Source organism: Limosilactobacillus urinaemulieris (assembly GCF_014838745.1).
Lineage (GTDB): Bacteria > Bacillota > Bacilli > Lactobacillales > Lactobacillaceae > Limosilactobacillus > Limosilactobacillus urinaemulieris.
On sequence record NZ_JABUXR010000013.1, the window covers coordinates 1 to 57,671 of the forward strand.

General features: G+C 39.9%; 49 protein-coding genes, 1 other RNA gene, 1 pseudogene and 3 other annotated features. Of the genes and pseudogenes, 10 read left to right on the forward strand and 41 right to left on the reverse strand.

Going from position 1 to position 57,671, the window contains the following annotated elements; genetic code table 11:
- Window positions 1–194 precede the first annotated feature (194 nt).
- The 33 genes from gnd to ezrA all read right to left on the reverse strand — a co-directional run bounded on the left by gnd (window position 195) and on the right by ezrA (window position 41,959).
- Window positions 195–1,100: a phosphogluconate dehydrogenase (NAD(+)-dependent, decarboxylating) gene (gene gnd, locus HUK45_RS06930; RefSeq protein WP_191911715.1), complete on the reverse strand. Its 906-nt coding sequence runs from the start codon at window positions 1,098–1,100 to the stop codon at window positions 195–197.
- A 154-nt stretch (window positions 1,101–1,254) separates the two neighbouring features.
- Window positions 1,255–1,695 (reverse strand): preprotein translocase subunit YajC, encoded by a 441-nt coding sequence (yajC, locus tag HUK45_RS06935; RefSeq protein ID WP_191911759.1) that lies wholly within the window; start codon window positions 1,693–1,695, stop codon window positions 1,255–1,257.
- Window positions 1,696–1,805: 110 nt separating this feature from the next.
- Window positions 1,806–2,834, reverse strand: a complete 1,029-nt coding sequence (locus HUK45_RS06940) for a tRNA-guanine transglycosylase (protein ID WP_191911716.1) — start codon at window positions 2,832–2,834, stop codon at window positions 1,806–1,808.
- A 7-nt stretch (window positions 2,835–2,841) separates the two neighbouring features.
- Window positions 2,842–3,858 carry a Holliday junction branch migration DNA helicase RuvB gene (gene ruvB, locus HUK45_RS06945; RefSeq protein WP_191911717.1) on the reverse strand — a complete coding sequence of 339 codons (1,017 nt, stop codon included), beginning with the start codon at window positions 3,856–3,858 and terminating at the stop codon, window positions 2,842–2,844.
- 19 nt (window positions 3,859–3,877) lie between these two features.
- Window positions 3,878–4,480 (reverse strand): Holliday junction branch migration protein RuvA, encoded by a 603-nt coding sequence (ruvA, locus tag HUK45_RS06950; RefSeq protein ID WP_191911718.1) that lies wholly within the window; start codon window positions 4,478–4,480, stop codon window positions 3,878–3,880.
- A 17-nt stretch (window positions 4,481–4,497) separates the two neighbouring features.
- The gene (gene mutL / locus HUK45_RS06955; protein WP_191911719.1) at window positions 4,498–6,501 is read right to left on the reverse strand and encodes a DNA mismatch repair endonuclease MutL; all 2,004 of its coding nucleotides are present in this window, start codon (window positions 6,499–6,501) and stop codon (window positions 4,498–4,500) included.
- A gap of 10 nt (window positions 6,502–6,511) precedes the next feature.
- Window positions 6,512–9,145, reverse strand: a complete 2,634-nt coding sequence (gene mutS, locus HUK45_RS06960) for a DNA mismatch repair protein MutS (RefSeq protein WP_191911720.1) — start codon at window positions 9,143–9,145, stop codon at window positions 6,512–6,514.
- Between the two features lie 183 nt (window positions 9,146–9,328).
- Window positions 9,329–10,888, reverse strand: a complete 1,560-nt coding sequence (gene rny, locus HUK45_RS06965; RefSeq protein WP_191911760.1) for a ribonuclease Y — start codon at window positions 10,886–10,888, stop codon at window positions 9,329–9,331.
- Between the two features lie 203 nt (window positions 10,889–11,091).
- Window positions 11,092–12,174 carry a recombinase RecA gene (gene recA, locus HUK45_RS06970; RefSeq protein ID WP_191911721.1) on the reverse strand — a complete coding sequence of 361 codons (1,083 nt, stop codon included), beginning with the start codon at window positions 12,172–12,174 and terminating at the stop codon, window positions 11,092–11,094.
- Between the two features lie 88 nt (window positions 12,175–12,262).
- Window positions 12,263–13,504, reverse strand: coding sequence for a competence/damage-inducible protein A (locus HUK45_RS06975; protein ID WP_191911722.1), 1,242 nt, complete (start codon window positions 13,502–13,504; stop codon window positions 12,263–12,265).
- Window positions 13,505–13,699: 195 nt separating this feature from the next.
- Complete coding sequence (locus tag HUK45_RS06980; RefSeq protein ID WP_191911723.1) at window positions 13,700–15,058, reverse strand: MFS transporter; 1,359 nt, start codon at window positions 15,056–15,058, stop codon at window positions 13,700–13,702.
- 178 nt (window positions 15,059–15,236) lie between these two features.
- On the reverse strand, window positions 15,237–15,824 hold the full coding sequence (pgsA, locus tag HUK45_RS06985; RefSeq protein WP_191911724.1) for a CDP-diacylglycerol--glycerol-3-phosphate 3-phosphatidyltransferase: 588 nt from the start codon (window positions 15,822–15,824) through the stop codon (window positions 15,237–15,239).
- Between the two features lie 21 nt (window positions 15,825–15,845).
- Window positions 15,846–16,907, reverse strand: coding sequence for a helix-turn-helix domain-containing protein (locus HUK45_RS06990; RefSeq protein ID WP_191911725.1), 1,062 nt, complete (start codon window positions 16,905–16,907; stop codon window positions 15,846–15,848).
- An 84-nt stretch (window positions 16,908–16,991) separates the two neighbouring features.
- The gene (gene yfmH / locus HUK45_RS06995; RefSeq protein ID WP_191911726.1) at window positions 16,992–18,290 is read right to left on the reverse strand and encodes an EF-P 5-aminopentanol modification-associated protein YfmH; all 1,299 of its coding nucleotides are present in this window, start codon (window positions 18,288–18,290) and stop codon (window positions 16,992–16,994) included.
- Between the two features lie 6 nt (window positions 18,291–18,296).
- The gene (yfmF, locus tag HUK45_RS07000; RefSeq protein WP_191911727.1) at window positions 18,297–19,550 is read right to left on the reverse strand and encodes an EF-P 5-aminopentanol modification-associated protein YfmF; all 1,254 of its coding nucleotides are present in this window, start codon (window positions 19,548–19,550) and stop codon (window positions 18,297–18,299) included.
- A gap of 192 nt (window positions 19,551–19,742) precedes the next feature.
- Complete coding sequence (locus HUK45_RS07005) at window positions 19,743–20,585, reverse strand: amino acid ABC transporter substrate-binding protein (protein ID WP_191911728.1); 843 nt, start codon at window positions 20,583–20,585, stop codon at window positions 19,743–19,745.
- 18 nt (window positions 20,586–20,603) lie between these two features.
- Window positions 20,604–21,251, reverse strand: coding sequence for an amino acid ABC transporter ATP-binding protein (locus HUK45_RS07010; protein WP_191911729.1), 648 nt, complete (start codon window positions 21,249–21,251; stop codon window positions 20,604–20,606).
- Window positions 21,252–21,264: 13 nt separating this feature from the next.
- A complete protein-coding gene (locus HUK45_RS07015; protein WP_191911730.1) occupies window positions 21,265–21,912 on the reverse strand; it encodes an amino acid ABC transporter permease in 648 nt (215 codons plus the stop codon).
- A 176-nt stretch (window positions 21,913–22,088) separates the two neighbouring features.
- Window positions 22,089–22,320, reverse strand: a binding site (T-box leader).
- A 47-nt stretch (window positions 22,321–22,367) separates the two neighbouring features.
- Window positions 22,368–22,904, reverse strand: a complete 537-nt coding sequence (gene mreD / locus HUK45_RS07020; protein ID WP_191911731.1) for a rod shape-determining protein MreD — start codon at window positions 22,902–22,904, stop codon at window positions 22,368–22,370.
- 13 nt (window positions 22,905–22,917) lie between these two features.
- Window positions 22,918–23,766, reverse strand: coding sequence for a rod shape-determining protein MreC (mreC, locus tag HUK45_RS07025; RefSeq protein ID WP_191911732.1), 849 nt, complete (start codon window positions 23,764–23,766; stop codon window positions 22,918–22,920).
- Window positions 23,767–23,853: 87 nt separating this feature from the next.
- Complete coding sequence (locus tag HUK45_RS07030) at window positions 23,854–24,858, reverse strand: rod shape-determining protein (protein WP_148444673.1); 1,005 nt, start codon at window positions 24,856–24,858, stop codon at window positions 23,854–23,856.
- 143 nt (window positions 24,859–25,001) lie between these two features.
- Window positions 25,002–25,262, reverse strand: a complete 261-nt coding sequence (locus tag HUK45_RS07035; RefSeq protein ID WP_191911733.1) for a JAB domain-containing protein — start codon at window positions 25,260–25,262, stop codon at window positions 25,002–25,004.
- Window positions 25,259–25,639 carry a hypothetical protein gene (locus HUK45_RS07040; protein ID WP_191911734.1) on the reverse strand — a complete coding sequence of 127 codons (381 nt, stop codon included), beginning with the start codon at window positions 25,637–25,639 and terminating at the stop codon, window positions 25,259–25,261. The genes HUK45_RS07035 and HUK45_RS07040 overlap by 4 nt, the downstream gene beginning before the upstream one ends.
- Before the next feature lie 64 nt (window positions 25,640–25,703).
- Window positions 25,704–27,014 (reverse strand): bifunctional folylpolyglutamate synthase/dihydrofolate synthase, encoded by a 1,311-nt coding sequence (locus HUK45_RS07045; RefSeq protein ID WP_191911735.1) that lies wholly within the window; start codon window positions 27,012–27,014, stop codon window positions 25,704–25,706.
- A 201-nt stretch (window positions 27,015–27,215) separates the two neighbouring features.
- Window positions 27,216–28,433 (reverse strand): NAD(P)/FAD-dependent oxidoreductase, encoded by a 1,218-nt coding sequence (locus HUK45_RS07050; protein ID WP_191911736.1) that lies wholly within the window; start codon window positions 28,431–28,433, stop codon window positions 27,216–27,218.
- Between the two features lie 62 nt (window positions 28,434–28,495).
- Window positions 28,496–30,235 carry a thiol reductant ABC exporter subunit CydC gene (gene cydC / locus HUK45_RS07055; protein ID WP_191911737.1) on the reverse strand — a complete coding sequence of 580 codons (1,740 nt, stop codon included), beginning with the start codon at window positions 30,233–30,235 and terminating at the stop codon, window positions 28,496–28,498.
- On the reverse strand, window positions 30,235–31,953 hold the full coding sequence (cydD, locus tag HUK45_RS07060) for a thiol reductant ABC exporter subunit CydD (protein WP_191911738.1): 1,719 nt from the start codon (window positions 31,951–31,953) through the stop codon (window positions 30,235–30,237). The genes cydC and cydD overlap by 1 nt, the downstream gene beginning before the upstream one ends.
- Window positions 31,954–31,958: 5 nt before the next feature.
- A complete protein-coding gene (cydB, locus tag HUK45_RS07065) occupies window positions 31,959–32,975 on the reverse strand; it encodes a cytochrome d ubiquinol oxidase subunit II (protein WP_191911739.1) in 1,017 nt (338 codons plus the stop codon).
- On the reverse strand, window positions 32,976–34,391 hold the full coding sequence (locus tag HUK45_RS07070) for a cytochrome ubiquinol oxidase subunit I (RefSeq protein WP_191911740.1): 1,416 nt from the start codon (window positions 34,389–34,391) through the stop codon (window positions 32,976–32,978).
- A 336-nt stretch (window positions 34,392–34,727) separates the two neighbouring features.
- The gene (locus HUK45_RS07075) at window positions 34,728–37,376 is read right to left on the reverse strand and encodes a valine--tRNA ligase (RefSeq protein ID WP_206683799.1); all 2,649 of its coding nucleotides are present in this window, start codon (window positions 37,374–37,376) and stop codon (window positions 34,728–34,730) included.
- A 70-nt stretch (window positions 37,377–37,446) separates the two neighbouring features.
- Window positions 37,447–37,663, reverse strand: a binding site (T-box leader).
- 49 nt (window positions 37,664–37,712) lie between these two features.
- Window positions 37,713–38,933 (reverse strand): tRNA uracil 4-sulfurtransferase ThiI, encoded by a 1,221-nt coding sequence (gene thiI, locus HUK45_RS07080; RefSeq protein ID WP_191911741.1) that lies wholly within the window; start codon window positions 38,931–38,933, stop codon window positions 37,713–37,715.
- Between the two features lie 15 nt (window positions 38,934–38,948).
- On the reverse strand, window positions 38,949–40,097 hold the full coding sequence (locus tag HUK45_RS07085) for a cysteine desulfurase family protein (protein ID WP_191911742.1): 1,149 nt from the start codon (window positions 40,095–40,097) through the stop codon (window positions 38,949–38,951).
- Between the two features lie 167 nt (window positions 40,098–40,264).
- Window positions 40,265–41,959, reverse strand: a complete 1,695-nt coding sequence (gene ezrA / locus HUK45_RS07090) for a septation ring formation regulator EzrA (RefSeq protein WP_206683800.1) — start codon at window positions 41,957–41,959, stop codon at window positions 40,265–40,267.
- A 133-nt stretch (window positions 41,960–42,092) separates the two neighbouring features.
- Here ezrA and HUK45_RS07095 point away from each other — a divergent pair, with 133 nt between their 5' ends.
- Together HUK45_RS07095 and rpsD are read left to right on the forward strand one after the other, a co-directional pair.
- Window positions 42,093–42,554 carry a GAF domain-containing protein gene (locus tag HUK45_RS07095; protein WP_191911744.1) on the forward strand — a complete coding sequence of 154 codons (462 nt, stop codon included), beginning with the start codon at window positions 42,093–42,095 and terminating at the stop codon, window positions 42,552–42,554.
- A gap of 191 nt (window positions 42,555–42,745) precedes the next feature.
- A complete protein-coding gene (gene rpsD / locus HUK45_RS07100; RefSeq protein ID WP_191911745.1) occupies window positions 42,746–43,351 on the forward strand; it encodes a 30S ribosomal protein S4 in 606 nt (201 codons plus the stop codon).
- A gap of 708 nt (window positions 43,352–44,059) precedes the next feature.
- On the opposite strand, the gene yaaA is transcribed toward rpsD, so the two are convergent.
- Complete coding sequence (gene yaaA / locus HUK45_RS07105; protein WP_191911746.1) at window positions 44,060–44,818, reverse strand: peroxide stress protein YaaA; 759 nt, start codon at window positions 44,816–44,818, stop codon at window positions 44,060–44,062.
- A gap of 232 nt (window positions 44,819–45,050) precedes the next feature.
- Between yaaA and HUK45_RS07110 the strand changes: the two genes are divergently transcribed.
- From HUK45_RS07110 to HUK45_RS09800, 7 genes and pseudogenes are all read left to right on the forward strand, one after another.
- Window positions 45,051–45,791, forward strand: coding sequence for a fructose permease (locus tag HUK45_RS07110; protein WP_206683801.1), 741 nt, complete (start codon window positions 45,051–45,053; stop codon window positions 45,789–45,791).
- Between the two features lie 183 nt (window positions 45,792–45,974).
- Window positions 45,975–46,448: a YueI family protein gene (locus HUK45_RS07115; RefSeq protein ID WP_191911747.1), complete on the forward strand. Its 474-nt coding sequence runs from the start codon at window positions 45,975–45,977 to the stop codon at window positions 46,446–46,448.
- A 23-nt stretch (window positions 46,449–46,471) separates the two neighbouring features.
- A complete protein-coding gene (locus HUK45_RS07120; RefSeq protein ID WP_191911763.1) occupies window positions 46,472–47,749 on the forward strand; it encodes a replication-associated recombination protein A in 1,278 nt (425 codons plus the stop codon).
- 41 nt (window positions 47,750–47,790) lie between these two features.
- Window positions 47,791–47,978, forward strand: a non-coding RNA gene (gene ssrS, locus HUK45_RS07125) — 6S RNA.
- A gap of 86 nt (window positions 47,979–48,064) precedes the next feature.
- Window positions 48,065–48,364 (forward strand): hypothetical protein, encoded by a 300-nt coding sequence (locus HUK45_RS07130; RefSeq protein WP_191911748.1) that lies wholly within the window; start codon window positions 48,065–48,067, stop codon window positions 48,362–48,364.
- Between the two features lie 71 nt (window positions 48,365–48,435).
- Window positions 48,436–48,924: a universal stress protein gene (locus HUK45_RS07135; protein ID WP_102168078.1), complete on the forward strand. Its 489-nt coding sequence runs from the start codon at window positions 48,436–48,438 to the stop codon at window positions 48,922–48,924.
- Window positions 48,925–49,260: 336 nt separating this feature from the next.
- Window positions 49,261–49,373 (forward strand): annotated as a pseudogene (locus tag HUK45_RS09800) (transposase); the annotation flags it as partial.
- Between the two features lie 66 nt (window positions 49,374–49,439).
- Here HUK45_RS09800 and HUK45_RS07140 read toward each other — a convergent pair.
- Together HUK45_RS07140 and HUK45_RS07145 are read right to left on the reverse strand one after the other, a co-directional pair.
- Window positions 49,440–50,282: a helix-turn-helix domain-containing protein gene (locus tag HUK45_RS07140; RefSeq protein WP_191911749.1), complete on the reverse strand. Its 843-nt coding sequence runs from the start codon at window positions 50,280–50,282 to the stop codon at window positions 49,440–49,442.
- 236 nt (window positions 50,283–50,518) lie between these two features.
- On the reverse strand, window positions 50,519–51,655 hold the full coding sequence (locus tag HUK45_RS07145; RefSeq protein WP_191911750.1) for a D-alanine--D-alanine ligase family protein: 1,137 nt from the start codon (window positions 51,653–51,655) through the stop codon (window positions 50,519–50,521).
- A 188-nt stretch (window positions 51,656–51,843) separates the two neighbouring features.
- On the opposite strand from HUK45_RS07145, the gene HUK45_RS07150 reads away from it, so the two are divergent.
- Window positions 51,844–53,049: an MFS transporter gene (locus HUK45_RS07150; RefSeq protein ID WP_191911751.1), complete on the forward strand. Its 1,206-nt coding sequence runs from the start codon at window positions 51,844–51,846 to the stop codon at window positions 53,047–53,049.
- A gap of 81 nt (window positions 53,050–53,130) precedes the next feature.
- Here the strand turns inward: HUK45_RS07150 and HUK45_RS07155 are convergent, their stop codons facing one another.
- The 5 genes from HUK45_RS07155 to HUK45_RS07175 form a co-directional block, all read right to left on the reverse strand.
- Entirely contained in the window at window positions 53,131–53,952 is an 822-nt protein-coding gene (locus HUK45_RS07155; RefSeq protein ID WP_102168074.1) for a MetQ/NlpA family ABC transporter substrate-binding protein, read from the reverse strand.
- Between the two features lie 22 nt (window positions 53,953–53,974).
- On the reverse strand, window positions 53,975–54,604 hold the full coding sequence (locus tag HUK45_RS07160; RefSeq protein WP_191911764.1) for a methionine ABC transporter permease: 630 nt from the start codon (window positions 54,602–54,604) through the stop codon (window positions 53,975–53,977).
- 46 nt (window positions 54,605–54,650) lie between these two features.
- The gene (locus HUK45_RS07165; RefSeq protein ID WP_191911752.1) at window positions 54,651–55,703 is read right to left on the reverse strand and encodes a methionine ABC transporter ATP-binding protein; all 1,053 of its coding nucleotides are present in this window, start codon (window positions 55,701–55,703) and stop codon (window positions 54,651–54,653) included.
- Between the two features lie 52 nt (window positions 55,704–55,755).
- Window positions 55,756–55,998 (reverse strand) — a binding site (T-box leader).
- 123 nt (window positions 55,999–56,121) lie between these two features.
- The gene (locus HUK45_RS07170) at window positions 56,122–56,421 is read right to left on the reverse strand and encodes a glycine cleavage system H family protein (protein WP_191911753.1); all 300 of its coding nucleotides are present in this window, start codon (window positions 56,419–56,421) and stop codon (window positions 56,122–56,124) included.
- 17 nt (window positions 56,422–56,438) lie between these two features.
- Window positions 56,439–57,635 carry an FtsW/RodA/SpoVE family cell cycle protein gene (locus tag HUK45_RS07175; RefSeq protein ID WP_191911754.1) on the reverse strand — a complete coding sequence of 399 codons (1,197 nt, stop codon included), beginning with the start codon at window positions 57,633–57,635 and terminating at the stop codon, window positions 56,439–56,441.
- Between the last annotated feature and the right edge of the window lie 36 nt (window positions 57,636–57,671).

A 57,671-nucleotide genomic window follows, 5' to 3' on the forward strand; every position in this document is an offset into this window, starting at 1 on the left:
GGTTTTGCCAATCAAAAATTTTTCTTTTTAAGAATTGATTGTCTTTTTGTATAAAAAATACCACCCACATTTCTGTGAGTGGTATCGATATCCATCAATACCAGTTGACAGATACCCATTTATCGTTAGGAAATTTATATAAAGGTATATTTTAAACTTTGTACTAGTTTCCTGCTCTTATTATTAATTAAGGTTTACTTAGCCTTGTCCATTGCGTGGCCACCGAAACCATTCCGTAATGCAGAAACAACCTTACCATCAAAGCTGTCATCTTGCATTGAACGGAACCGTTGACTTAATGCTTCGTAGATAACTGGAGTTGGAACTTGCTTGTCCATCGCATCCATCAAAGTCCAGTGAGCTTCACCAGAACTGTGCATCCGACCAGCAATCTTATCAAGGTGAGGATCCTTTTCGAAGGCTTCTTGAGCCAATTCCATCAGCCATGAACGGATAACAGAACCATGATTCCACATCTTAGCAACAGCTGCGTTGTCGTAGTCAAAGTCAGAAGCTTCAAGAACTTCGAAACCTTCACCCATAGCTTCCATCATACCGTATTCGATTGCGTTGTGAACCATCTTAAGGTAGTGACCAGAACCAGCCTTACCAGTGTAAAGGTAACCATCCTTTTCAGCGATACCATCGTAAAGTGGAGCAAGACGTTCGTCAAAGACCTTCTTGTCATCCCCACCGATCATGAAGTTACCATCCTTAAGGGCACCCTTCCAACCACCGGAGGAACCGCAGTCGAAGTAGTGAATACCCTTTTCGGTAAACATACGGTTGTGGCCCATAGAATCTTTCCAGAAAGTATTACCACCATCAATAACAACATCATCAGCATCAAGCAATTCAGCTAACTTTTCCATGGTGCTGTCAGTTGGCTTTCCAGCTGGAACCATTACCCATACAGTACGTGGCTTATCAAGCTTAGAAACCATGTCTTCAAGACTGCTTGACTTAGTTGCACCATAAGATGCAGCTTCATCAACAAGGTCTTGATCCAAATCAAAGGCAACAACATCGTTACCATTGTTCATCATGTTTTGAGCAAGGTGAATACCCATCTTACCTAAACCAATCAATCCAATTTGCATTCTAAATTCCCTCCTGTTTTACAGTCGTGATGAGCGAAAATGCGAACACTCAACAATAATAATGACAATCGCTTATTGTCATTATGAAATTGCAAACTAAAAGGCTTGCAATAACATTCTTTAAAAGTTTCCCACGTTTCGCTATACGTGTCAATTACTTTTCGTCATTATTATCATCTGATGCTGAAGCTTCAGATTTAGCTGAATCAGAAGCAGCTAGTTCTTCCTTAGTATCAGAACTAGTTTCTTCCTTTTCGGCAGCTTCCTCGGCTGGCTTATCTTCAGCCTTAGTTTCTGCAGTATCCGCTGGTTTAACAACCCGCGCAATTGCTACCATATCAAAAGTTAAGTAAATTCCTTCACAGTCCAAAGTAACTGTCCGGTCTTCACGGTTAATTGAATCAAATTTCCCGTGCATCCGACCAATTGTGACAACTTCATCACCCTTGTGCAACTGACTCATCATGTCTTGATGTTGCTTCCGTTGCTTTTGTTGTGGGCGAATCATAAAGAAATACATTAAAGCAATCATTAGAATGATTAAAATCATTCCAGAATAACTACTAGCACTGCTTGATGCAGCGCCAAGGTTCATAAATTGTAACCCGTTCACTGAATATCCATCCCTTCAAAATTCTTCAAGTTTAACTGTAACAAAAAACACGGTAAAAAGCTACTCACTACTAGGTAGAATAGTGATCAAAATCAATTAATTTTAGAACTAAGGTTAGCCACAAACTGGTTTAGCCAGAAGAGATTATGTTCCAAGATTAAACTGGTGTATTGTGGCGAATTTATTCTAGCAAGGTAATGGAGATAGGCGCGTGAATAGTGACTGGTACATACAGGACACTGACATTCTGAATCAATAGTTTCCCAGTCATCACTAAAGGACTCCCTAGTAAAATCAAGACGCTTTCCCTTATTCACCAATACATTGCCCATTACTGCTTCGTGAACAGCAACATCAGAGTAAACTACATCAATCCCTGAACGAATTACCGTTATCAATTGTTCAAAATTAGCCGTTGTCTTCGTTACCCGCAGACTTTCAAACGGTAGTAACTTTATTATTGCCGCAAGATTACGCTTAATTTCAGCAAGTGAATCAACCTGGTCAGTTTGCGTAACAAAATAGCCAAACGGTCGCTGTCCCGTTACAGAATCAATGCTCTGGCGATGAAGTTTTTTTAATCCTCCGCCAGTAATTGGGAACAATGTGTCTTGATTAGTTGCATACCAATGTCCCGTTAATTCTACTGCAGCAGCTAAGTCATCAACCGGAGCATAGTAATTTACGTCACGGTATAACTGCTCGGTTATATCTGCTCCCGATTGTTCTTGAAGCTGGATTGCCTTCTTCGGTGATAAGCTAATCAACTGTCCCTGATTGGGCAGTCGAAAATTAACCCCATTAGTCTTATATCCTCGTGGTTTAGCAAGCTTACCAATTTCAGCAGCACCGGAAGTTGTAAAAAATATTCCTTGCCAACCGAGCACCCGGTGTAAATCAGGCAAATCTACAAGATCCTTTTTTCTCAGTTTCTCTGCAAGAATTACCGGATCGTAATATAACGCCCGAGTGTTGGTGGTGCGAACTTGCCCTGGTCTTAAGTATTGAATTACATCTGCTGAATGAACAAGTAGTGGTGTCCTCAATTCTAACCCATTAACCACAAGCTTCCCGGTTCGCAATCCTTCTTTAATCCGATTAATTTCAAAATACTTATTCATAGCAACCTCACTTTGCCGGGTACTCTAAACCTAAATGCTTATAGCCGGCTGCCGTAACCATTCTTCCTCGTGCCGTTCGTGTTAAATAACCAATTTGAAGAAGGTATGGTTCATACATCTCTTCAATTGTTGACTTCTCTTCACCAATGTTAGCTGCGATTGTTTTTAACCCTACTGGACCACCATGATAGTAGTTAATCATTGTTAAAAGGAGCTTACGGTCAATCTCGTCAAGGCCCTGGTCATCAATTTGAAGCAACTTCAATGCCTGGCGAACACTCACTAAATCAATTGATCCCTTTCCAGCAACCTGAGCAAAATCACGAACCCGCTTCAATAAGCGATTAGCAATTCGTGGCGTTCCTCGTGAACGTAAGGCTAATTCATGCGCTCCCTCATCTTCAATCTTGGTTTGAAAAATACCGGCTGAACGAAAAATAATCCTTGTCAACTCATCTTGGTTATAGTAACTCATGTGCTCCACAATGCCGAAACGATCTCGTAACGGGGCAGATAGCATTCCAGCACGAGTTGTTGCACCGATTAAAGTAAAAGGTGGGAGTGGAAAATGAACAGGGTGGGCTGTCGGTCCTTCACCAATTACAATATCAATATAGTAATCTTCCATTGCGGAATACAGCATTTCCTCAACTACTTTCGGCAAGCGATGAATTTCATCAATAAACAAGACATCTCCTGGCTTCAATTCATTCAGCAGGGCTACAAGGTCTCCTGGCTTTTCAATTGCCGGGCCACTCGTTGTTTTGATATTCACTCCCAGTTCATTGGTAATTACCATTGCGAGAGTAGTCTTCCCCAAACCAGGAGGGCCGTATAGAAGAACATGATCTAATGCTTCTTCTCGTTCTTTTGCGGCCTTAATATAGATATTTAATTCATGCTTGATCTTAGTTTGACCAATATAATCAGCTAGGCTTTGGGGACGAAGAGTTAGTTCAAATACCGACTCTGCCTTTCCCGTTGTCTCGCCAGAAACTAGTTCATGTTCATCCTGATCTGCCATCCTCTCTAACCCCCTTCCTCTAGTTTAGTAGTCTTAAAGCATGGCGCAGATATTCCTCTGTAGAGGTTCCTGCTTCCTTTTCCAGTTCTTTTTTAATTCGCTTAACTTCCCGTTCTTTATAACCTAAAGCAGTCAATGCTTCTAGGGCATCCTGTAAAGCCTCATTAACATCTTCACTCTCTGGTAATAGTGGTTTTAACAAGTTTGTTTCACTTGGCGCCAAACGTTCAATCTTATCCTTAAGATCTAAGCAAATCTGTGAAGCGGTTTTCTTACCGATTCCCGGAAACCTCGTCAGGTATTTAACATCATCATTGGCGATTGCATTGATTAACCCTTCATGATCTGGATTGGCTAAAATTGCCAAAGCACTTTTGGGACCAATTCCAGAAACATTGATCAACTGCATAAACAACTGCTTCTCATCCTCATCACTAAAGCCAAATAACGAAATATCATCATCACGAACGGCTTGATAAACATAAACGGTTACTTTTTGTTGCTTGTCAATATGATAACGATAAGGGTTGGCAACTAATAGTCGGTAACCGATACAGTTTACTTCAACCACAATGTAACGCGGTTCGACTACTGTAACTAGCCCGGTTAGGTATTCATACATTCTCTTGTACTCCTCTTTTAAAATTCGTGTTCATCAAAATCTTGAGCAAATGGGATATGCGAATCTTGAATCCGTTTAAACATTTTCTCTAAGTCACGGTCGTTAAAGTGAACCGTTACTGGCCTACCGTGCGGACAATTAAAGGGGTTTTCACATTGTGGCAATCGCTGTAAAAGCGCCTTAGCCTCACGATCATCAAGGTGGTGATTAGCTTTAATCGCCCGTTTACAACTCATCATAATTGCGGTCCGCTGACGAAAATCATGAACTGAAATTTTCCCATCATTAATCAGCCATTCAATCATTTCCTTAGCAGTTGCTTCTTCCTGCCCTTCTGTAAACCAAGTTGGGTGAGAACGTAAAATAAAACTATTCGGACCAAAAGATTCTAAGTGAAGGCCGACTGCCTCAAGGGTATCCAAGTGTTGAGTAATCGTCATCGTATCAACCGTTGAATAATTTAAGACTAATGGTACTAAAAAGGTTTGCTGATCATCGCTTACTTGGCCAATCTCTTTACGAAACTTTTCGTAATTAATTCGTTCCTGAGCTGCATGCTGATCAACAATATACAATCCATCCCCCGCCTGTGCTAAGAGAAAAGTTCCCTGCAACTGACCAATATACTGTAAATCAGGAAACCGTTTTTGTGATTGATCACTTTTATCTCGCACATCTAGTTCAATGCTTTCCGCCCGGGTAGATTTCTGGGGAGCCTGCTCATCCGGGCTGCCAAACGGGTAAACAATCCCCTCGTCATGATAACGGTGGTCAAACTTTTGCATCCGCGAGCTTGCCAGTTCGTCTTTCTTATGGATAACAACTGGTTCATGGACAATGCTATCGGCTGCATCAACATCCGCTGGCCCCCCATTTGTAATTACACTTGCAGAAGACGAAACGGTTGAAGAATGAGCAAAACTAGTCGATGGGGTTTCATACTGTTTAGCAGCCTCATTCAGTTGTCGTTCCAAATCATCCACATCGGGTTCGGCAGGAATGAATTGTTTAGCGTCTACATCAGGGATTAAGTTTTCTGTTGATATCCGTTGACGAATAACCTTGGCAATTAACCCTGCCAGTTGCGGCTCTTTGCTCAACCGGACCTCACGTTTGGCTGGATGCACATTGACATCAACCAATACGGGATCGAGCTGAATATTAAGGACGGCAATCGGATAACGGCCGACCATCAATTTTGATTCGTAGCCATTAATAATTGCTTTCGTTAATTCAAAATTGCGAATATAGCGATGGTTAATCGTAATCGTAATGTATTGCCGTGATGCTCGCGTAAGTTCAGGTAAGGAAACTAAGCCACTAATCTTAAAGTCATTATCCTCTCCCGCAAAGGGAAGCATCTTCTTGCCAACCTGAATCCCGTAAATTGCGGCAACAACCTGTTGTAAATTATCGTTTCCTGCTGTTCGGAATAGCTCCTTATTATTATGCGTCAGGCTAAACGCTACTTGTGGATTAGCCAGAGCCAAGCGATTCACAATATCAGTAATTCGTGCCAATTCAGTTTGGGGTGATTTCAAATATTTTAACCGTGCTGGCGTATTAAAGAAAAGCTCACGAACTACCACATCGGTTCCTTGACGTGCTGGTCCTGGCTTTAAGTCAACTAATTCACCACCATGAATATGGATTAAGGAACCGGTCGTACTACCTGGTGTCGCTGTTGTTAAAGTAACATCAGCTACCGAGGCGATACTTGGCAATGCTTCGCCCCGGAATCCCATTGTCCGGACCTTAAAAAGATCGCGACGAGTTGTAATTTTGCTGGTAGCATGACGCTTAAATGCAATTTCAACATCATCATCTGCAATTCCAGAACCATCATCAATCACTCTGATACTATCCAGACCAGAATTTTCCACGATAATGTCAATTCGCTTACTATTGGCATCTAACGAATTTTCGACCAACTCCTTAACAATGGATGCCGGCCGTTCAATTACTTCCCCAGCGGCAATTTGATCCGCTAATACATTAGTTAATTCATGGATCTTTCCCATTTATGCCACCTTACTTTAACTTTTGCTGCCATTGGTAAATTTGGTTCATAACGTCCATCGGTGTCATCCCCATCAAGTTGAGGTTCTTTAACTGCTTAATAATTTTTGCAGCTGCCGGATCCTTTGCTTTTGGCGCAGGAGATCCAAATAATTCCAGTTGTCCATTTGGATCAACCAGTGGCGGTTGAGGAACATCATGAGTAGTTCTTTCTTTAACTTTACTTGTCTCGGGTTGCTGCTTAGTGGAGACAGGAATCGTTGGCAGCTTCACATCCTTTTTTTCTAAAGAGCTAAGAATGTGATCAGCACGCTTAAGGAGATCTGCAGGCATACCAGCCAATTTAGCAACGTGAATCCCGTACGACTTATCTGCTGGTCCGGCACTCACCTTATGCAAGAAAACTAATTCACCATTTTTTTCGGTTGCACCAACATGAACATTCTTTAACCTCGACAAAGTCGTTTCAAGAGCAGTTAGCTCATGATAGTGAGTCGAAAAGAGCGTTTTAGCCCGTAAATGTTCGTGAATGTATTCAATAATCGCCTGAGCTAGTGCCATCCCATCATAGGTAGCAGTTCCCCGACCAATTTCATCAAATAAGATTAAACTGCGATCAGTGGCGTGCATTAAAGCATTATTAGCCTCCATCATTTCAACCATAAAGGTACTTTCACCAGAAATTAAGTCATCCGCTGCCCCAATTCGAGTAAAGATTTGGTCAAAAATCGGTAATTCTGCCCGTTCTGCCGGAACAAAGCATCCCATTTGGGCCATCACCGCTGTCAATGCTAATTGCCGCATATAGGTACTCTTACCAGACATGTTTGGTCCAGTAATCAAAAGAATATCCGTTGATTCATCCATCATAACATCATTAGGAACGTATTCCTGATGCCCCATAAACTTTTCAACAACGGGGTGCCGACCATCCTTGATTTTCAATACGTGTCCCGTGTTCATTTGCGGACGAACAAAATGATAATCCTCACTGACAACCGCGAAGCTTTGGAGAACATCTAATTCCGACAATGCTTGAGCCAAACTTTGTAACCGTTTAATCTGTCCCTTCACTTTCTCCCGAATTTTAACAAAGACATCATATTCAAGTGCGGTTGATTTTTCTTGGGCCCCCAAGATTAATGCTTCTTTTTCCTTTAATTCAGGCGTTGAGAACCGTTCAGCGTTTACCAGTGTTTGCTTCCGTTCATAGCGATCACGAGGAATTTTACTAAGGTTAACCTTTGTTACTTCGATATAGTAACCAAAAACATGGTTATAGCCGATCTTGAGGTTATTAATTCCCGTTACTTCACGTTCGTGCTTTTGTAGATCTGCAATCCATTGCTTACCGTTATTCATCGCGTCACGGTACTCATCAAGCTGCTTATCATAACCATCCTTAATTACCCCGCCGTCAGTCACGCTAATTGGTGGATCTTCAACAATTGATTTTTCAATCAAGGATGCCACATCGCTTAACGGATCAAGCTGCTTTTCTAAGTCCACAAATGCCGGTGCATCAAGTGTCTCTAAGGTGTACTTAATTTTTGGTACCTGGAGCAATGAAGTCTTTAACTGAATCAAGTCCCGGCCATTAACACTCCCGTATGCCACTCGGCCAGCAAGACGCTCTAAGTCATAAACCTTAATCAATTCTTGCTGAATATTATTCCGCTCAAAATAGTGTTCAAGGAGCTCTTGAACCTTATCCTGACGAGCACCAATTTGTTTTGGATCAATTAATGGTCGATCTAGCCACCGTTTTAATAGTCGGCTTCCCATTGCCGTTTTTGTTTCGTCAAGTAACCAGGCTAACGTTCCCTGTCGTTTACCGCTCCGCATATTGGTCATTAATTCAAGATTAGTTTTTGAATAGTGATCAATCTTCATAAAAGAACTGGGCCGGTAGGAAATTGCTTTTTGCAAATGCGCTAGTGAACGTTTTTGCGTTGTTAGCAGGTATGAAACCAGAAGTGAAACAACAGCTTGCTGCCCCTCGTCAGTTAAATCTTGAGTTAAGTAACTCACTTCTGCTTCATTCACAATTTCAGGCTGGTGTGATTGTAAAATATTTCTTTTAGTCAACTGCTGCTTAAAATCATCTTCAACTGAATCATCAAGGACAACTTCCCGACTCTGCAGGTTAATTAACTCGTTAATCGTCTCGTCCTCACTTGCAAAATCAGTTGTTTTTAACTCCCCAGTTGATAAATCAGTATAAGCCAGATAATAATGACCATTTTGACGAATGATTCCTGCCAAGTAGTTATTATTTTTAGCTTGATCACCATTCAAGTCCATTTGAGTTCCTGGAGTAATTAACCGGGTAACTGCCCGCTTAACCATCCCCTTTGCCTTCTTGGGATCCTCCATTTGCTCACAAATTGCAACCTTATATCCTTTATCAATTAATACATCAATGTAGCTATTTACGGCTCGATGAGGAACACCACACATTGGAATTGGGTTCTTAGCACTATGATTTCTTGTTGTTAGCGTCAACTCAAGCAATTGAGCACCCTTAATGGCATCGTCGTTAAAGAGCTCGTAAAAGTCCCCTAACCGGTAAAATAAAAATGCATCTGGGTATTGATCCTTGACCTGTTGGTACTGTTCCATCATTGGCGTTGTTTTCTTTGCCACCTAATTTCACCCCATAAATTTTCTCTCTATATAACTTAAAACGTTTTTTACCGTATCTTTACTTTATTTATTATATTTTTTGCGTAATTCAAGTGCAAGAAAGAGGATGGCAAAATAAAGAAAGAGGCCAGGAAGTAACCTAGTCTCTTCACCATATTAAAGCATTTTCCCCTAACATGTCATTTACTTTGCATAGTCGATCGCACGAGTCTCACGAATAACAGTTACCTTGATATGTCCAGGGTATTCAAGCTCCTGTTCAATCTCCTGTTTAATATCATGAGACAAAGCAATTGCTTGAAGATCCGAAATTTTCTTCGGTTTGACTATTACCCGCAGTTCACGACCTGCCTGAATTGCGTAACTATGATCGACACCATTATGGTCATTTGCAATACTTTCTAGTTTCTTTAAGCGTTGAATATATTGTTCAAGCGATTCACTTCGCGCACCAGGACGTGCACCAGAAATAGCATCAGCAGCCTGAACAAGCGCAGCAATCACCGATTTTGCCGGAACATCACCATGGTGTGAAGCAATCGTGTTAATTACTACTTTATTTTCCTTATACTTAGTAGTTAATTCAACACCTAGCTCAACATGCGAACCATCAACTTCGTGGTCAATTGCCTTTCCGATATCATGAAGAAGACCTGCCCGCTTAGCAAGCGTCACATCTTCTCCCAACTCTGCTGCCATTATTCCAGCAAGCTTAGCAACTTCAACCGAATGATCAAGAACGTTTTGACCATAACTTGTCCGGTACTTCATTCGTCCAATTGTCTTAATCAAGTCCGGGTGCATTGAATGAATTCCGAGATCAAAAAGAGCTTGTTCTCCAGTTTCTCGAAGGTTAGCATCCATTTCTTGGCGCGCTTTATCAACAGCTTCTTCAATTCTTGCCGGATGAATCCGGCCATCCTGAATCAACTTTTCCAAAGCAATCTTAGCAATCTCACGCCGAACCGGATCAAATCCGCTTAACACAACAGCTTCAGGAGTATCATCAATAATCAAATCAATTCCTGTCAGAGTTTCTAGGGTCCGAATATTTCGTCCTTCTCGACCAATAATTCTCCCCTTCATGTCATCGTTTGGTAAGTTAACAACAGAAACTGTTGCTTCAGAAACAACCTCCGCTGCACTTCGTTGAATTGCTTCAACAATCAACTTCTTTGCCGTCTTATCAGCAACTAATTCAGCGTTTTGCTCACTATCACGAATCATAATTGCCCGCTCAGTCTTTAGTTCTTCCTTAACCTGATCTAAGACCTGTGCTTTTGCTTCATCGTGAGACAGTTGAGCAACTTTTTCCAATTCTTGTTGTCGCTGTTCAATTAATGAATCTGCCTTTTCTTGAGATACTTTTAACTGGTTAGTTTGTTGTTCAAGTTGGTGTTCCCGTTTACCAACAGCACCTTCTCGCTTTTCAAGAGTATCATCTTTACGATCTAATGAGGTTTCCCGTTGTAAGAGACGATCTTCTTGCTTTTGAACCTCATTCCGTCGTTGTTTCAGTTCTTGTTCAACACTTTCTCGGTAACGATGACTTTCTTCCTTGGCTTCTAAAATAGCCTCTTTTTTCGCCGTCGCTGCATCTTGTTTTGCAGTGGAAAGAATTTGCTCTGCACTTTGATTAGCAGCTTTAAGTTGCTTTTCAACAGAAACTTTATGAATTGCATATCCAATAATAATACCGATAACCATAGCAAGCGCGGCGAAAACTAAGCCGAAAGCTTCCATCATTTCACCTCCGCTTTCACTATTTTTATTATTGGTTCAATTAATTAGTTTAATTTAACCGTATGATAAATTAAATACCACACAAATTAAATTTTAAGCTTGCCGTTAATTGGTGTCAACCATTCTTTCAATAATTAAAGAAGGCCGGGAAAAACAAAATGCTTTCCCCGGTCTTTATCTATTACCAGTAGTTATTAAAATTGTTACTTTTTGCTTGCTTCTTCAATTGTTTCTTGCTTAGCCTCGGAACTAGTACTTTGCTTCTCATTCTGGGCCTTATTTGCGGTATCCTTTAATGGTTCCATTCCATTGGCTTCACGAACCTTATTCATCAGCTCAGTCATACTATCAGGATGTTCAGCCAGCCACTTCTTGGCATTTTCACGTCCTTGACCGATCCGTTCATCGCCATATGAGTACCACGCACCAGACTTCTTAACGAGGTCTTGCTCGACAGCCATGTCAAGAAGCTCACCGGTCTTGGAAATTCCTTCACCATACATAATGTCAACTTCAGCACGCTTAAATGGTGGAGCAACCTTATTCTTAACGATTTTAATTTTAGTCCGGTTACCAATAACATTAGTCCCGTTTTTAATCTGCTCAGACCGCCGAATTTCCATTCGAATTGTTGAGTAGAACTTTAATGCTCGCCCACCAGTAGTAGTTTCTGGGTTACCGAACATCACACCAACTTTCTCACGAATTTGGTTGATAAAAATGGCAATCGTCTTTGTCTTATTAATTTCCCCAGAAAGCTTCCGCAATGCTTGTGACATTAACCGTGCCTGAAGACCAACGTGGGCGTCCCCCATCTCACCTTCAATTTCGGCACGCGGAACAAGCGCAGCCACTGAGTCAACAACTACCAAGTCAACTGCTCCACTAGAAATTAATGCATCCGCAATTTCTAGCCCTTCTTCACCAGTATCTGGTTGGGAAAGAAGTAAGTCATCGACATTTACACCTAATGCCTCTGCATATTGAGGATCAAGGGCGTTTTCAGCGTCAATATAGGCAGCGGTCCCGCCTTGACGCTGTACTTCAGCAACCGCTTGTAAAGCAACTGTCGTCTTACCTGAACTTTCAGGACCATAGATTTCAACAATTCGCCCCCGAGGGTAACCACCCACACCAAGGGCCTTGTCAATTGCTAATGAACCACTTGAAACTGTAGCAATCTTCATATCAGCTGCGTCTCCCATCCGCATGATGGAACCCTTACCGAAATTCTTTTCAATTTTACGAATTGCGACATCAAGTGCTGCTTTTCGTTGATCAGCCAAAATAATTCCTCCTTTGAAACGGAATATCCGTTAATAATCATAACAGTTTTGGACAAAAAAACAAGAATTTTAGCAAACAATCGTTCGATTATTTTTTTAATTCTTGTAAAAGCATCTGTAAACCATATTGGACGCTCAATAGCCGAATTTCTTGTCGTCCCAAATATCCGGCCAATCGCAACTGCTTAGAGATAGTAGGTTGCCCTTTACGCGCCAGTCCAATCCACACCGTTCCAGCTGGTTGTCCTTCTAATTCATCAGGTCCGGCTACCCCTGTAAAGCCGATCCCAAAGTCAGCATCGAGTTTCTTTCGTGAATAATCTGCCATTGCCTGAGCAGTCGCACTACTTACAACCCCGTTTTGTTTAATGAGTGAAGCTGGAATACCAAGTAAGTTAATTTTTGCTTCAGCAGCATAGGTAACAAAGCCACCATTAAAGATCGCTGAAGCTCCGGGAACAGAACAAACCGTACTTTGAAAGAGTCCACCAGTTAAGCTTTCAGCTCCCGTAATTGTTAACCCTTGTTGCTTAAGGAGACCAACAACTTCATTAGCTAAATTAAAGTCGTTCCCCATTCCCAGATAGTATTGTTGCTCTTTTTTCAGAATTGCCTTAGTTACTTGGTCAAAGATTGCCTTAATATCCGCTTGTACATTTGCAATTATCGTCAACCGCAACTCAATATTAGTTGGTTTGACGTAGGAGGTAATAGCAACATTAGGATAGTCATCCATTATCGGCTTTAACTCGCTCATTAAGGTTGATTCGGGACGACCAAGGAAATGGAGTGCTCGTGTTTGGATTGTTTTTTGAATACTAAATTCTTTGATAATTCGCGGAAGCACCTCCTGCTCCACCATTGTCTGAAATTCAGCAGGTGGTCCGGGAAGAATTACCACTCGGTGCTTTTTCGCTTTCAACCAACTTCCTAAGGCGAGTCCCCGTGAATTTGGAATCAGCTCACCAATATATTGTGCCTGTCGCTTATTTTCAGGCTGAACCGGAATTTGCCGCTGTGCAAAGATCCTCAAAAGGTGGTGCCAGGTTTGATCATCGGTCTTTACCAGTGCTCCAACACCACGGGCAACCGCTGACAAAGTAACATCATCTGCTGTTGGTCCTAAACCGCCACAAACAAAAGTAATCTCTGCGCGATCTTGTGCATTCCGCACACAGTCAATAATGACGATCGGATCATCTCCGACTGTCACTTGTGATGCTACCGTAATGCCTAACGAATTGAGCTTTTTTGCTAAAAATGCCGAATTAGTATTCGCAATTTCACCACGCTGAAGTTCATCACCAACCGAAATAATTTCTGCATTCATGTTTTTTGCCTCCAACTATCAATAACGTAAAATTACTTTAATTTTATTTTTTATGGAAAATAATTTTGATTGCCCTAGATAAATGATATAACTAATTTCTAAGAGATATAAGTCTTAAGCAAAAAAGCTCTAGTATCCAGATAAACTGGAACTAGAGTTTTTCAGTTACGAATGTTATTAAAAACAGCTTAGTGCTTATTCCTTAATATTTTCCTCTTTAGCAAGCTTAGCCACACGGTTTTCGTTAAACATAATATAGATTAACAACAAGAGGGCAAGCGTTGCGGCTGAATAGAGGACAATGTTACTTGCTAACCAACCATACTTGGATACTAAGACCCCGATTAAGGCAGTTGCTAAGGTTTCACCAAAAATGTACTGGAAGAAGCCCATGAATCCTGTTGATGATCCAACAGCAAACTTCGGAACAGCTTCATTAACCATTAAACCAACCAATGTTAATGGTGCATAAATTAAGGTTCCCATAATGAAAAGGACAGTAACAATTAAGGCATGACTTGTACTAAAGAAGTAAGTAGTCAGGCAAATGAAAAGTAAGATAACGCAAGCGATACAAACAATTGCCCGCCGATCTTTCAAGAAGTCAGAAATGGCACCCATGATAATAACACCAGGAACAGCTGCTAATTCAAAGATCCCAACTAACCACTTAGCAAATGATGGACTAAAGCCCTTAGATTGAACAAGGAAACTAGGAATCCAACTCATAACCCCGTAACGAACCAGGTAAAGAGACATTGAAGTTAACGTGATCGCCCAAACTACCTTGTTAGTTAAAATGTACTTTACAAAGATTTGTGGCAAGGTTAAATTTGTCAATTCTGATGAAGAAGCCTTACCGTTTTCAAGGACCACTTCATCACCAGTATATTGAGAAATGCTTGGCAAACCTACAGTTGTTGGCCGATCAGCACCACAAATCAATACGAAGGCAGCAATAATCAGTGAAACAACTGATGCCGTGTAGAACACAGCTGGGATTGAGCCAGAAAACATGAAAGTTGCTAATTGGACAACGGCAACACAGACAAAGGCACCAGCGTTGTGGGCAGAGGACCAAATGGAGTAAATGGCTCCACGGTGCTTCTTCCCCCACCAAAGTTGAACAATCCGTTGACATGCAGCGGCACCCATCCCTTGAGCAACTGACATTACAAGCATTAAGAACATCATTACATAGAGGTTCTTTGTAGCCCCTAACCCGAAGTTCAAAATTGCTGAAATAATCAATCCAGTTGCCAGGTAGTGGTTTGGATTACTCTTATCACTGAGTGCTCCCATGAATAGCTTAGAAATACCATAACCAATACCAAAACATGAAAGAACCATCCCGATATCAGCTGTGGTAAATCCATATTGCTTCATAATGTCGTTCTGTTCGGTTGTAAAAATAAGACGAATAACATAATAGCCAATGTAACCAATACAGATTGACAATAAAACACCAACTTGACGCCACTTATAAACGGTTGAAATTTTATCCTTCGGAACCTTAGTTTTAGCATCAGGAGCTGGTTTTAAAAATGAAAGCATAACTACATCTCCTTAATATGAAATCCCTTTCAAGAAAAAGGTACAGACCGATTTTAACATATTTCAAAATATAAATGAACATTTTTTTCAAAAATATCAATAACTGGTTTTATCAAAACAAAAACGACTTCACTCAAAGCTAAGCAAAGTCGCCGTTTCGGATATATAAAGCTAATAGTTATTTAAAGCCGTCTGAAAAGACATCTCGTCCCTGAATAAAGTAGTCAACCCCAGAATAAATGGTAAAGAATAGGCAAATATATAGCATAATTTGACCAAATGGAATTCCCCAAATTGCAAAAATCACGTTATTAAGAAGTAAAAAGATAATTGCAATAAACTGAGTAGTTGTTTTAATTTTCCCTGGCATTTTAGCGGCCAGAACAACACCGTCTTGCTCTACTAATAAGAGGCGCAACCCGGTAACTGATAATTCTCGCCAGATAATAATTGATGTTACCCAGGCAGGAACAATCTGATTACCAGTCAAAACAATAAATGCCGTCATTACCAGTAATTTATCTGCTAGCGGATCAGTAAACTTCCCAAAATTAGTTACCAAGTGATGTTTCCGTGCAATTCGACCGTCTAAATTATCAGTCAATGTTGCTGCGATAAACAAAATTGCAGCAATGAATTGTGAAACAGGAATCGTTGCTCCCCAGAAGCTGACTGCTCCCCACGATTGTAATGGCAGAACCATTAATAGCAAGAAAAAGGGAATAATGATTAACCGCACAACGGTTAGTTTATTAGGTAAATTCAAATTGCTTCCTCCTCATAACCATTAGCGTGATTGCGTTTGGTTAGTTTGTGACTGTTGTGTTTGCGTCCGGTTCTGACCTTGATTTGTAGTAGTCCTGGGCGCATTAGTTGTCGTTTGATTGGTTTGGTTTGTTCTCGTCGTCTGCGTAGTAGTCTGCTGACCGCTAGTGGTTCGACTAGAAGAACCGCTGCTTGACACGGATGAACTTGATGAGTTACCAAAGTGAATCGTTACTGTTCGAGTATTATTGTAGCGACCATTATCCGTAAAGTTAATCTTCTTGTTACCAAGTCTTAAGGCAGTAGCTGAAGCATTACCAACCGTAATAACAACGGTATTAGTAGTTCGCTTAATAGTTACATCAGCCGTTGAATTAGCGTCCATTGTCCGACTTAAAGCACTAGTGCCATCGGTAGTAACACTGTTCCATGCCCGACCACTTGTCTTGATTTGTAACTTAGCATCCTTCTTTAATGAAGCGGCATTGTAAGTAACGCTATTATTATTCCGGCTAGCTTCTGTTAATTTAATAGCTGTACTCTTCTTCGTCTTAGTGGAGCTCTTCTTTACAGAACTGCTACTCTTCTTTCGGCTTTCACCTGAAACCGAAACGGAGCTATTATCAATCTTGGTTGAAGAATCCTGGTGGCCACGAACAATCGCAGTTACCCAAATTGCAGCTAAAACAATCACGATTACACACGCAATAATAATAGTTGGCATGTATTGGCGAACTTTACTAACTCCTTGACTAACGGTTTTCCGCCGATTTGCCCGTGTTTCAACTGCCTGACTAATATGATCGGAATATTCCTCTGTCTTCGCCTTAGGTAATTGTTCGTTAAACTCTTTTAATAACTCATTGCCATCAAGGCCCACCGTATCTGCATACTGCTTAATAAATGCCCGAACGTAAAAGTCGCCTGGCAACTCATCAAATTTTTCGTCCTCAATTGCAATTAAGTATCGTTTCTGAATCTTCGTTAACTGTTGTAAATCATCTAACGTATAGCCCTTAGCTTGTCGAGCATCGCGTAGCTTCTTTCCAATTTGGATTTGTTGTTCATTATCGTTTTCACTCATTGTGATATCTCCATCTCTGAATTTTAATCCTACCTGCTAATTATAGCATGGCATCCCGCTATTAATTATTAAGAAAGTCTTGAATTAACGGTGCTGGGGAATGATTTGGAATACAGAAATTCCCTGTGAAACAATGAAGCGCTTGGCAACATCATAAAGGTCATTCAAATCAATTGATCGTAATTCCCTAATCTCATCCATCAGGTTAGCACCATCAAAGAAACTTCCTCCATAATGGTTTGCAACAGCCTCTGGTGAATCCAATAAGCCAGTTAAACGGCCAATCTCCGCATTCTTGATTTCATTAAAGCGTGTTCTCGCGGCATCAATTTGCTGATCCGCACTTTCTAAAATAGCAATCACTTCGTCCGCAAATCGTTCCATTTGATCGGTGTCAGAACTGAAATATGCAAAGTAAAAATCCCGTTGCATTTCTAAATTATAAGCAAATGAATCGTCAAGAACCTCATTGTTGTATAACCGTAAATAATTGTCCGAAGTATCATCAAAAAGAACATCAAGTAACAAATCAATTGCTAATTTATAATGTAATCGTTCTCGACCACTTTCAGGCATCTCAATTCCGCGCAACCCAACAATGACTTTTGGTCTAGCCACATCCATCGTTAGGGACCGAAACGGAATAACATCGTGAGCAGATGGATCATTAAGGTTAAATACCCGCTCTGGTGTTATTGCAGGTAAGAATTGCCGACGACTTTGATTATCAGTTACCCACTCAACAGCCTCATCTGGATCCAACTTTCCTGCCAATACTAGGTTCATATTACTTGGTTGATAGAAGGTCCGATAAGTTTCCATTAAGTACTCGGGAGTAATTTTACTAATACTATCAACAGTTCCTGCAATATCAATGTGCATGGGATCATTAGGATAAAGGTTACCTAAGATTCCAAGATATAACCGCCAGGAAGCGTCATCCTCATACATTTTTATCTCTTGACCAATAATTCCCTGTTCTTTCTTTACCGTTTGTTCTGTAAAGTACGGTTCCTGGACAAAATCGAGCAGGACATTCAGACTTTCCCGAACATGATCGGTAGTGGAAAAGAGGTAACTAGTTTGAGTGAAGCTCGTAAAGGCGTTTGAATCAGCGCCAAGTTTCCCAAATAAGTCAAAGGCATCATGATCAGCCTTTTCAAACATTTTATGTTCTAAGAAATGCGCGATCCCGTCTGGAACCTGAATTGCGTCTTTTTTGCCGTACGGAACAAAATGATTATCAATTGAGCCAAAATTAGTAGTAAAAATTGCATAAGTTTTATGATAACCACTCATTGGAATCATCTGCAAAGATAAGCCGGTTGCTAGCTGTTGCCGGTAAACCGGTTGGTTGAATTCGTCATAAACTTCTTTATTCATATAGTTTTATTTTTCACCACTCAATAAATAACTTGCCTGTAGCTTGATCATTGATGCAACTTTCATCACATCATTCTTTGTCACCCGGTTGATTTGATTTGCAAAGTCTGTTTGTTCCCCTAATGAAAGTAATTGGTTAACCAAGTGATGTTCTAAAATGTTATTTGCAAGATCGAAACCAGCATAATGCTGATTAACTAATGCATCCTGAACTTCACGCATTAAGTCTCCAGTAAAGTTTCCGGTTTGGAGTTCGGTTACCTGTTCCTGGATCATTGTTAAAGCGGTCTGGTAATCAGTTGACTGGATCCCGGTCTGCACGTTAACTAATCCAGAGAATGGTGCCAGGCGACTTGAAGCGTAATATGCTAATCCTGCCTTTTCACGAACATTAGTAAATAGTTTTGAATAAGGTGTCCCACCAAAGAGACCATTGAAAACGAGAGCAGCTGGATACAGCGGATCACGGTAATAAATCGGCAGGTGATAACCAAGGTCTAGTTTAGCCTGACTAACATGTTGCTGCTCTTCTTGACTAACTATATCTTCATGAACTTGTTGAAAGTAGAATGGTTGGTCGGGAAGTTGTGGATTTCGGTCAGCAAATGGTAATTGATAAATTGCTGAATACACGTTTTCAGGATCAACATTTCCCAAAACAAAAATATCAATTTTATCCTGATTAATCATCTTTTCATATGTTTGAACAAGACTTGCTGGCGTACAGTAATCAAGATCCATAATTTTACCAAAGCTTGGCGTCCTCATCACAGAATCAGGAGAATAATAAAGCTTTAATAATTGCTGATTAGCATAAAATTGTTTGTCATCATATAGCGCCTTAATTGAACTAGCAAGGTTATTTACCTGCAGACGAAATGTTGGGCTATCAAATTCACCATCATCAATTAATGGGTGGAATAGTACCTGATTAATTAACTCAGTTACCTGTGCAAATAAATTATTCTGTGCCAACTGATTATTAATAAAACTTGATCGCAGTCGAACGGTATGCAACTGGCCTACCCGACCAACACCAAGCGAAACAAATGCTCCATACAATTTTGCCATCTGACGTGCAAGCGCTGTTTGTGTCGGATAAAGATGAGTACTTGTTTCTAATAGGTTAGCAAGGAGGTTCCTTGCTGTGGCATTCGTAGTTGTCTGTGGTGTCGCAAAGTCAATCAAGATATGGGTCATCTTAAACTGCTTTGTCAGAATAACATGCAAATCGACACCCTTAGCAAGACGATAATCCACTGATATATCTCCCTTCCCCAATGCAATTAAAATTATAGATCGAACTAAATCATACTGAATAATAATACTTTATCAGGCTCTAAATTACAAACTTTGCCGATAATTTAATTTTAAAAAAGATGTGGTCCCTAGCATTTAATCGTTAAATACCAAAGACCACTTTTATGGTTTAAATATGTCACAGATAATTTTTTAATCCGCACCAAGGTAGTTACTATTAGTGCCAAACCACTTCTGGTTAATTTTTCTTAACTCACCATTCTTCTGTAACTTACCCAGTCCAGCATTAATTTTGTGGCGCAGAGTCTTGTCACCCTTCCGCATTCCCACGGCATAATACTCAACAGGAAGTTCTTTACTAGAATAGGTCCTGTATGACGCACTATTTTTTTGGTGTTTAATATAATAATCGGCATATACCTGATCCATCAAAATTCCCTGAATCCGGTTTGCATTTAAGTCAATAAATGCGTCCGGGAAAGTATCATAGAGGACTGGTTTCTGGTTTTTAATTAAGTCCTTAAGAACCTTAGGCCGCTCGTCCAATGCGGTAAGTCCAGTTGAACCATTCTGAACCCCTAATGATTTTCCCTTCATATCAGCAAAGTTTAAAATATTAGACGCCTTTTTGGTAACAAGAATCTGTTCGTTCTTCAAATATGGCCGACTGAAAGCAACTTTTTTCCGTCGACTAGGGTTAATTGAATACCCATTCCAGAGCAAATCAATTGTCCCATTTTTCAATTCCGTTTCCTTCATTGACCAATCAATTGGTTGAAAATCAGCCTTAATCCCGTACTGCTTAAAAACGGCCCGTGCCAAGTCAACATCATACCCAACTAACTTTCCGTTTTTTTGCCGAAAACCCATCGGAACAAAGCTATCATCTAGACCGATAACAACCCGCTTTCTGCGTTCAATTCGGTTCCAGGTATCTTGAGTATCCGCACGTTGGGTAACACTCTCACAACCACTAAGAATAATGACGGGCGTAATTAAAGCTAGAAGCACCAGCCAATATTTAATTTTACGCATCGCAAGCACCTCTCATTCTTAGTCTCGGCTTTGATCAAGCGGATTAACCTTCAGTAAATCGTCAGCAATTTCTTCAGCAAAGTCCAAATCGTGAGTAACTACTAACTGGGTTACTCCACCCTTCTTTAACGAAAGAATAATGTTAGCAACATCTTGACGAAGGTTCGGGTCAAGAGCTGACGTTGGTTCATCATAACAAAGAATTTTAGGCTTCATTGCTAAGGCTCGCGCAATTGCTACCCGTTGCTTTTGTCCACCAGATAATTGCCAAGGATAAAGGTTTCCTTTTGTTGACAACCCTAATTCAGCTAATAACCCCTGAGCTTTTTTTACTGCCTCATCTTTTGATTGTTTAAGTACCATCGTTGGCGCAAGGGTAATATTCTCCATTACTGAAAGGTTCGGGAAAAGGTTAAAATCTTGAAAGACAACCCCAATTACCCGATCTGAAGCACCTGTTCCTTGAGGATCGAATGGTTTGCCATCCATCAAGAATTCACCACTATCAGGAGTATCTAAGCCAGTAATGCAACGCAGCAAAGTCGTTTTCCCAGCACCAGAAGGACCAACAATACAAAGAATCTCATCGTCCTTAACGGTAAGGTTAACATTATCAAGAATTACCCGATCGCCGAAGCTTTTCTTTAAATTTTTAACTTCTAACATTGACTACTCCTCCTTACTTAAAATATGAGTACCTCTTTTCGACTTGCCGTAATACCAACGTACAAATTCCAACAAGAATTAGGTAAATTAAACCAACTAGGAGCAACGGGACAAGAGTAACATCCCGTGAAGTTGCCACATTCCCCGCACGTAAGAGGTCACCAAGACCGATAACATAAACTAAGGAAGAATCTTTTACCAGGTTAATGACTTCATTTCCAATTGATGGGATAACGATTTTAACAACTTGGGGAATAATAATCTTCCGGACGGTTTGCCAGTAATTTAACCGTAACACTTTGGCAGCTTCATACTGACCAACGCTAACAGATTGAAAACCACCACGGAATATTTCCGCAAAGTAAGCAGCGTAATTAAGAATAAATGCAACTAAAGCCGCATCGTATCGTTGAAAAACAACCCCAATAATTGGCAGCCCATAAAAGACAAAAATTAATTGCAGAAGTAACGGTGTTCCCCGCATTAGCCAAACATAAATTTCTAAAACCCATTTAAGTGGCTTAACCTTTGATGTTAGCCCCAAACTTACAATGATTCCTAAGGGGATTGAAATAATTAGTGTCCAAAAAAAGATTTGTAGCGTTAATCCAGCCCCTTGAATAAGTGAAGGCAAGATTTGTGAAACATAATTGAGTGACATTTTAAAACCTCCTTGAATTGCGAAAAACGTTAACCAAAAAAATCCTCTTAAACTAGCATTAGTTTAAGAGGACGAACAAGTCGTGGTCCCACCTCATTTTATAATTACCTCACAGTAATTACCTCGTGAGTCTAATTATTCGGAAAGAGAAAAACGCCCTCATAGTCAAATATGACTATGAGGGCGTTTTACGCGGTTCCACCTCATGTTGTTACTTTCTCACAAAAGCAACCTCAGTAAGTTCATTAATTAAACTCCGCGCTGTAACGGGCTTCCCCGGATCCACCTACTTACTTCAACGGATCAACTTGCAGATGTGATTCAAGAACACTAACCCATTCACATCCCACCACCGTGAACTCTCTAAAGGATAAGTTAATTCTTTACTAGTCTGTTCTTCGTTTTTTGATATTGTCATGTATCCTACACTTGATAATTCACTTTGTCAATCCTTTTTAAGATCTTTTTTCTGTTAAAGCCCAAGTATAAATTGCCTGAATTGGCCAATAAAGGATTACAAAGTAAACCAAATTAAGCGCTAAGGTTGGTGCAAGGGTGTACACAAGGTAGTCACCAATATTCATATGCGTGATCCCTACTAACGAATATGCCCAGTACGTTAACGTTACAAAGGCGACAATATCAATAAAGAATATCATAATAATCGTTAAAAATGACTGGCTAAAATATCTCGAGAGAACTTTAGTAAGTTCAACGATTAACGGAAAAAGGAAAATATCTAATCCTAAAATTCCCGTAAAGTAGACATCAAATATGATCCCCGCAAGTGCAGCAAAAGGAATTAACGGAATTTCAATATCTTCTTCAAAATAATACGAGAGAACCAACCAAAGCAGCACCAACTCACTCATCATTGAATATGGATAGCTAAAAAACAACTTTGCCCAGACGTTACTTAGTGAACCATCTAAGAACAATGATATAAACAATCCTAACGGAAAAATGTATCTTAATCTCGATAATCTATACATTCAACCACCTCGATTAAGCCGGTTCGGCAACGGTCACAATATTAACGTCATTCATATCAGCAGCGGGCTTAATATATACCTTTTGGGCTAATCCGTAGTCGTCTTTCCCTACACGAGTTACGCGACCAACATAAAGGCCCTTCGGTGTTACTCCACCCATACCACTCGTCATTACCTTAGTTCCCTTCTTCAACTTAGCCTTAGAACTAACTTGTCCCATAATTAGCTCATCAGTTGAAGCATCGTAACCGGTAATAATTCCGTTAACGGTTCGGCCATTAGTTCCATCAATCGTTACGGCAAACCGATTGGCAGATTCACCAGTATTGCTTAATAGTTCAACCTTACTATTAGTCTTGTTAACCTCACTAATTCGGCCAATCAAACCACTACCACTCATTACTGGCATATTTTTCTTAATTCCATTAGATTGTCCCTTATTAATTACCAATTGTTTCTGCCATGATGATGGTGTTCTCATCATTACAGAAGCCGTAATTGTATTGTAATCAGTCAAAGACTTATTAAGCTTTAATTCTTGCTTTAGTTCTTTATTTTCCTTTGCTAAGGTCTGATCACGGACCTTTGTTTGTGCTAATTCAGTTACCTGTTGCTTTAATTCCCGGTTTTCAGAATATGTATTCATCAATTGCCCTACAGAACTAAAACCACTCTGAACGGCATTTACCGGAATAGCAACGACTCTATCTACAAAGCCAACGATATCATTACCAAATTGTTGGATCAATGGGGGCGTATTCCGACGATTGCGCATTGAGACAGAACCGGCCATTAAACCGAAACACGCAATTAAAATTAGCACAAGAATAACAAGCCGTCGATTGGAAAAAAACTTGCGCATTTTATTCCTCCAGCATTTCTTTACTAGCTAATAAGAAAGGACTGGACAAAACAAATCGTTTTGCGACCAGCCCCATCCCGTTACTTATTACTTTTTCTTCATTACATCGATACTCTTTAATGATTCACCTGTCCCAGTTGCAACACAGTCAAGCGGATCATTTGCAATAAATACGGGAACCTTAGTAGCATCGGCAATTACGTCAGGTAAGTGCTTTAATAACGCACCACCACCGGTGAGGACGATTCCGTGATCAATCACATCAGCAGCTATTTCTGGAGATGTTTCTTCTAGAGTCCCTTTAATTGCATCAATGATTGAGTCAACAACATCCTGCAAAGCAACGGAAACATCTTTTGCAGAAACTTCCATTGTCTTTGGTAATCCGGTAACAAGATCCCGTCCCCGAACTTCTGTTGAACCCATTTCAGCAGCTGCATCTGTAGAAGCAGAACCAATATCCCATTTAATCTTTTCGGCAGTTCGTTCACCAATCAGCAGGTTCATGTTTTGACGAACATATTGTGCAATTGCATCATTCATTTCATCCCCAGCCATCCGAATTGAACGACTAGAAACAATGCCACCTAATGAAATAGTAGCAACATCGGTAGTTCCACCACCAATATCAACAACCATGCTTCCTGTTGGATCCATAACTGGAAGACCAGCACCAATAGCAGCTGCAAATGGTTCTTCAATAACGTAAGCATCACGTGCTCCTGCAACACGAGTAGCGTCAATCACAGCCCGCTTTTCAACCTCAGTAATTCCGCTTGGAACACATACCATTACGTATGGCTTACCATTAGAGTTACCAAGAGCCTTTTCAATGTAATACTTCATCATGGCAACAGTCGTATCATAATCAGCAATAACCCCATCCTTCATTGGCCGAATAGCTGTAATACTACCTGGGGTTCGACCGATCATATCTCGAGCATCTTTACCTACAGAGATAACTTCATTGGTCTTAGTATTACGAGCAACAACTGATGGTTCGCGTAATACAATTCCTTTGCCTTCAACATACACAATCGTGTTTGCCGTTCCGAGGTCGATGCCAATATTTTTGGTTCCGATTCCTAGCAATCTGCTTCTTCCCTTCATTTTAGTAAATTATTTTTTAATCTAATATTGAGCATATTATACCATAGCAAAAAGCCATATACGAACCTTAATATACACAATAAATCGCCATAAATGGCTTATTCTTTGATAAATTAACGTTTTCTTTAACTTTTTTCTTCCTCGTTTTTGTGAAATGCCTGGTTTTCACGCCAACTATAATAACTACTCCGACCGACAATAAGAAAATCAAGGAACGTTATTCCTAAGATCCGACTGCCTTTTTCTAACCGTTTAATCATCGCAATATCAGCTGAGGACGGTTCAACATTCCCAGAGGGATGGTTATGAACAACTGCAATTCCATTTACAGATTGTAACAATGCCCGGCGGAAAACTCGGTCAGGGTAAACACTGCATTCACTCAACCCGCCGACAAACATTTTTTAATATCAATAATATCATTATGAACATCCGTGCCTACCAAATAGAGACTTTCCTGATTTTCCCCGCTTAACCGATCCATCATCTCAGTACTTAATAATTGGCTAGAATAAGCGTGACCAAGCAATGGTGCCTGACTCCGCACTACCATTATTCCAAGCTCAATTGCTGCAAGAAGGATCTCCATTCGTTCATCTTCTTCAAGCAGTTCGTCTTTTTCAGCGTTCGTCATATTTTTGATTGAAATTGGTGTTGGGTACTGACTAATAAACTGCCGAAATAGCACATTTGCTTCTTCACTACCATCAATTAAAATTCTGCCAACGAGCTGTAAGTATTGGGTTGATTCTGGTGTAAACATAAATAAAAACTCCTTTTTTCCGTTCTATATATCCATAACGAAATAAAAGGAGTTTTGCATTATTTTATTTTAAATTTTTTCTAACTTCAGAAACAAAATAGAGCGAGCCAGTAATGATCATTACATCATCCGCTGTTAATCCTTGAGATAATTTAACGAATCCAGTTTGCCAATTTTCCGCAACTTGAATTGGGTGCTTCGTCTTAAATTCACCAATTGTGGTAGTTAGATTAGCACTTGGTCGTTTAGGTCCAGGGCCGGCAAAATTAGTAACCATCAAATGTACATTCCCCAAACTAGCCAACTCACCAAGCATTAGCTCATATTGTTTATCAGCTAAAATAGCAACAAGGACGTATACTTCACGATCGCTAAAATCATCGCGAATTGTTTTAACTAATGCCTGCATTCCTGGAAGGTTATGCGCCCCATCCAATAATACTAGCGGCTCATCAATCACGGTTTCCATCCGACCAGGCCACTGGGTCATTGCCAACCCCTTCTTTAAGTCGGCAATAATTACCGGAATCCCAAGTTTCGTTAGAACTATTTGTAGCGTTGTAATTGCAATTGCAGCATTCTCAACTTGATAGTCACCAGCTAGTCCGAGAGTACTTCGAAAATGGTGCAATTGACCGCCATCATATATAATCTCTGCTTTAATGGCATTTTGATTAATTTTTTGTGCTGAAAAGTCCTTACCTAGTTCATAAACTTTAGCATTTTTTTCGATTGCTTCTTTCATAATTACTTGAAGTGCCGATGGAGGAAGCTGACCGATAACCACGGGAACTCCCCTCTTAATAATTCCGGCCTTTTGATGAGCAATTTTAGCTAAAGTATCACCAAGATATTTCATGTGATCCCAACTTACAGTGGTGATCACACTTACAAGCGGCGTAATGACGTTTGTTGAATCATATAGACCGCCAATACCGACCTCGAGAAGAACCAAATCCGGTTGCTTTTCCGCAAAATAGCAAAACATAATTGCGGTATCAATCTCAAACTCAGTTGGCCCACCGGTTGGTAATCCCTGATCTAACTGCTGGACAACCGGTTCCACTTTACGGGCTAATCTTGTTAAATCCTCATCGCTAATTGGTTGAGCATTCAGTGCTATTCGTTCGTTAAAGCGAGTAATAAAGGGAGAAGTAAAACTCCCAACATTTAACCCTGCCGCCATTAACATCGATCTTAACATTGCAACGGTTGAACCCTTACCATTCGTTCCCGTAACATGGACATACTTCAATCCCTTCTGCGGGTTTCCCAATCTCTCAAGGAACAGTCTCATCCGGTCTAACGTTGGAATCTTTTTGAATTTTGTCCGTCCATGAATAAAATTCAGCGCTTCAACATATGATTCAATCATTTCCTATCCTTTCTACTTAATTAGCTTAAATCCCTTAGCAACTTAATACCACATCTTAACATAATTTAATCAGCAAGTAAGCCTCAGTGCTCTGAAGTAAACCCCCATAGTTAAACAAAAAATTCCAACTATGGGGGTTTACGATGACTAATTTTAGGTTTGAAAACGAACTAGCAAGCTAGTTCCGTCTAACACCCTATTCTAGTGATACAAATCAAAGCGTCCCTTAGCAAGGAGTTCCTTCAATCCTCCCACTTCTAAGAGTGAACGGTTAGCAATCATTTTCTTCATAAACGAACCAATGTATCCCTTAACTTCATGGCCCATCGCAACACCAAAGGCACGCGTATTACCGACTGAAGCAACGGTACCAAGTGACTTGTATGAGTATGGTTCGCTTAGCCGTTCGCCTTTTCTTACCCGATCGGCAATATCATCAGCAACATAATCAGCCATTGAAAGTGCCAATTGAGCTGTGGTTGGGTAAGGACGAGGTGAACCCGGAGCCATAACCGCTGCCACATCTCCAATAATGTAAAGATCCTCATGATCTGGATCATTTAAGTGATCAGTAACAACAACCCGGCCACGGCGTTCATTAAAGCCAGACTCAGCCATTACTGGACTTCCACTAACACCGGTTGTCCAAATGATCGTACCAGCAGTCATTGATTCATCACCATTGCCACGACCATGCTGATAAATTACAGTACTTGGCTTAATCCGCGAAATCAAGCAGCTTGTGTAAAGGTGAACCCCAAGCTTCTTTACCAAGTTAACACCGTAATTAGCAAGATCCTGGTTAAACATTGGTAAAAGACGTTCTGAAGCTTCAATCAATGAGATTTGGATATCTTCAGGCTTTACTCCAGCAATTTGGGCATAGCGTGGACGAGCATCAACTAGTGCACCCGCTAATTCAATTCCAGTAAATCCGGCACCACAAACGATAATCTTCAAGTCATCAGGATTCTTGGTAATCTTGTAATCCTTCATCTTATCAATAATGTGACTGTGAATTTCAAGAGCTTCCTTGACATTAGTCATTTGGAGCGCATTTTCCTTTGCCCCTTCAATGCCGAACGTTTCAGAAGTAAACCCAAGACTAACAACACAGTAATCGTAATCAAGCGGTTGTTCACGGTGAGCCAGTTCAACGGTTTTGTCGTCAGCATTAATCTTAACAACTTCATCCTGAATAAAGGTTGTTACCTTAGAATTAATCAAGTCACTAACTTGATATGAAATCTTTGCGGGTGGTAAATTCCCCGCAGCTACTTCATGGAGGTCAGTTGCTTCGTAGTGATAGGTATTTCGATCAACTAAGACAATTCGTCCCTCACCCTTCAGCTTCTTTTGAAGGAGGACAACAGTTTTTAGGCCCGCGTATCCCGCACCTAGTACAACAATCTTCTTCATAAATAATTCATCCCCTATTTAATTAATAGTATAAAACATTCTTCATCAAGAATGCTTCTTTTTTACAGACCTTGATCTGCTTTTTTGAGTTTTCGGTAATGAGGGTTATTTTCCCATAACTCTTGTGGTGTCCCACTCATTGTTATTTTACCATTTTCAAGGAAGATCACGCGATTCATTGCATCAATTCCTTGTAAATGGTGCGTAATCCATATAAGCGTCTTCACAGCTAATTCATTCATAAAAGTATCAATAACCTGCTGTTCAGTTAGTGGATCAAGACCAACCGTTGGCTCATCTAAAATAACAATTGGAACATCCTTTAATAGGATCCGAGCTAAAGACAGCCGGTGCCGTTCACCACCAGAAAAGATCAGTCCAGCCTCACCGATTTTTGTGTTGAGACCATCCGGTAATTGACGAATTTTTTCTTCCAGACCAACTCGTTTCAGAACGCTCCAAACATCTTTTTCTGTTGCATCCTCGTTTCCTAAACGAATATTATTCAAAACGGTCGTGTTAAATAAATATGGCGACTGGTGAACAACGCCAATATAGTTAGCAATTTGATCGCCAAATTTATCTGTTGGCTCGCCATTAATCGTTATCTGTCCTTCAGTAGGTTGCAAATCACCACGAATTAGACTAGCTAACGTACTTTTCCCGGTTCCGCTACGCCCAAGGATCGCTAACTTCTCTCCAGGCTTAATTTGCAAATTCAAGTGTTGCAAAATTTGCTTTGTATTCGGCGAATACCGAAAGCTAAGATTATCAATATCAATCTGGTATGGTGCTTTAATTTGAGGAATCACTTGCTTTTCCTTACTAGGTTCTGGAAGACTATTCAAACGGACTAACGAATCCGTATAAACGTTCGTTTGCTGAGCAGCAGCCGGTAATCCAGCTAAAGCTTCATCCAGCGGAAAAACACAGAGAACAAATGCAGCAATCCAATTAGCACCCCAATGACCGCCAAAACGGTAGGATCCCCAGACTACTAATGAAATAATAACCAGGAGAATTAACATTTGGAGAACGAAGTCACGGAAATTATTGAAGCGGTGCATCTTTTGTTGCGAATTCAGCAGCTTTTTTTCGTCATTATCATGCCGTTGAAGATACTTACTAGAATTCCCTGAAAGCACCCAATCTGTAATTCCCATCACATTATCAGTTAAATCGGAATAAAGCTTGTTAGTTGCTTCCTTTTCCTGTTCTTGACGTGCCCCATTAACTAAGATTGACCAAACCGGGATTCCAAAAATAATTAACCCAAATAAGATTAACATTAACAATCCCATCCATGGTGTTAAGGCCCCCAATGCAATTACAATAATAAGGTAAAGACCACAAGCAACCAACATTGGAAAAATAGTTCTCAAGTATAGGTTTTGAATATGGGCAACGTCTTCGGAAAGCAACCCTAAGATATCACCAATCCGGTATTTACTATTGAAAAATACTGCATCCTTCTCCAACGAGTCATAGAGTCGCTTACGAAACATTGAGGTCATCTTAAAAACCCAATTATGGCTCGTTAACCGTTCAGCATAGTGAAGGACGGGACGAAAAATTCCGAAAGCCCGCGTTAATACTATTGGAACATAAACAAGTAAGATGTTAAACGGCATCGTTGCACACTTACTGATTAGGTAACCAGCAGTGAACATTAACCCCCCAGCACAAACAAAGGTTAAAATTCCCAATGAAATAGCCAGCACTAGTGTCCAGCGATATTTTTTGAGAAATGGACGAACCCACCGGTCATGACGGAGGGCTTTCAATAATGGAATTTTATTCATTAATCTTCCCCCTTTGAACGGTCAAACACCAAATCTGTAAAATATCCTGGTTTAGCCATTAATTGATCATAGGTTCCCTGTTCGACAATCTTACCGTGGCGCATCACAATAATGTAATCCATCTGTCGCATCCAGTGCAACCGGTGAGTAGCGAACAAGACAAGGTGATCCTTCATAATTGGAATCATCCGTTCCTTCAACTCTAACTCGGTTTCAATATCTAAGTGAGCAGTTGGTTCATCTAAAATCAAAATTCGCCGCGACTGATCTAGGAAGGCGCGAGCAAGCGCTATTCGTTGTGCCTGACCACCACTTAATTGCCGGTGTCCCTTACCAATCATTGTGTCAAGTCCATCCGGCAGTTCAGCAACCAGTGATGTAAGGCCCATCATTTCAATCGCTTTATCAATTTGTTCTTGGCTGACATCCGGCGTATAGAAACAAATATTATTTCGTAAAGTATCATCAAAAATATATGGATCCTGGGGAATATAGATAATCTGTTTTTGCCAATCTTCAATATTTAAGGTCTTAACAGTTTGTCCCTGAATCTTTATTGTCCCGGATGTGGGATGGAGAAAGCCACCTAAAAGATTAATTAAAGTGGTTTTCCCAGCACCACTCATTCCCACAATTCCTACTTTCTGGAAGCCATGAAGATTGATGTTAACTGGTGCTAATTGACTTCCGTGCTCATATTGAAACTCCACATTATTTAACTCCAACTTACTATCCGCTTGCCATTTTTTGAGATCGACATGGGGTTCGGGCGGAACTTCTTCTTGCAAAATTTTCTCCACTGCATGAAATGAGTTCTTCCCGTTAAGTGTTGCGTGATAGTCATTAGCGAAATTACGAATCGGCATGAAATATTCTGGAGCTAAAATTAGGATTCCTAATGCTGGGAATAGTAATAGGTGGCCTTCAATCAACCGCAAGCCCAAGAAAACCGCTAAAACCGCAATTGACAGAGTAGTGAAGAAATCGAGAGCGAACGTAGATAGCATTGCCACCCGAATAACACTCATCGTCGACTTTCGGAAACGTTCGCTTGAACGAAAAATACTCTTAGAATATCGTTTGCTTAGGCCAAAATACTTTAACGTGTCAATTCCCCGCAACGAATCAATAAAGTGATTTGACAGAACTTGAAAGTTAGCATATTGACGATCAGCTTTAGCCTTAGCAGCGTAACCAAGAATAATCATAAAAAGAATTATTAACGGGTAAACAAGTAGCATTACCAGGCCAGAAATCCAGTCTAACCAAAAGCAGACAATAAGAAGCATCACTGGAATAATCATCATGCTGACAAACTTACTAAACAAAAGATTAATGTAGTTTTCCACTTCAGAAATCCCATCTAAAGTCAACGTAACAATATTCCCCGTTCCTTGTTGTTGAACTAGTTGCGGGCCAAGCTTAAATAGTTTAGCTAGTAATTCTTGCCGCAAATGCTGTGCAGTTTTCCGAGCATAGTTATCAAGCAATACAGTATCAAGCCAATTAATAATGTGACGACCAATGAAACAGCTAATAAATCCGACTAGCCAGCCCCATTCACTTGCCAGGGAATGACCAGCCCAAAGATTTGTTAATAGTGAAGCTAGCGAGATTGCTTGACCAATGATAAGAAAAGCTTGCAGGACATAAAACCCTACAAGCTTTATCATGATCTGTTTGCTCCCCTTAAGCGTGAAGAGTAATCGATCAATCATAATGCTTACTTAGCCTCCGTAACAACTGGCATTGCAATCCGCTTACGGAAGATCCAGTATGCCCAGATCGTGTAAGCAAGGACAAATGGCAATAAGCAGCATGTAGCAATTGTCATTACTGTCAATGTGTACTGAGTTGATGATGCATTCTGAATCAACAAGTCATACCGTGGGCTAATTGAACTGATTAGTACCCGTGGGAATAGACCGACAAACAGAAGAACGACCAATGCAACTAAAGTTAAACCACTAGCAATAAAGGCGGTTAATTCCTTTCCTTTAATAGCAGCTACTTGAGCAATGATGGTTAAGATAACCATTACGACTAACATTGTAATCGTTGCAACTGGGTGAACCTTCATGAAGTCGGTCATAAAGATTAGCATCAGTGCGAAGACAACTAAGCCAACATAAAGAACCCAGTAGAGGAACTGAGCAACATTGTTTGCCCGTTGACGAATATCCCCAGCAGTCTTTAATGCAATGTAGTTGAGCCCGTGAAGATATGTTAAAAGGGTTAAAGCAACCCCACCAACAACGGAGAACCAGTTAATGTAATCAAAGAAAGTAGCGTGGAAGTTACCATTGGCGTCAATTGGCATTCCTTGAATCATGCTGATAAACATAACACCCAGGAAGAATGGTGCCATAAAACTTCCGATACCGAGTGCCCAATCCCAAATCCGCTTTCGTGGCATTGGTGACTTTGCACGGAATTCAAAAGAAACCCCACGAATAATCAAGCCAACCAGAACTAACATCAAAATAATGTAGTAACCGCTAAATAAACTTGCGTACCAGTATGGGAAAGAGGCAAACATTGCCCCACCGGCAGTAATTAGCCAAACTTCATTTCCGTCCCAAACAGGTCCAATCGTCCGAACCATTTGATCACGTTCTGCTTCGTCATTACTTAACGTAACGGTTGCCATCCCAACACCGTAATCAAATCCATCAAGAAAGAAGAAGCCGGCAAAGAGGACACCAATCAAAATAAACCATAATAATTGGAGAAAACTCATTTAGAACGCCTCCTTATCAAATGGATCAAGAACCTTCTTGAACTTTGGCTCGATCGCCTGAGTTGGATCCTTCTTTAATTCGTGAACAATCAAGCCGATCAACGTAATTGCAAGAGCTGTGAACAATACAAAGTAAACAATGTTAGAAGTTAGCAGCGAAGCAACAGAAACGTTTGGCGAAACACTTTGTTGGATAGTAAAGAGTCCATAAACAGTCCATGGAACACGACCAAATTCTGTTACAAACCAACCAGCAGTATTACCAATAAATGGCAAGAAGGTGGTTAGTGCCAAAATCCAAAGTGCCCACTTATGCTTGTATAGGTATCCCGACTTCTTACGACTCATAATCAAGCCAACGAATGAAACTAGAATAATCCAAGCAGAAATTGCACACATAATCCGGAAACTATAGAATAGTGTATTTACTGGTGGATAATAATCAATATTCTTGCCATACTTCTTCTTGTATTGTGCATTCAGTTCATTCATCCCGGTAACGGCTCCGGTTGTCTTGTGATAAGACAAAACACTTAACATATCTGGAATATCAATGTTATTTTGAACCTTATGTTCTTTTGTGTTAGCGATTCCGACAACAGTCCATGGAGCATGTTCACCAGTTGTGGTGTAAACATCTTCAGTAGCAGCAAACTTCATTGGCTGTTCCTTAACAAGATATTGCATTTGCATATCACCAAGAACAAGACCAAAGATTGCAAAAATTAGTGACATCCACAAACTAAGGCGCATCGTCTTCTTGTAAATAGTTCGTGCTTCATTGGAAATTTCACGCTTCTTCAATAATTGAAATGCGGTTAATCCAGCAAAGATTACCCCACCCATCATAATTGCGTTCAAGATAACGTGACCAAATTCAAACCACAATTGAGGGTTTTTCAATAGAGCACCGAAATCAACCATTACTGCACGACCACCACGAATGGCGTAACCAACCGGGTGCTGCATAAATGAGTTTGCGGTAAGAATCCAAAGAGCAGAAGTAAGTGAACCAAAGCTGATCATCCAAATAAAGAAAGCATGGAGTCCTGGTTTTACCTTATCCCAAGTAAACACCCAGAGACCAATAAATGTAGATTCAATGAAGAATGATAGCAAAGCTTCCAAAGCTAATGGAGCACCAAAGATGTCCCCCATGAACCGTGAATAATCAGACCAGTTCATCCCAAACTGAAATTCTTGAATAATACCTGTAACAACACCAACAGCAAAGCTCAGCAGGAAAATATTTCCCCAAAACTTTGTCATCTTTTTATATGATTCATTCTTAGTATGAACATACATTGATTCCATAATTGCAACAATGAAGGCTGTTCCGATAGTAAATGGAACAAAGAAAAAGTGGTAGACAGTCGTCATTGCAAATTGAAACCGAGCAAGACTAAGAATACTCATAATAAAGGCCTCCCTCCGAAAAAGAAATAAACGTGAAACCGTTACCGTGTTTCATTCACCTTTAATCATAATACTGTTGATAAATAATTACAATTTTTATTCCAAATTATTTTAATCTTTTTTCAAATCTAATCGCTTGACTTAGCTGTATTTTTCATCTTATCAAATGATATGCAATTCATAAAAATAAAGAATTGAAATTTGAACTAGGCGACCTGTTCTTCTGCCTATTCTGTAAGGGTAGCTTAATTAGTCAATCGCTAATTTCAGGTATAACAAAACCCCATAATTAGATTTTTTCATCCAACTATGGGGCCTTACATTATAAATAATAATTTAAGCATCCTGAAGTGAAGCTAAACGATCCTTAGCAGCATCAAGTTTTTGTTGCCATTCTTTAGCCTTGGTTCGTTCTTCTTCCACAACTTTTTCTGGTGCGTTCTTAACAAAGTTCTCGTTACCTAACTTCTTCTCTGAACGCTGAACTTCTTTTTCTAAGTTAGCAATTTCTTTCTTCATCCGTGCCCGTTCTTCATCCAAGTCAACCAATTCCGCCATTGGAATGTCAACTTCTGCTCCGGTCAAAATCCCGGACAAGGCAAGCTTAGGTGTTTCAACGTCAGTTCCAATAATTAATTTTTCTGGATGACAGAAGCGGTCAATGTAATCCTTGTTTGCTTCAAACATCTCAGCAAGGTGATCATTTTCAACTTTGATGATCAGATCTACTGGCTTCGACATCGGAGCATTTGCTTGGTTCCGAATATTCCGAACTGCAGTAATCAATTCAATTAAGTGACTCATTTGTTCAGTTGCGGTATCATCATCAAATTCATCATGAGCAACTGGATATTTAGCAACCATAATTGACTTGCCATCATGTGGCATTGATTGCCAAAGCTTTTCCGTAACAAATGGCATGATCGGGTGCATTAACTTCAGAATTTGGTCTAAAACATAACCAAGGATATTCTTCGTGTTAGCCTGTTCCTCGGCAGTCCCATTATTGAGCTTTTCCTTGGTCATTTCAATGTACCAGTCACAGAAGTCATTCCAAATGAAATTGTAAAGTGCTCGACCTGCTTCACCAAATTCAAACTTCTCAAACTGAGCATTAACTTGCTTAACAGTCGCGTTTAACCGACTTAAAATCCAGCGATCTGCCATGCTCTTCTCTGGAAGAACAGGAGCCGGCATGTCACCAAGGTTCATAATAACGTAACGACTGGCATTCCAAATCTTGTTAATGAAGTTCCAGGCCGCATCCATCTTAGTATAGCTAAAACGAATATCCTGTCCAGGAGTTGAACCAGTAATTAGGAACCACCGTAAAGCATCGACACCATACTTTTTGATTACGTCCATTGGATCGATTCCGTTACCGAGAGACTTACTCATCTTCCGTCCCTGTTCATCACGAATTAGTCCGTGAAGAAGAACGTTTCTAAATGGTGCCTTACCAGTAAATTCAAGTGATTGGAAGATCATCCGGGAAACCCAGAAGAAGATGATATCGTAACCAGTTACCAAAGTGTTGGTTGGGAAGTAACGCTTGAAATCCGCAGAATCAGTGTCTGGCCAACCCATTGTCGAGAATGGCCAAAGAGCGCTTGAGAACCAGGTGTCAAGAACATCCTTATCTTGTTCCCAATTCTCAGCATCTTTAGGTGCTTCCATCCCAACATAAACTTCGCCAGTCTTCTTGTTATACCAGGCTGGGATCCGGTGTCCCCACCATAGTTGACGAGAAATAACCCAATCATGAATGTTTTCCATCCATTGTGTAAAGGTATGTTCAAAACGTCCAGGAATAAAGTTAACGCGATCGTCAGTTTCCTGGTTCTTTAAGGCAGCTTCTGCTAATGGCTTCATCTTAACAAACCATTGAGTCGAAAGCCGTGCTTCAACCTGAACCCCGGTCCGTTCTGAGTGACCAACTGAGTGAACAATTGGATCAACTTTAAGCATGTAGCCTTGATCTTCCAGATCTTTAACCATCGCTTTCCGGGCTTCAAACCGGTCCATCCCTTCGTATTTTCCGGCATTTTCGTTCATTGAAGCATCTTCATTCATGGTATTTAGTTCAGGAAGATTATGACGCTTACCAACCTTGAAGTCGTTTGGATCGTGTGCTGGAGTAATCTTTACCATCCCGGTACCAAAGTCAGGAGTTACATAATCATCCGCAATGATTTCAATCTCCCGGTCAACTAACGGAACCCGCACATGCTTACCAACTAATTCCTTGTACCGTTCATCATGCGGGTTAACGGCAACTGCTTCATCACCAAACATCGTTTCCGGACGAGTAGTAGCAATTTCAATGTAATCCTTACCATTAAACTTAGTTCCATCAGTAAATGGGTATTTAACGTGATAGAATGCCCCTTTATCGTCTTTGTGGATAACTTCAATATCTGACAATGCGGTCCGTGCTTGTGGATCCCAGTTAATAATGTAAGTTCCTCGGTAAATCAATCCCTTATTGTAAAGATCAACAAAGACTTTCCGAACAGCCTCGTTCAGCCCTTTATCAAGGGTAAACCGTTCCCGATCATAATCAACGGAAATCCCCATTTTGGCCCACTGCTTATGAATAATGTCAGCATATTCATCTTTCCAGTCCCAAACTTGTTGAACAAATTTTTCGCGACCTAAATCGTAACGTGAAATCCCTTGTTTGCGTAACCGTGCTTCAACCTTTGCCTGAGTAGCGATTCCAGCATGATCCATTCCTGGAAGCCAAAGGACATCATATCCCTGCATCCGCTTTTGACGAATAATCATATCCTGCAACGTTGTATCCCATGCGTGACCCAAATGGAGCTTCCCGGTAACATTTGGCGGTGGAATAACAATTGAATATGGATGTGCCTTTTTATCTCCACTAGGCTTAAATAAGCCTTGATCAATCCACCATTGATAACGACCAGCTTCGACAGCTGTTGGGTCATACTTAGTGGACATATCTTTTTCAGTACTCATTATGAGTCCTCCTCTAAGTAGTTAATTAACAAGTATTTTACGTTGAAAAAATAAAAAAACTCGCCCTAACATATAGGACGAGTTCCGCGGTACCACCTATTTTAGACTATCTAGTTATAGTCTCACTCATTCATTTTATAACGGTAAAATGAACCGTTCTAACCTACTATTATTTCAGTTAGAGTGCTACCAAACTACTTTCAATAACTATTTTCTAGGAATATCCCATCAACTATTCCCTTTCTGCAAAGAAAATAGCTACCTACTCTTTTGATCAACGCATTTACTATTTGTTTGTAATAATAGCCAATTTAAAAACGATCGTCAAGCAGAAGTTTAAAGAAGTTCTGCAAAAACGTCCTCATTCTGGTTTAAGAAATCCTCACCAGAATGAATTTCAGTAATTTCAATCCCGTCTAACGCCCGTTTGATTAAGCCCTCAATATCCAAACGTTCTTCGTATTTTCGTGTTTTTTCAAGATCAGGTTTAGTCTTTGGCGAAGGTGGTGTAAAGACGGTACAGCAATCTTCATATGGCAAAATCGAAAGATCGTAAGTGTCAATTTTCTTCGCTACATCAATAATTTCGGTCTTGTCATAGGAAAGAACCGGTCGCAATACTGGAAGGCTAGTAACATCATTAATTACTAACATACTTTCCATCGTTTGCGATGCCACTTGTCCTAAAGATTCACCATTAAAGATTGCTAAACCATGACGTTTCATCGTTAGCGCGGCAGCTAATCGCAGCATCATCCGTCGCTGAACGGTCATTAGGTAGCCTTCAGGGACCTTCTCCTTGACGGTTTCCTGAATTTCGGCAAACGGTACCTGAATAAACTTAATGCTCCCACTATACTTAGCAAGCTTTTCCGTCAATTGCTTTGCCTTAGCAAGGGCTTGAGGACTGGTATACGGCGGGCTGAAGAAGTGAACCATTTCCATGGAAACGCCCCGCTTCATTCCCAGATAAGCAGCAACTGGCGAGTCGATTCCACCTGAAAGCATCATCATTCCTTTACCAGCGGTTCCAACGGGGAGTCCACCAGCACCCTTAATGGTTTCACTTGAAAGGAAGATCCCGTTCAAGCGAATTTCCACCCGGAGCGTTAAGTCAGGATGGTGAACGTTAACCTTCAAAAGATCTGGAAACTTCTTCAAAAGGTAACCACCCAGCTGATCATTCATTTCAAACGTATCAATTGGAAATTTATGATCGGAACGACGGGTATTAATTTTAAATGTAATTGGAGACTTAACCTGTTCACGAATCATTTGTTCAGCAGCCTTAGCAGTTGCTTCAAAACTTTTATCAACCCTAACTGATGGCGAGAAATTTTGAATTCCAAAGACATCCTGCAACCGTTCCATTACCTGATTGTAGTTAGCACCATTTAATTCGACGTGAAGACGATCCCGCTGAGCATGAACTTTAACCTGTTCAAAGCGATGAAGCGCCTTCCGCACATTAGTACCAAGGCGGTCAATGAAGTTTTTCTTGTTATGGCCCTTGGTTGATAATTCACCATACCGAACCATAATCTCAGTATAATCCACTAGTATCGCTCCCTCCTATTCAATAATTTTCTTAAATCCTGCATAGAGCTTATCAAAGGTTTTATTAAACTGATCTGCTTCTTCCAGCGTATTCTGATCACCTAAACTAATCCGGACCGCACTCGTTGCTTCGTTTTCTGGAACTTTCATTGCGGCTAGTGTTCCTGCTTCAGCATGTTTCTTTGATGAGCAAGCACTAGTTGTTGAAATATAAATTCCTTGATCCTCAAACGCGTGAACAATTGTTTCACCACGAACACCAACAATTGCAAAGCAAAGGATGTGCGGGGCAAATCCCTGATCACGTCCCGAAAAGATCCTAACGTGGTCAAACTGCTTAATGTGATCATAGATTCGTTCCTTAATGGCTTGCTCACGCTTGACAGCATCAGCCTCGCCCTCTTTAACTAACCGAATTGCCCGGGCCATTGCAACGTCACCAGGAGTATTTTCAGTTCCGCTCCGTAATCCTCGTTCCTGACCACCACCAGCTACTAGCGGTGCTAACTTTCGACCAGCCTTAACATAAACAAAGCCGGTTCCTCGAGGGGCATGAAACTTGTGTCCAGAGAATGTAGCAAAGTCAACCCGATCACTAAAAACAGCGTCATCAATTCCCTTGCCAATTGCTTGAACCGCATCAACATGAAAATGGATATTTGGATAATCCTTTAATATTTCACCAACTTCTTTAATCGGTTGGATTGTCCCAATTTCATTATTCACTGCCATAATTGAAACTAAAATTGTGTCTGGACGAATAGCAGCTTTTAAATCTGCTGGATTAATTCGTCCTTCCTTATCAACGGGAAGATAAGTCACATCAAAACCAAGTTCTTTTAGCTGTTCCGTTGGGTTACGAACAGCGGCATGTTCAACTGAAGTCGTAATAATGTGCTTACCAAAGCGTTGTTTTGCCATCGCAGTTCCTTTAACTACCCAGTTATCTCCTTCAGAACCACCACTGGTAAAAATTATTTCGCCTGAATTAACGTGAAATAAGTTAGCAATTTGTTGTCGTGCTTGTTCCAACAGGTTCCAAGCTTCTTCACCAAAATTATGAAGGCTGCTTGGGTTACCCCAAATTTTTTGGCTAACCGTATTATAGGTTTGGAGAACTTCAGGTGCTACCTGAGTTGTCGCACTATTATCAAAATAGATCATGCTTATTTTCCTTTCATCAAACAAAGCTTGATTATAAATATTATTAATGCGCTAAAAATTGGATAGATATTTTGGTTGCGACGCCAATAAATCAGTTTTTTATTATAGCAGATAATAATTAAGAGGGTGAGAAAAACATCTGCTTTTTCTTACCCTCTTAATTTTTGTTACTTTTCATTATAGTAGCTATCTTCAATCCGTTTATAACTACCAGGTTCAGCCTCTTCCAGAGCCGTTGCGATTGTTTCCAAGCTTGTCGTGTAATTAAACTTATTAAACTCTTCCTGGGATTTTGCCGCTGCAGCAGCGATTTTCGGATCATCACTAAAGCGATTAGCATATTGTTGAAGTCGCTCGGTTAACTCAACACTATCACGAATATCATTAGTCTTTTCGCCTAGAGTTTCTAAGTCTGATTCAACAATGATAAGTTGTTTAGTAACTTCATCCATATTAACTTTATATTTTTGCAGTTCATCCGCCAACCGCTTAATTTCATCACTAACCCCAAAGAAGTAGTTTAGATAATCCTTTGGCAATCCCGGCAAGTTCAGCTGCTCAACCTGTCGCCGCGTTGTCCGCAGTTTTGTTGAGTACTTTTGCAGCATTTGTTCAGCCCGTTGCTGATCGCCTTGCAGCTTAGCAACCTCATCATTAATCTCTGCCTGCTGCTTTTCGATTTCAGTTAAGGAACGTTCATTTTTATTTTGCCGTGCAAGGACTTGACTATAAATTGCACGATGATCATTGATCGCAGCCTGGTCGTCCTTATATTCCTTCTCAATATTAATAATCTGTTCATTTAATGAACGCGCGGTTTCAATTTCGTGGTTATTCAACGTGTAATTAACGCTTAACCGCTCAAGTTCATTACTCAACTCGTTATTTTGGATTGCAGCATGGTTAATAAACTTCCCTAAGACTTTCATCAGATGTTCAACTTGTGGTCGAGCATCAATTTCACTTTGCATTGTTGCATATAAATCATCAATCTGATCAGCAATGTCTTTAATCGAATCCTCAACCCCATCAAGCTGAAGGCTATTAATCTGTTTGAGATTCTCTTGGCATAACTGCCGAAGCTGATTAACCTTTTCAGGAATGTTATCCATAGTGAAGCGATAATTTTGCTTAGTTAGCTGTTTATAGCCACTTGCTAATTCATTTAACTGAGTAGGGAATTCAGCAATCAATGGTTTATAGAGCTTAGGAACTTGTTCAATCAAGTCTGCTAACTTTTGATTGTTCTGCTTTAAATCAGTCAATACTTGTTGTGCAGCATCAAAGTCTCCCGTCTGACTTAGCTTAGAAAACTGATCATATTCATGTTCAAGCTCACCAAGACGATCATTAAGCATTTTAATGCTATCACCATATTCAAAACTCTTTTCATCAAGGACGTGATGAAAATGACGATAACGTTGCTTGATTTGATCAATTGCCCGCTTATGAGACTGATGTAGCTCTTCTAAATGCTGAAGTGAAGAGTTTATCTGTAAACACTGATCATTTAATTGCTGAACTACTAGTTCCAAATCACTCAACCGCTTAGAAAGAGAGAGTGCTTTACTTGTATGGACTAGTGATTTAATTGTCTCTAACTCGTCCACTAGTTTCTTTCCTTGAGGAACGACCTTATCTTGATAGTTCTCTTTAAGCTTCTCTAATTGCTCTTGAGAATCACCAGTTGTTTTCAATTGCTCAACTTTTTTAAAATGTTGAGCAATTTTCATTTCTTGTAACTGCTTAACTTGCGCATTAATCTGCTCATACTGACGAATTAACCGTTTTTGGTAGTAATATAATGCCGCCAAGATAATTGCAAGAACAATTAAAATTCCAATTATTATTTGAAAAACCAATTTATCCACCTACATTTTTAAGCCGTCATTGACAAATTATATCCATCGGCTCTAAAATTCTATGAAAATTATACCATAATGGGTTACCATTACTGGAGTCAATTTAATACTTTAGAAGAAAGAAGGAACAATTATGACGGAATTATCCCTACTAAATGAACAGCTTTCCGCACTGTTAACTAACGAACATTCAGCAATTGCTAACTTAGCAAACGCAAGTGCATTAATTAATGAAAGCATAGATAATCTAAATTGGGCTGGCTTTTATCTTTACAACTCTAAAAATAATCAGCTTGATCTTGGACCATTTCAAGGTAAGGTTGCTTGCATGCATATTGAACTCGGCAAAGGAGTGTGTGGGGTCGCTGCCTCAACTAAAAGAACCCAAATTGTAGATGATGTTTCTAAGTTTTCTTCATATATTGCCTGTGATAGTGCTGCTAAGTCAGAACTTGTTGTCCCAATGTTAAAGCAGGATGGCTCACTCTATGGTGTCCTTGATTTAGATGCGCCAATCCTCAGTCGGTTTAATCAGTCATTTGCTAACGAAATGGAAGAATTTGCTAGTCGGCTCATGGTGACTATTGACGAATAAGGAAGAATTGTTGTATATTATTCTTTGTGTAAAATAATGCAGCAGTGAGGGGCAAGCTCGTCAACAGACTGGTGCCATAAGGTGTTTTTAGTAACCCAGCTGCAAGGGTGAACAATTCAGATCAGCCTGCACGAATGTCAATCTCACATCGGATTATTTTACTCCAACAAAAATATTGGAGGATTTTATTTATGTCACGTTATACAGGTCCTAGCTGGCGTCTTTCACGCCGCTTAGGTGTTTCACTTTCTGGTACTGGTAAGGAATTAGCTCGTCGGGCTTACGCTCCTGGTGATCATGGTCGTGATCGTCATGGCAAGCTTTCTGAATACGGTACTCAACTTCGTGAAAAGCAAAAGCTTCGTTTCATGTACGGAATGACTGAACGTCAATTCTCAAACCTTTTCGTACGTGCCGGTAAGATTAAGGAAGGTACTCACGGTGCCAACTTTATGGCCTTACTTGAACGTCGTCTTGACAACATGGTTTACCGTCTTGGTTTGGCTACTACTCGTCGTCAAGCTCGTCAATTGGTTAACCATGGTCACATTACCGTTGATGGTAAGCGTGTTGACATTCCTTCATACGAAGTTAGTGTTGGTCAAGTTATCGCTGTTCGTGATAAGTCAAAGAACCTTGATGTTATCAAGAACGCTGTTGAAGCAGTTGTTTCTCGTCCATCATACGTTGACTTCGATGCTGACAAGCTTGAAGGTAAGTTAAACCGGATCCCTGCCCGTGAAGACATGGATGCTGATATCGACGAATCACTTATCGTTGAATTCTACAACAAGTAATCTTTAAGATTGCTAAGTTCAAAAAGAGAGTCGGAATTTCCGGCTCTCTTTTTGTTTAAACTATCCTCTTTTCTAGTTACGAAAAGGATACTTCCTGGTGAACTATCGATTGATACTAAAGATCTGAATCTACCGATTGTTTTATTTGATTAAATATTAAAAACATTATATATTCATAACTGTAAATAGTAATTATTATTTATATTTGATTAACGTAAGTGGATTATCAATATAATCTGTTATTTTCGCCTAGAAGCCGCTGCTTTTTCCATCCTTCTACCGTTCAGATTATATTGAACTAATTAAAATACTCATGTTCTAAAATTACTTCACGATCTTGTAGGTTACCTTCAGATACTAAAATGGCAGGTTCCTGCTTAACTGCTTTTTAAGGTCCTCAAGTTAATTAAAGGACAACTAATTATTTATTATGCTGATTTTGGAGTGTGTCGTGTCCAGCAGTTTATTGATGATCTAAAACGTGGTATTCAAAATTAAACAATCTAAATTAATTGAACATAAGAATAATACATTAAGAAATTAGAGATTATCTCACTAGTGAAAAAGTACATTGAATCTGGTACTATTTCAATTTAACCTACTTTCCCTTCCCACAATTATTAAGTACAGGTTCATGACTACTAATCTTTAAATCGAAGGCCGCAAGTTTGACGTCGTCAAACTTGCGGCCTTCATTTTGTTATTAACTCATTTTTTATGCTTCTGAAGTTCAAAATAAAACTTTTCAGTTGTAGAAAGATCTGCGCGAAACTGATATCCACCAACAGAAAACTCTTTTAGCTCATTCGCCCTAGTTGCGCCAGTTTCTGCTAAAAAGCGAACCATATTTCCCCGAGCCATTTTTGCCAAGGTCGCTTTTTGCTTAATCTTACCGTTAACTTCTTCACCAAAGATACAGGTTATCATTCGATCTTGCGACTGTAAGAACGGTTTAATTGCCTTTGAATATTCGTTCGAAGCAAGGTTAATCACTAATTGATTATCTCGAAATAGCTCCTGGTATAAACGGTCACCCCAAAATTCATATAAATTCTTAGTATGATTAACCGTTGCTCGATCACCCATTCCCAGACGGTATTGAGAAATTCCATCAAACGGTTTAAGAATTCCATAGAACCCTGATAAAATTCGTAAATGTTCTTGAAGATAATTTAACTGACGATCGGTCATTACTCCTGCACCAATGTACTGATATTGAAGTCCCTGAAAGGCTAAGACTGCTGGCGTAAGATTATCAGTGAGGTTCATTTCTTTAACGCGTCGATAATTAGTTTGCGCAAGCTGCTCACTACAATTCCACCATAACTGGTGTAATTGCTTAAATGTTAATGTCTTTAACCACTTCAATATTTCCTGGCTCTGTTCCAAGTATTGAGGTAAGGCGTCATACGGTAAAGAATCAGGATCACTTTTCATTCTTCGTGCTGGTGAAATAATAATTTTCATTATCTGCCTCCTTCTAATCAAAATAACTGAAAATTTTTTTATTTGCAATTTTTGTTTTTAAAATCACTTATATGTTAACCGTTTAATATATAATTTAATAAATTTATTTATGAAGGATTAATATGTCGCAATCGCACTATTGACAACCCTTTCAGAAGGTTGTAAATTTATTTTCCGTAATAAGCGTGAATATTTTCACGATTGTAAGTTTACAGATCAAAGGAGCATAATTATGAACGATGATATTCCGACACAAGGACAAGTACAGCAGCGGACGATTTCTCTGGCCGCTAGTTGGGCTTTCTTTGCTTTCTCAATTGTAATCAACTCAATGGGGAACGTTCTGACTCTAGTAACTAGTTCACACATTCATCCCCAATTTCTTGGTTCAGCATATTGGACAGCTGCCGAAAATAACCTTGGGATTGCTGTTCTTGGAAACAAGCCGACTACTCTTTTCTGGGCATTTATGATACTAGGAATGTTAACTTCCGTCCTTAATGCTATTTTGATGCATAAATGGGATTGGCGACGGATCGGTGGTAACTTTATCTTCATGTTGCCATTCTCACTGTTTATCCAATGGTTTTCAAATATTTTCAACCGGATTATGCCTGATGCAACCACCCTACCAATGATTATTCTTTACGTATTCATTAACTTTTTGGGGGTTGCCTTTATCGGGACAGCCATTTCAATCTATCAACGGGCCAACTTAGTTCTGCACCCAGCCGATGACCTTTTCCAAATTATCCGTTTCCGTTACTGCAAGGGAAATGCAACGGTTGCGATGTGGTTATCATACATTCCACCGACAATCATGGCAATCATTGCCGCTGTTATGCAAGGTGGAATCTACAACTTTGGTCTGGGAACCTTGTTTGCCCTTGCTTTCCAAGGAGCAATTACTGGCTGGGCCGATAAGAAGATTTTCCCTAAACTAAAGCACCAAGCTCTCGATATTGGTAATTAATTACTGATTAGACTGAGAAAAACGAATTGTTTTTCTCAGTCTTTTACTATTACTAGTAATTTCCAAAATTACCGAGTCTAATCGCGCAAATCAAGCTTCGTCCTTCAGTTAATGCTCTTCTCTACCACCGGCTAGCTATTATTGGTATAATAGTTAAATACATCATCAACGGGAGGTTAAGCCATGGCAAAAGATAAATCAGCAATGGAACAACGGATTGATAACGCGATTTATGGTCCACCAAAAATCAAACCAGACGAACAACGAAAATATCTTGGTACTTTTCGTGAACGGGTCTGCCTCACAATTAGTGTTGCCGAGCTACAAGAACGGAACTGGTCATTTGCCGTCTCTAAAGAATTACAGCGAGGGATTGGTACCCAAGTTTTTCTTAATGGTAATCTTCCCCATGCTGAGTTACGCGATTACATTAAAAGCGCTACTGCTGCTAATGCTAACTTTACATTAAAAACCGAACCAGAATTTCGAACTGAACCAGATTCATTAGCTGTTGTTGTAGCTGCCAAAACAGCGGTTTATCAGTCACCAGTAGATGTCAAAAAGAGATATCCTAACCTCCAAGCTCGACCATTGACAAACCAGGAACCGATAAAAAAGCATTTTTGGCAAAAATTATTTAAAAGGAAGGACGAATAGCTTTGCAACCGTTGGCATATCGAATGCGACCACAAAATCTTAGTGAGGTCGTTGGCCAGCAACACCTCGTTGGCCCTAATAAAATTATTTCCCGAATGGTCAAAGCAAAAATGTTGTCATCACTAATTCTTTATGGGCCGCCTGGCACTGGAAAAACAAGTATCGCTAGCGCAATTGCTGGTTCAACCAAGTATGCATTCCGTAAACTAAACGCGGCAACGGATACAAAGAAAGATCTTCAAGTAGTCGCTGAAGAAGCAAAAATGAGCGGAACAGTAATCCTCTTGCTCGATGAAATTCATCGTTTAGATAAAAGTAAACAGGATTTCTTGCTTCCCCATTTAGAGAGTGGTCGAATTATCCTTATTGGGGCTACAACTGAAAATCCTTATATTAGTATTAATCCGGCAATTCGAAGTCGAACCCAAATTTTCCCGGTACATCCCTTAAGTATTGATGAGATGAAAGTCGCGGTTAATCGCGCCCTCACTGATTCAGAACGTGGGTTAGGTAAAATGCCAATTAAATTAGATCCCGCTGCTGAAGAACAACTATTAACCGCAACAAATGGTGACTTACGAAGTGCTCTAAACGGCCTCGAATTAGCAGCTAAGTCAACTGATCCAGATAAGGACGGAATAATCCACCTAACCCTCCCAGTAATCGAAGAAAGCGTGCAAAAGAAAGTAATTGCTAGTGATCGGGATGGGGATGCTCACTATGATGTGATTTCCGCATTTCAAAAGTCAATCCGCGGTTCTGATACCGACGCCGCTCTCCACTATCTTGCCAGACTCGTTGAAGCTGGGGACCTAATTAGCATTTGTCGGCGACTAGTTGTTATTGCTTATGAGGATATTGGTCTCGCTAACATGCCAGCTGTCCAGCGAGCCGTTACCGCTGTTCAAGCTGCCCAACAAATTGGCTTCCCTGAAGCACGAATTCCCTTAGCTGACGTTGTAATTGAACTTTGTCTTTCACCAAAATCAAATTCGGGAATTAGTGCCATCGACAGTGCGTTAGAACAAGTCCGGGCTGGCGGAACTGGCGAAGTCCCTGATCACTTGAAAGATGCTCATTATAAAGGTGCTAGTAAACTTGGTCATGGTAATCACTACCTTTTCCCTCATGATTACCCTCAAGATTGGGTTGCCCAACAATACCTTCCAAAAAGAATTCAAAACGCCCAATACTTCCACCCGAAGAAGAATGGACGCTTTGAACAAGCACTTGGCAATCAATATTGGCAACTTAAAAATGCCCAAAAGAATGGGCTTCGTCAGCATTCACAACGCCCTTAATTAATTGCTAATTCAAGTAGATCATGCTAATATAAATGGTGAAAATTCTGTGGTGTACGCGTTGTCTAAACGCAGGTTTGCCTTACAGTCTTATAAAATTGGGACTAGTGCTTCGTTAGTTGGCCAGTATGCCTTTTCACTTGGTAACTGAATAGCTAACAGTCGTGTCCCACCTGTCTTAAACACAGGTCAACACTGAATGACAATTAACGGCACTAACGGAGTTTTCGTACATAATTGTCAACTGGGCGTCAATGTTCGTGAAAGGGAACGTTGACGCCCATTGATATCTTATTAAAAATACGAGGTTTATCTATGCTATTATCAATTTTAATGACGCTTTTTGGCTTAATTGCAGCGTTTGAAGGTTGTTTCTTTCTTACCCATCTCCACAAGCCATTTCTAATCTTTCATCCTGACCGGCAAGCTCCCCTCTCCAAAGCGTTAATTGTCTGGGGGATCCTGCTATTAATCATCGGTGTTTTAGCGATGATCGCAGCCTGGACTGACTCAATTCTCTTTATCGTTACAATGGTCGTTATCGGTTGCGTTGGTGAGACTTTAATGGCTTATTCATTAATGGGCTATTTTCAGGCAGAACAACGAAAAAACTAGACGCTTGAGTCTTTACTGTCATTTTTGTTTCAGTGTATAATAGAGGTAAATAATTAAGGAGGCACCACAATATGGCTCAACAATACAAACATATTTTGGTTCCAGTTGACGGTTCTGAAGAAGCTGAATTAGCTTTTAAGAAGGCTGTTGCTGTTGCTAAGCGGAACGGTGAAGAAACAGAATTACGGTTATTACACGTTGTTGATACCCGGGCATTCCAAAACATCTCCAGTTTCGATAGTTCAATGGTTGAACAAGTTACTGAGACCGCAAAGAAGACTCTTGATAAGTATATTGATTATGCTAAAGACAAGGGCGTTAAGAATGTCAACTACTCAATTGAATATGGTGCACCTAAGACAATTATTGCCCGGGATGTGCCAAAGGAAATGAACGCCGACCTAATTATGATCGGTGCTACAGGGTTAAATGCTGTTGAACGGATCCTAATTGGTTCTGTTACCGAATATGTTACCCGGACAGCGATCTGTGATGTATTAGTTGTTCGGACCGACTTGGATAACAAGCCAATTGAAGTTGACAAGAAGAAAAAGAAGTAACTCTAATTAAAACTAACAGGAACTCCGTAATTATTAATACTAGTTATGGGGTTTTTTAGTTTATAGCTAAAGATAGGAGCATTGATATATTTTCTGGTATTGACGAGAAATCAATACCAGTTTTTTACATAAAAAGTGTAACTTCCAGATATCCCAAAATAATTTACACCTATATCTTCTTGGAATTGAAGACCAGAATATTAAAGTTCTTAATATTAAATCTATTCTTAAACCTAACAAACAGATCAAATTAATCCAGGCTACGTTATCTTATCCGATTATCCGATGATACACTGTAAAAAAACAGTCATTCATACATGCTACCAAGTATGAATTTCCAACGGCCTCCTAGAAGGAATTAACTGTAAAATTAAAACACTCAAACGAACCTGTACGAGTTTACCAATCAAGAATTTTTCTTTTTAAGAATTGATTATCTATTTACATAAAAATGCCACCCACATTTCTGTGAGTGGCATCAATATCCGTCAATACTAGTTGACAGATACTCTTTTTTAATTCAATTTTTCTAATTCAGCAGCAATTTCATCCTTAACGAAGGATTCACGACGCGCTACGCTAATACTTCGGGCAATTTCCAAAGTTTCCTTTGCCTGTTTATCGTCACCCAATGCTAGTTCATCTTTTCCTCGAATAAGGTATAATTCGTCCAAAATGAAAAGTGAATCATGCTCACGACAAAGTTCAATTCCACGTTCAACAATGTCTTTTGAATCCTTATAGTTACCTAAGTTACTATAAAGTTCACCAAGTTGGCAGTAAATTGATGCCCATTGGCGTAAGCTCCCGATCAATTTCTTATTATCAATCAATCGTACTGCCCGATCAGTTAACCTTGCTGCCCGTTCTGGATCATCACGTTTATAGTATGCCAACGCCATTCCCGCAGTAGTCATTGCAAGGTAGATGTTAGCACTTGTTGTCGCAAACTGGGTTAACACCAATTCAAAGTTGAAGATTGCTTCATCAATCTTATTAGAGTTAACCTGAACCATTCCTAATAGGTAATAGTACCGTTGCTTATCAAAATCACTCTCCAGCTTCTTTACTGGAATCTTATTTAATGCTTCTGTAGCGGTTTCAAATTTACCCGCAACCAAATCATTTACAATTGTATTAAATTGGTCATTAATGCCGCTTCCACTATTCTCCACAATTCGTTCTGTGGGAATATTTAGCCGTTCACAAATTGCAGTCAGAATATTCATTTTGGGCAACCGGTTCTGTTTTTCCATTAAACTAATCGTTGCCTGGGTACAGATACCTTCTGCTAATGCTGTCTGTGATAACCCTCTTTTGCGGCGAATTTTCTTTAAGACGTCTCCTCGGAGTTTCATTTTCTTCCCTTCCTCAACTTATTAATAATATGACTAAAATTATTAGAAAGATCAAATGATCTACAAACCATAGTTAAAAATATCCTTATGCATTATAGCACTAATCATGGCTTTATGCGAAGAAATCTGGAACAAAAAAGACTGGTAAGACTTATTTTGACCAGTCTTTATTTTCTTATTCTTTTTTCATAAATTAAATAGACATTTTAAATAAAAATGAATATAAAGTGAATGCTCTAATCTTCATTGTATTTTTTAGTGCCGACTTTTTCTTCACCGAGTTTACGGAAATCATACTTAATCTTACTATTCCGATCAAATTCTTCTAACCCAAGTTGGATTAAGCGGTCAATCAAATCGGAATAACCGATTCCTGAAACTTCCCACATTTGTGGATACAAACTAATATTAGTGAATCCTGGTAAGGTATTTGGTTCACCAAGGTATGGTACATTATTTGAATCAACCAAGAAATCAATCCGTGCCATTCCCTTCATGCCGAGAACCTTGTACGCTTTTAAAGCCATTGAAGTAATTTCTTCAGTTAAGTATTCTGGTAACTTTACTGGTAATTCAAAAACAACCCCACTAGCATCCACAAATTTATTTTCATAGTTGTAGAAAGAATCGCCTTCAGGAACACGAACAGCACCAAGCTTAGAAGCAACTGGATGCTCATTCCCAAGAATCGAGATTTCAACTTCTTGTGGATGATCAATTCCTTGTTCTACAAGAATCTTGTAGTCATATTTAAAGGCATCATCTAACGCCTTTTCGTACTCTTCAGCGTTTGTTACCTTATGGATTCCAACAGAAGATCCTTGCTTGGCTGGTTTTACGAATGCCAAGCCGCCAATCTTTTCCTCAACCTTAGCCCATGGATAATCTGCCCGGTTTTCAGGTGTAACCACTACGTAAGGAGTATTTCGAATCCCAGCTTCTGTAAGGATCTTCTTTGTTAAATCTTTATCGAATGCCATCGCACTAGCCGCAATATTAGAACCAACATATGGTTTCTTCAGGAGCTTAAAAAGTCCCTGAACGGTCCCATCTTCTCCAAGGTTACCATGAATTACCGGGAAGAAGAGATCAACAGCCTTCATCTCGTTTAATGCCATAATTGGTGCTAACGGTTGATTCAGATCCATCTTTTGGTATTCTTCTTGAACAACTTGATCTTCATCATCACCATTAAAGATTCGCTGTGATGCACTATTACCGAGAAGAACCCCATCCTTGGTGAACATAAATAAGCTAACATTATACTTATCTTTATCAAGGGCATCATAGATATTATGCGCCGAACGTTTTGAAACATCATGTTCAGATGAATTGCCACCAAACAGCAATGCGATGTTTAACTTTTTAGTCATTGCGTGTACCACCTTATTTAGTTTAATTTTATTTATTACCGTTTTCCTAGAATCTTTAGTATATCATGAATTAGTTCATCTTACTAGATTTGAGCACGAATGACTCAAATTAACATCCCCCGTACTTTGCGTTATAATAAAAAGCACTTTTTTCGTATTTTGCAAGTTTAAATCAAAGGAGTTATCGTATGGCAGAAAAGAGAATCCCAATTTGGCAACGAAACTTACGTGTTCTTGCAATTGCCGTTTTTATTGCCGGAATTGCCTTTTCCGAAGTAATGCCATTCTTGCCACTCTATATTAACACCCTGGGACATTTTTCCCACCAACAATTAAATATGTGGGCTGGACTAGTTTTTTCAGGAATTTATTTTGTCTCTGCTTTTGTTTCTCCCTGGTGGGGAAAATTAGCAGATCAAAAAGGACGAAAACTAATGATCCTCCGTGCATCCCTCGGCATGGCAATCGTCTTAGCAGCAATGGGACTTGTCACTAATGTTTGGCAATTGTTTATACTCCGAATGACTCAAGGTTTCTTTGCCGGCTTCGTTTCTAACTCCAATGCCCTAATCGCAACAGAAACGCCAAAAGAGAAATCAGGTCAGGCCCTTGGAACCATGGCTTCCTCATTTACGGCTGGCAATCTTCTCGGTCCCTTTATCGGTGGTGCCCTTGCTTCGTTATTTAGTTACCGGGTTACTTTCTTTATTACCGGTCTTTTACTTCTGATTGCTTTCTTCTTAGCCCTCTTTTTTGTTCATGAAGACGATTTTCAACCGATAACCAATAAGAAGCTTGAAAGCTCACGTGGCGTGATTGCTGCACTTAAGAATCCACGATTGATCTTTGGCCTGCTCCTCACTACCCTAATCATTCAAGCAGCCAATAATTCGATTAACCCGATTGTCTCCCTCTACGTTAACCAGCTAATGCATCACCAGGGAAACGTTGTCTTCGTTTCTGGAGTAATTGCAGCCCTCCCTGGAATTGCCACTTTTCTTGCTGCCTCACGGTTTGGTGCAATTGGTGACCATGTTGGTACCCAAAAAGTTATCATCGCTGGCTTTGTTGGCGCAATTATTCTCTTCTTTCTGACCGCCTTTGTCCAAAACTCGTTTGAACTTGGTATTCTTCGCTTTCTGGTTGGCTTTACGGATGCCTGTCTTTTTCCTCAAGTGCAAACCCTTCTTACCAAGAACACTTCTTCCATGATTACCGGACGAATCTTTTCCTGGAACCAAAGTGCAATGTACATCGGGAATATTTTTGGCCCATTACTTGGCTCTACCATTGCTGGAGTTTCAAGTTATAATATGGTATTTATCATTACGGCTGCAATTGTTACTCTTAACCTCCTCCTCTTCAAACTCAATGTTGTTAATTCACTGGATTAAAATTTAAAATACTAATAGCTCCAAGCTTTCGGTAAAGCCGAATTCTTGGAGCTATTTATTTATATTGAAACGATTATTCTTTTATTTACCATTAGGGTAAACCGCAACGACACCACCGTTGTAGTGCTTATTAATCCATTGTTGAGTTGACTTAGATTGAAGAGCCTTAACTAACTTCTTAATTGCTGGATTATTCTTGTTCTTCTTTTGAACTGCAATTAAGTTAGCGTAAGGTGAAGTATTCTTTTCAAGCGCGATTGAATCCTTCTTTGGATTTAAGCCCGCTTGAACCGCATAGTTAGCATTGATGACAACTGCATCACCTTCACCACGCTTGTAGAATTGGGTCATGAGTTTTGGTTCAAGGTCTGTCTTAAACTTCAAATTCTTCTTGTTAGTTTGAATATCATTGAAATTAGCAGATTCAATCTTAGTTCCTGGCTTCAATGTAATTAAACCGGCATCCTTTAAGATTTGCAGAACACGACCATAGTCCGCAACGTTATTTGAAACCAGAATCGTTGCTCCATCAGGCAAATCAGATAACTTCTTGTACTTCTTAGAGTAGAAGCCAATTGGTTCCAAGTGAACATTTCCGACACTAATCAAGGTTCCATGATTCTTCTTGTTCCAGTTATCCAAGAATGGCTTGTGTTGGAAGTAGTTAGCATCCAGGTCACCACTTGCTAGCTCCTTGTTTGGCAATACATAATCTTGGAATGTCTTAATTTGAAGGTTAACCCCTTCCTTCTTTAATTGGGGTTGAACATGCTTCAAAATTTCAGCGTGAGGGGTTGAAGAAGCCCCCACAGTCAAAGTTGTTTCCTTTTGCTTTCCACATCCAGTAAGGACTAATGCCCCTAATGCTAATGTTGCAATTGCTGCTAACCATTTTTTCTTCATAAGTATTCCCTCCGTTTTCTAATTAACGCTTATCAATTTTTTTAACAACTGTGTCACCCAAAAATTGGAAGACAAAAACAATTATGACGATAATAATCGTGGCCATCATTGTAACGGCATTGTTGCTTGCCTGGAAACCATCTAAGTAAGCAAGGTTCCCTAAACCACCGGCACCAATTGCTCCGGCCATTGCAGTGTAACCAATCAATGAAATGGTAGTAACCGTAATTCCCGAAACTAAAGCTGGCGAACTTTCCGGAATTAAAACCTTAGTAACAATTTGCCACCGAGTAGCTCCCATCGCTTTAGCAGCCTCGATAACACCATGATCCAAATCATCAAAGGCAATTTGAACTAATCGGGCATAGAATGGTGCGGCTGAGATAATCAGTGACGGTAGGGCAGCCCGTGGTCCCATAATCGTTCCAACAAGTGCTTGAGTTGCTGGGAGCAACAGAACGATTAAGATAATGAATGGGATTGACCGGAAAATATTTACCAACGCTGCAACAACCCAGTTAACAATCTTGGCACCAATTGAGTTACTATTCTGGGTTTCAAACAAAATCAATCCAAGAACAATCCCCAAAATTGCTACCGCAACCATAGAGACAACCGTCATCCAAACGGTCTCCCAAGTTGCTTGACCCATCTTTGTCCAGTCAACATTATTAAATTCAAAGAATGAAGCAAATCCACTATTGTTCACGGTTAATCACCTCTGTTTCTACTCTCATTGTCTTCAGATAATCTAAGGCGCCCTTAATTTGATCCTGGTTGTCGTTATCAACAGTTAATTGAATATACAACGAACCAATTGATCCTTCTTGTGTTTGGTGAATATTCCCTTCAATAATACTCATATTTGTTTCGGGGAATTGGCGTAACATTTCAGAAACGATTGGCAATTTTGCCTGGTCACCGTGGAAGGTTAATTTAACAATTACCCCATCAGGATGGGATTCCAATAATTGCTTAACGACAACTTGGGTATCATCAGCAGAACCAGTAGATGTTTCTTGATTAACAAACCGTTTCGTAATTGCTTGTTGTGGGTGCTTAAAGACATCCAAAACCGGGCCTTCTTCAACAATCGTTCCAGCATCCAGTACCGCAACATGATCACAAATCTTACGAATAACATGCATTTCGTGAGTAATTACAACAATTGTTAATCCTAAACGACGATTAATATCAACAAGAAGATCCAAAACCTCATCCGTAGTCTTTGGATCCAAAGCACTTGTCGCTTCATCAGACAACAAAATCTTAGGATCATTAGCAAGTGCGCGGGCAATCCCAACCCGTTGTTTTTGCCCACCAGATAATTCTGAAGGATAGGCATTTTCTTTTCCTTGAAGACCGACCAGTTTAATTAGTTCTTCCGCTTTTTGCTGGCGTTCTGCCTTATTTCCCTTTTTAGAAATTTCTAACGGAAATTTAACATTTTCCTGAACGGTTCGTGACCACAACAAATCGAAGTGTTGGAAAATCATGCCAATTTTTAATCTGGCTTCCCGGAGAGCCTCTCCTTTTAGTTGACTAATTTCTTGACCATTAACGGTTACAGAACCGGTAGTTGGCGTTTCCAAACCATTAATCATTCGGATTAGAGTACTTTTCCCAGCACCTGAATAACCAACGATCCCATAAATTTTTCCATCAGGGATTGTCAGGTTAACGTCTTTAATTGCCTTTACCGGGCCTTCTTTACCGTCATATGTTTTTGAGACATCCTTAAACCGAATCAATTACTCTTCCTCCTTTTCAATAAAAAAGCCTTTCGTTCAATAAACAAATTATTAAACGGACGAAAGGCTTCGTGGTACCACCGCAGTTTATGATCACTTCACAATGATCACCTCAATAAGTGTCAGTAAATACTCACCTGCGATAATGGGCAGTAACCAATATTAGCTTATCATCAGACTCACTAACACACTTTAATCAAAGACCATCTTCGGTACCATCAACCAATTCTCTTTCACCAATCAAGAACTCTCTGAGTGATTAATTAGTATCTACTCATCTTTTCAAATAGTATTCTAATATTTCGATTGATATTATAATACTAAGTTCACTTTTTATTGTCAATACCTAATTCAAATTAATTTTAAAAATGAAAAAGGCTCGGTCTCCCTAAGCCTCTTACTATATAGCATTAGAATGTTATGCCTTAACTTCAACAATCCAATTATCATTTTTGTCACTTGAACCAAGTAATTCCGGTTGATCAATTACTTTTTGGTTCACTGCAACAATTTCACCGTCAATTGGACTATCGATATCAGTTACTGCCTTTTCAGCTTCAACAGCAACAAACTTGCCACCATTAGTTAATTTTGTTCCTACGGCAGGAACATCAATAAAACTAACTTGGCCAAGGTCATCACGACCGTTATCATTTAATCCTAAACGTGTATTACCGTTATCTTGTTTTTCTGTCCAAAAATAACTTTCAGTAGCCATCTTCAACTACACCCCATCTATCTAAATTCTTTGTTATTACTAAACATGTAAGAGTGATGGTGATATCTCATCGACATTACCATCCCGATTCCGATCAGGTTACCAATCAGGGACGAACCACCAGCACTAATAAATGGTAATGGGATACCAGTAAGTGGTAGCAATCCAATGTTCATTCCAATATTTTCAAAAACGTGGAATAGAATCATCATAATTACACCTGTTGAAATATATGCATAGAATTCATTCCTGGTATCAAAAGTTACCCGGATCATTAAATAGATTAATAATAGGTAGAGAAGAATCAGTAGGGCACTTCCTATAAAGCCAAAGTTCTCACCAATAACTGAGAAAACCATATCTGATTCACGAACGGGGACGTATACTTTAGAGTTATCAAAGCCAGTTCCGGTAATTCCTCCCGAACCAACTGCTTTGATACTTTGCCACAATTGATAGCCCTGGTTACTCGTATCTTGTTCCGGATGAAGCCAAGTATCAACTCGGTCAAACTGATACGCTTGAAAACCGATATGCTCTAAAATCGTTCGGCCAACAGAACTTGTTACCATTGCCAGTGCTGAGCCACCAACAACGATTAGTCCAATTGCGGTTGGCGCAATAATTCGCCAAGTAACTCCGGAAACTAGGATCATTCCACAAAAGATTGCAAAGAAAACCAGTCCTGTCCCAAAGTCATTTTGTAACTTTAATGAAATTAAAATTGGTAATAACCATAAAAACATTGTCCCAATTAATCGCCAATCAGACTTAACCGTATGAACATTATAATGGTTATTATGAGTTGTAATCACCCGGCCCATCATCAAAATATAAGCCGGCTTCATAATTTCTGATGGTTGGAAAGTGAATGGTCCAATTGCAAACCAACTCTTGGCCCCAGTGTTAGCATAATATGCTCGGCTATAAAATACTAGGATCGCAAACATTAAAAATATTCCAACCCAGTAAACTAGCGGGGCAACCTTCCACAGCTGTTCTGAGTCGAACTGCATGATTATGATTACCAGGATTGTCCCGACAATATACCAAACCAGTTGACTTACTACTTGACGCATCACACTAGTTGATCCACCAGTATCATGAACAGCCGCAACATAAATCGATGCTAAACCGATTAAAGCTAACAGTAAAACACAGAAAATGATTCCCCAGTCAATTCGACTCTCATCATCACTTTGAGAACGTTGCATTCTTGAGCTCCTTTTTTGAGATTTTTAGCAACGCTG

Excerpts from the sequence above, each read along its gene's own strand:
- gnd (WP_191911715.1), bottom strand. The coding sequence starts at position 1,100 with ATGCAAATTGGATTGATTGGTTTAGGTAAGATGGGTATTCACCTTGCT.
- yajC (WP_191911759.1), bottom strand. The coding sequence starts at position 1,695 with ATGAACCTTGGCGCTGCATCAAGCAGTGCTAGTAGTTATTCTGGAATG.
- HUK45_RS06940 (WP_191911716.1), bottom strand. The coding sequence starts at position 2,834 with ATGAATAAGTATTTTGAAATTAATCGGATTAAAGAAGGATTGCGAACC.
- ruvB (WP_191911717.1), bottom strand. The coding sequence starts at position 3,858 with ATGGCAGATCAGGATGAACATGAACTAGTTTCTGGCGAGACAACGGGA.
- ruvA (WP_191911718.1), bottom strand. The coding sequence starts at position 4,480 with ATGTATGAATACCTAACCGGGCTAGTTACAGTAGTCGAACCGCGTTAC.
- mutL (WP_191911719.1), bottom strand. The coding sequence starts at position 6,501 with ATGGGAAAGATCCATGAATTAACTAATGTATTAGCGGATCAAATTGCC.
- rny (WP_191911760.1), bottom strand. The coding sequence starts at position 10,888 with ATGGAAGCTTTCGGCTTAGTTTTCGCCGCGCTTGCTATGGTTATCGGT.
- HUK45_RS06975 (WP_191911722.1), bottom strand. The coding sequence starts at position 13,504 with ATGAATGCAGAAATTATTTCGGTTGGTGATGAACTTCAGCGTGGTGAA.
- HUK45_RS06980 (WP_191911723.1), bottom strand. The coding sequence starts at position 15,058 with ATGCTTTCATTTTTAAAACCAGCTCCTGATGCTAAAACTAAGGTTCCG.
- HUK45_RS06990 (WP_191911725.1), bottom strand. The coding sequence starts at position 16,907 with ATGAGTGAAAACGATAATGAACAACAAATCCAAATTGGAAAGAAGCTA.
- yfmH (WP_191911726.1), bottom strand. The coding sequence starts at position 18,290 with ATGAATAAAGAAGTTTATGACGAATTCAACCAACCGGTTTACCGGCAA.
- HUK45_RS07005 (WP_191911728.1), bottom strand. The coding sequence starts at position 20,585 with ATGCGTAAAATTAAATATTGGCTGGTGCTTCTAGCTTTAATTACGCCC.
- HUK45_RS07010 (WP_191911729.1), bottom strand. The coding sequence starts at position 21,251 with ATGTTAGAAGTTAAAAATTTAAAGAAAAGCTTCGGCGATCGGGTAATT.
- HUK45_RS07015 (WP_191911730.1), bottom strand. The coding sequence starts at position 21,912 with ATGTCACTCAATTATGTTTCACAAATCTTGCCTTCACTTATTCAAGGG.
- mreD (WP_191911731.1), bottom strand. The coding sequence starts at position 22,904 with ATGTATAGATTATCGAGATTAAGATACATTTTTCCGTTAGGATTGTTT.
- mreC (WP_191911732.1), bottom strand. The coding sequence starts at position 23,766 with ATGCGCAAGTTTTTTTCCAATCGACGGCTTGTTATTCTTGTGCTAATT.
- HUK45_RS07040 (WP_191911734.1), bottom strand. The coding sequence starts at position 25,639 with ATGTTTACACCAGAATCAACCCAATACTTACAGCTCGTTGGCAGAATT.
- HUK45_RS07045 (WP_191911735.1), bottom strand. The coding sequence starts at position 27,014 with ATGATTGAATCATATGTTGAAGCGCTGAATTTTATTCATGGACGGACA.
- HUK45_RS07050 (WP_191911736.1), bottom strand. The coding sequence starts at position 28,433 with ATGAAGAAGATTGTTGTACTAGGTGCGGGATACGCGGGCCTAAAAACT.
- cydC (WP_191911737.1), bottom strand. The coding sequence starts at position 30,235 with ATGAATAAAATTCCATTATTGAAAGCCCTCCGTCATGACCGGTGGGTT.
- cydD (WP_191911738.1), bottom strand. The coding sequence starts at position 31,953 with ATGATTGATCGATTACTCTTCACGCTTAAGGGGAGCAAACAGATCATG.
- cydB (WP_191911739.1), bottom strand. The coding sequence starts at position 32,975 with ATGAGTTTTCTCCAATTATTATGGTTTATTTTGATTGGTGTCCTCTTT.
- HUK45_RS07070 (WP_191911740.1), bottom strand. The coding sequence starts at position 34,391 with ATGAGTATTCTTAGTCTTGCTCGGTTTCAATTTGCAATGACGACTGTC.
- HUK45_RS07075 (WP_206683799.1), bottom strand. The coding sequence starts at position 37,376 with ATGAGTACTGAAAAAGATATGTCCACTAAGTATGACCCAACAGCTGTC.
- HUK45_RS07085 (WP_191911742.1), bottom strand. The coding sequence starts at position 40,097 with ATGATCTATTTTGATAATAGTGCGACAACTCAGGTAGCACCTGAAGTT.
- HUK45_RS07095 (WP_191911744.1), top strand. The coding sequence starts at position 42,093 with ATGACGGAATTATCCCTACTAAATGAACAGCTTTCCGCACTGTTAACT.
- rpsD (WP_191911745.1), top strand. The coding sequence starts at position 42,746 with ATGTCACGTTATACAGGTCCTAGCTGGCGTCTTTCACGCCGCTTAGGT.
- yaaA (WP_191911746.1), bottom strand. The coding sequence starts at position 44,818 with ATGAAAATTATTATTTCACCAGCACGAAGAATGAAAAGTGATCCTGAT.
- HUK45_RS07110 (WP_206683801.1), top strand. The coding sequence starts at position 45,051 with ATGAACGATGATATTCCGACACAAGGACAAGTACAGCAGCGGACGATT.
- HUK45_RS07115 (WP_191911747.1), top strand. The coding sequence starts at position 45,975 with ATGGCAAAAGATAAATCAGCAATGGAACAACGGATTGATAACGCGATT.
- HUK45_RS07120 (WP_191911763.1), top strand. The coding sequence starts at position 46,472 with ATGCGACCACAAAATCTTAGTGAGGTCGTTGGCCAGCAACACCTCGTT.
- HUK45_RS07130 (WP_191911748.1), top strand. The coding sequence starts at position 48,065 with ATGCTATTATCAATTTTAATGACGCTTTTTGGCTTAATTGCAGCGTTT.
- HUK45_RS07135 (WP_102168078.1), top strand. The coding sequence starts at position 48,436 with ATGGCTCAACAATACAAACATATTTTGGTTCCAGTTGACGGTTCTGAA.
- HUK45_RS07140 (WP_191911749.1), bottom strand. The coding sequence starts at position 50,282 with ATGAAACTCCGAGGAGACGTCTTAAAGAAAATTCGCCGCAAAAGAGGG.
- HUK45_RS07145 (WP_191911750.1), bottom strand. The coding sequence starts at position 51,655 with ATGACTAAAAAGTTAAACATCGCATTGCTGTTTGGTGGCAATTCATCT.
- HUK45_RS07150 (WP_191911751.1), top strand. The coding sequence starts at position 51,844 with ATGGCAGAAAAGAGAATCCCAATTTGGCAACGAAACTTACGTGTTCTT.
- HUK45_RS07155 (WP_102168074.1), bottom strand. The coding sequence starts at position 53,952 with ATGAAGAAAAAATGGTTAGCAGCAATTGCAACATTAGCATTAGGGGCA.
- HUK45_RS07160 (WP_191911764.1), bottom strand. The coding sequence starts at position 54,604 with ATGGGTCAAGCAACTTGGGAGACCGTTTGGATGACGGTTGTCTCTATG.
- HUK45_RS07170 (WP_191911753.1), bottom strand. The coding sequence starts at position 56,421 with ATGGCTACTGAAAGTTATTTTTGGACAGAAAAACAAGATAACGGTAAT.
- HUK45_RS07175 (WP_191911754.1), bottom strand. The coding sequence starts at position 57,635 with ATGCAACGTTCTCAAAGTGATGATGAGAGTCGAATTGACTGGGGAATC.